This is a genomic window from Arthrobacter sp. UYEF20 (assembly GCF_040546335.1).
Classification (GTDB): Bacteria; Actinomycetota; Actinomycetes; order Actinomycetales; family Micrococcaceae; genus Arthrobacter.
This window is the reverse complement of sequence record NZ_JBEPNP010000021.1, coordinates 1-56,248: the sequence shown is the minus strand read 5'-3', so window position 1 is coordinate 56,248 and position 56,248 is coordinate 1. Positions and strand designations below refer to the sequence as shown.

The following is a 56,248-nucleotide window of genomic DNA, read 5'->3' as shown; positions in this document are numbered from 1 at the left end:
AGCTGGACAAACAGCGCCCCGAGGTCTCCGTGACCGCGGAGCAGCTGCTGGACATTGCCTCGGCGAAAGGCCAGGTCACCGAAGGCGGAATGCGCCTGAACCTGTATGTCGCTGTCGCTTACACCGCGGTGTGGCTGTCGGGAACCGGCGCGGTGGCCATCCACAACCTCATGGAGGACGCCGCGACGGCCGAGATCTCCCGCTCCCAGGTGTGGCAGCAGATCCGCAACAAGTCGGTACTAGCGGACACGGGCAATACCGCGACCCGCGAGCTGGTGGAGCGCATCCTGGGCGAGGAAACCGAGCGCCTGCGGACCGAGTTCGGCGACGAAGCCTTCCGCCGCTACTACGAGCCGGCCAGCAAGCTGATCGGGGAGATCTGCCTCTCCGAGGAATACACCGACTTCCTCACCACCCCGGCCTACGAACTGGTGGGCTGAGGCATGGCAGAGTCATCCTTCAGCACGGCCGATCTGGCCCGGATCGAGGAACAGCTGGCCGCCACCGACCAGCTCCTTGACCGGAGCTACCCCGGCGACGACGGCAGCCGCCAGCCCGTGCACACCGTGTACGTGCCGGCGGACCGTTTCACGCCGTCCCTCGCCGCCGAATGGGGCGCGCAGGCGCTCGCGACAGCGGAAGCCCTCGGTGGGCTGGCCCGCCTGGGTTCCCTGCTCGGCCAGGACAGCGGACTCGCTTCCGCCGTTGCGGAGCGGGTTGCCGCGAAGCTCGCCAGCGAGCCGATCGAGGACCTGCGCCTGGACTTCGAGGATGGCTACGGTGACCGCGGCGACGACGCGGAGGACGCCGACGCCGTTGCTGCCGCCAACGCGGTGGCCGCGGCAGTTGCCGCCGGCACCGCCCCGCCGTTCATCGGTATCCGCTTCAAGTGCTTCGAGGCAGCCACCCGGGCCCGCGGCCTGCGGACCCTGGACCTGTTCGTCTCCACCCTCGCGGCCGCCGGGGAACTGCCTGCCGGGCTCATCCTGACACTGCCCAAGGTCACCACGGTGGCCCAGGTGCAGGCGATGGACTTCGCAGTGTCCCGGCTGGAGGAAGTCCACGGGCTTCCCGCCGGCCGGCTCCGTTTTGAGGTCCAGGTGGAAACGCCGCAGCTCATCCTGGGCCCAGACGGCACCTCCCCTGTGGCGCAGCTGCCACACGCTGTTCCCGGCCGGATCAGCGCACTGCACTACGGCACCTACGACTACTCGGCGTCCCTGCAGATCTCGGCGGAATACCAGTCCATGGAGCACCCTGTGGCGGACTTCGCCAAGGAGGTCATGCAGCTCGCCGTGGCCGGCACCGGGATCCGGCTCTCCGACGGTTCCACGAACATCATCCCGGTGGGCGATGGTGTCGAGGATGCCTGGCGGATCCACGGCCGGCTGGTCCGCCGCTCGCTGGAACGCGGCTTCTACCAGGGCTGGGACCTGCACCCGGCCCAGCTGCCCAGCCGCTTCGCCGCCACGTACGCCTTCTACCGTGAGGGCCTTCCCGCCGCAGCCGCACGGCTCCGCAACTATGTGGAACGCACCGAAGGCGGGGTCATGGACGAACCCGCCACCGCCAGGGCCCTGGCCGCCTTCGTGCTGCGCGGCGTCCAGTGCGGTGCCGTGGGGACCGAAGAGGTCCAGGCGCTGGCCGGCGTCGAACTTTCCCAGCTGACCGCACTGGCGCACCCGCGGCTGGCACACTCCACTTCGAAGTAAGGATCCAATGATGGGCAAGTACTACTACCCCCAGGGCGGACTGCCGCCGCAGACCCACCTCACCACGGAGCGGGCCATCGTCACGGAGGCCTACACGGTCATTCCCAAGGGCGTTATGACCGACATTGTGACCAGCACCCTGCCGGGTTTCTCCAACACCCGCTCCTGGATCCTGGCCCGCCCGATCTCCGGGTTTGCCACCACGTTCTCGCAGCTGATCGTGGAGATCGGCCCCGGCGGCGGCGCTCCGAAGGCCGAGTTTGAGCCCGGTGTTGAGGGCGTTGTCTTCGTCACCAAGGGCAAGGTCAACCTGACCCTCGACGGCGAACTGCACCAGCTTGAGGAAGGCGGCTACGCCTACCTGGCCGCCGGTGCCACCTGGGGCCTCGAGAACGTCTCGGATGACATTGTCTCCTTCCAATGGATCCGCAAGGCCTACGAGCGGCTCGAGGGTTACGAGGCAAAGTCCTTCGTCACCAGTGATGCCGAGGTAGAACCCACCGCGATGCCGGATACCGACGGCGCCTGGAAGACCACCCGCTTCACGGATTCCAGCGACCTGGCCCACGACATGCAGGTGAACATTGTGACGTTCCAGCCGGGCGGGGTCATCCCGTTCCCGGAGACCCACGTCATGGAGCACGGCCTGTACGTCCTGGAGGGCAAGGCCATGTACCTGCTCAACAACGACTGGGTTGAGGTGGAGGCAGGCGACTTCATGTGGCTGCGCGCCTTCTGCCCGCAGGCCTGCTACGCCGGTGGTCCCGGCCAGTTCCGTTACTTGCTGTACAAGGACATGAACAGGCAGATCCGCCTCACCTGAGCCGCCCGCTGGCCGCCGGAATCGCCGGAACCGTGCCGGGGTCGCTGCAAATTTGCGGCGACCCGGACACGGTTCCGGCGATTTAGCGTTCCTGGCCCAATGGGTGAGGGGCTCGGCCGTACAGCTCCCCGCGCAGAACCAGCAGGTTGCGGCCGACGCGCCGCTACCGGAACGTCCGTACCGATCCAGCGGCCAGAGGCAGTTACACCACCGGAACGCTGCCCGTGCCCGCCAACTCCGTCAGTGTCAGCGCTTCACTGCTGCCATCGGTACCGCGGACGGCCACGTCCAACGTCGTGAAGTCGACGGCAACTGTGCACAGGGTCATCAGGGGGTCGTCGCCTGCCGCGGTGCGCAAGACGCCGTCGGGCAGGGTCTGGCCGGGCAGCTCGCCGACAAGCTCCGGGACTTTGAAGCGGGCGATGTCTTCGTGGCCATTTCCATCCGCCGATACACCTCAGACACAGTCTTCGCCTTCGAGGAAGCCAAGCGCCGGGGGCTCTCCACGATATCCCTGACGGACAATCCGGCGTCCCCGCTGGCCCGGGACGCCGACGTCACGTTCTTCGTGGACAGCCAGGGCGTGCACATCCTCCGGTCAATCTCCGCATTCATCTCGCTTGCCCAGACACTCGCCACTTCGGTGGCTCACAAGCTGGGGACGGAGAGCCGGTCCGAGCTCCTGGTGGACGAGCAGTTGCTCAGCGCGTTGGGCGTCTACACGGAAGACTGAGCGCCCGCCGCGTCAACACCCAACAGCGAGGCCCCCGCAATCATGCGGGGGCCTCGCTATTTACGCGCTATTTACCGGAGCGGGCACTCCCGCCTGGTATCCCAAACCGTCGCCCCCTTGACTCCACACCCCTCCTTCCCTAAACTTTTCATAAAGCAGAATCTAAATTCCACAACGCGGAAACTCTAAAGGCGCGAAGCCGCAGAGCCAAGCAAGCGGGAAGACAGATCCCAGCCCCTCCTCGGAAGGAACCCACAATGACGTATTCCGTGAACTGCTCCATTCTCCTGACGGAACTGCCCCTGCTGGAGCGTCCCGCAGCAGCCAAGGCTGCCGGCTTTGACGCCGTCGAATTCTGGTGGCCCTTCGAGGCCTCCGTCCCCGGCGACGCCGAGATCACCGGCTTCGAGCGCGCCATCACCGACGCCGGCGTCCAGCTCACCGGCCTGAACTTCAATGCCGGCAACATGCCGGGAGGGGACCGCGGACTGGTGTCCTGGCCTGCCCGCTCGGCCGAGTTCGTGGACAACATCGACGTTGTCGCCGGCATCGGCGAACGCCTGGGCTGCAAGGCCTTCAACGCCCTCTACGGCAACCGCATCGACGGCGAATCGGCAGAAAAACAGGACGCCATCGGCGCCGAAAACCTCGCGACCGCCGCCGCCGGCGTCGCCCGCATCGGCGGCACCGTACTGCTGGAACCCGTCAGCGGCGCCCCCAAGTACCCGCTGCTCACCGCCGCCGACGCCCTGAACGTGATCGCCCGGGTCAAGGCCGAATCCGGAGTGGAGAACATCAAGCTCCTCGCCGACTTCTACCACCTGGCCGTCAACGGCGACGACGTCGCCGCCGTCATCGAGAACCACGCCAAAGACTTCGGCCACATCCAGATCGCCGACAACCCCGGCCGCGGGGCTCCCGGAACCGGTGAGCTTCCCCTCGGCGAATGGATCGCCCGCAGCCGCCAACTCGGCTACGAAGGCTACATCGGCCTCGAATACAAGGAACCGGCCGAGACCGCGTTCAACTGGGCGATCCGCCAGCGCGTCGCCACCTAACCCCACCATCCCGCCCTACGCACCACCACCAGACTTCAGATAAGGAACCATCGTGAGCAACGTTGCAGTCATCGGACTCGGAATCATGGGCCTGCCCATGGCCATCAACCTCGTCGAGGCCGGCCACACCGTCACCGGCTTCAACCGCAGCCAGGACAAGATCGACAAGCTGGTCTCCGAAGGTGGCCAGGGCGCCACGAGCATCGCCGACGCCGTCAAGGACGCCGACGTCGTCATCACCATGGTGCCGGACTCCCCGGACGTCGAGGGCGTCGTCGGCGGCCCGGACGGACTGTTCGCCAACGCCAGGCAGGGCACCTTGTGGATCGATGCCAGCAGCATCCGCCCGGACGTCGCCAAGCGTCTGGCCGACGATGCCAGGGCAGCCGGCATCCGCGCCCTCGACGCCCCGGTCTCCGGCGGCGAGCAGGGTGCCATCAACGCCGCACTCTCCATCATGGTGGGCGGCGAGGCAGCCGACTTCGAGGCAGCACAGCCGGTCCTGACCGCTGTCGGCAAGACCATCGTCCACGTGGGCCCGTCCGGCTCCGGCCAGACCGTCAAGGCAGCCAACCAGCTGATCGTCGCGGTCAATATCGAGGTCCTGGGTGAGGCCATTGCCTTCCTCGAGGCCTACGGCGTGGACACCGACGCCGCCCTCAAGGTCCTCGGCGGCGGGCTTGCCGGCTCCAAGGTCCTGGACCAGAAGGGCCAGAAGATGCTCGACCGCGACTTCGAGCCCGGCTTCCGCTTGGCCCTGCACCACAAGGACATGGGCATCGTCACCTCCGCCGCCCGCGAAGCCAACGTCGCGCTCCCCCTCGGCGCCGTCGCAGCACAGCTCGTCGCCGCGACCGTCAACCAGGGCGACGGCGGACTGGACCACTCCGGACTCTTCAAGCAGGTCCTGAAGCTCAGCGGCCGCAACTAAGCGGCGCGGCCGCCCCGCCAAGGGGCACTTCGACACGAACACGCCGGCCGCCGTCGTGATTTACGACGGCGACTCCCCCAAAGTGCCCCGCGACGGTTCGCGGGCCTCCATCAGCACACCCAAAAACAGACTTCCCCACAGACTTTCAAGGAGTACACCATGACGAAGATGCGCACCGTAGACGCAGCCGTCGCCATCCTGGCAAAGGAAGGCGCCACCGAGGCGTTCGGCCTGCCAGGCGCGGCGATCAACCCCTTCTACTCGGCCATGCGGGAGCACGGCGGCATCCGCCACACCCTCGCCCGGCACGTGGAAGGCGCCAGCCACATGGCTGACGGCTACTCCCGGGCCAAGGACGGCAACATCGGCATCTGCGTCGGTACCTCCGGCCCCGCCGGCACCGACATGATCACCGGACTCTACGCCGCCTGGGCGGACTCCATCCCGATGCTCTGCATCACCGGCCAGGCTCCCGTGGCCAAGCTGCACAAGGAAGACTTCCAGGCCGTGGACATCGAAACCATCGCCAAGCCGGTCACCAAGATGGCCATGACCGTCCTGGAACCGGGCCAGGTTCCGGGCGCGTTCCAGAAGGCGTTCCAGCTGATGCGCTCCGGCCGCCCCGGCCCGGTGCTGCTGGACCTGCCCATCGACGTGCAGATGGCCGAGATCGAATTCGACATCGACACCTACGAGCCCTTGCATGTCGAGAAGCCCCGGGCCAGCCGCAAGCAGCTGGAAAAGGCCCTGGACATGCTCACCGCCGCCACGCACCCGCTGATCGTCGCCGGTGGCGGCATCATCAACGCCGGCGCGTCCGCGCAGCTGGTGGAACTCGCCGAGCTGCTGAACGTTCCGGTCATCCCGACCCTGATGGGCTGGGGCGCCATCGCGGACGACCACCCGCTGATGGCCGGCATGGTGGGCCTGCAGACCTCGCACCGCTACGGCAACGAGACCATGCTGGCCGCGGACTTCGTGATCGGGATCGGCAACCGCTGGGCCAACCGCCACACCGGCGGCCTGGACACCTACACGGCCGGCCGCACGTTCGTGCACATCGACATCGAACCCACCCAGATCGGCCGGGTTTTCTCCCCGGACCTGGGCATCGCCTCCGACGCCGGCGCGGCACTGGAGGGCCTGATCGAGCTGGCCCGGGAACGCAAGACGGCAGACACCCTGCCGGACTACACCGGCTGGGTCGCCGAATGCACCGAACGCAAGGGTTCCCTGCAGCGCAAGACCCACTTCGAGAACATCCCGATCAAGCCGCAGCGCGTCTACGAGGAAATGAACCGCTCCTTCGGCAAGGACACCACCTATGTGTCCACCATCGGCCTGTCCCAGATCGCCGGCGCCCAGATGCTGCACGTCTTCGGCCCGCGGAAGTGGATCAACGCCGGCCAGGCGGGCCCGCTGGGCTGGACCGGCCCGGCCGCGCTGGGCGTGGTCCGCGGCAAGCCGGACGAGACCGTCGTGGCCCTGTCCGGTGACTACGACTTCCAGTTCATGATCGAGGAACTGGCCGTCGGCGCTCAGTTCAATCTCCCCTACATCCACGTCGTGGTGAACAACTCCTACCTGGGCCTGATCCGGCAGTCCCAGCGCGGCTTCAAGATGGAACAGAACGTGTCCCTGGCCTTCGAGAACATCAACTCCCCCGAGACCAACGGTTACGGCGTGGACCACGTTAAGGTCGCCGAGGGCCTAGGCTGCAAGGCCATCCGGGTGCAAAACCCGGACGACCTGCCCGCGGCATTCGGCAAGGCCAAGGCGCTCATGGGCGAGTTCAACGTCCCCGTGGTAGTCGAAGTGATCCTGGAAAAAATCACCAACATCTCCATGGGCACCGAAATCAACGCCGTCAACGAGTTCGAGGACCTGGCTGAGACCCGCGAAGACGCTCCGACGGCCATCCTCTCCTCGCTGGCCTAACGCAAACAATGGAAGGAGGAACCAGCATGCGCGTGGTTATCGCCCCCGACAAGTTCAAGGGCTCCCTATCCGCCCCCGACGTCGCCCGTCACCTGGAAGCAGGGCTGCGGGCAGCATGGGGAACCGCAGGCTCCCGCGGTGAGCTGGATGTCCTCCGGATTCCCGTGGCCGACGGCGGCGAGGGCACCCTCGATGCCGCCGTCGGCTCCGGCTTCACCCGACGCAGCGCTGTGGTCAGCGGCCCTACCGGGCAGCCGCTCCGGGCCGAGTTCGCGGTCCGCGGACGCGAAGCCGTGATTGAAATGGCCGCCGCGTCCGGGCTCGCCGTCCTGCCGGACGGCATCAAGGACGCCACCGGGGCCACCAGCCTGGGCACCGGTGAACTGATCCGCGCAGCGCTCGACGCCGGGTGCCGGCAGATCATTTTGGGCGTCGGCGGGAGCGCCAACACCGACGGCGGCGCCGGGATCCTCCAGGGACTCGGCGCCAGGCTCCTCGCCGCCGACGGCCGGGAACTCCCGCCCGGCGGCGGCGCCCTGGCCGGGCTACACCAGATCGATTTCTCTGGGTTCGACACCCGCCTGGACGAGGCCCGCTTCATCCTGGCCAGCGACGTGGACAACCCGCTGCTCGGCCCCGAAGGCGCCCCCGCCGTCTTCGGTCCCCAGAAGGGCGCCACCCCTTCGGACGTCGCCGCGCTCGACGCCGCGCTGTCCCGCTTTGTCGAGGTGCTCGCGAAGGAGATCGGCCCCCGCGCCGTGAAAGCAGCGGAAGCCCCGGGCGCCGGGGCCGCGGGAGGCGCGGGCTACGCCGCCATCGCGGTCCTGGCCGCGACGCGCAGGCCGGGCATCGACGTCGTGCTTGAATTCACCGAACTCGGGCAGCGGCTTGCCGGTGCGGACCTGGTGATCACCGGCGAAGGCAGCCTGGATGAACAAAGCCTGCTCGGCAAGACTCCCATGGGTGTTGCCCGGGCAGCAGGACGCGCCGGGGTCCCCGTCATCGCGGTCTGCGGACGCACCACGCTGGGCGCGGAACAGCTCCGGCAGTCCGGCTTCCGGGACGTTCATGCTTTGACGGAGCTGGAACGCAATGTAGACACATGTATAGCGGAAGCGGGATCGCTGCTGGAACGCCTCGGCCGGCGCATCGGCGAGCAGCTGGCGGCCCTGGCTCCTGCAACGAACGCTGACACGAAGGAGGCCATCCATGCCTGAAGAGACATTTGACCTGGTCATCCGCGGCCGGCACATCCTCACCACCGCCGGCATCGCCGCGCGTGAAGTGGGCGTGCGGGGCGGGAAGATCGTGGCGATCGAGCCGCTGGGCAACGGCCTCACCGGAGGGGAAGTCATCGAGCTCGCGGACGACGAGACCCTGATCCCCGGGCTGGTGGACACCCACGTCCACGTCAACGAGCCCGGCCGGACCGAGTGGGAGGGGTTCGCCTCCGCGACCCGGGCCGCCGCGGCCGGCGGGGTGACCACCATCATCGACATGCCGCTGAATTCCATCCCGCCCACCACCACGGTGGCAAACCTCAAACTCAAGCGGGAAGTCGCCGCGGACCAGGCGTTCGTGGACGTCGGCTTCTGGGGCGGCGCAGTCCCGGGAAACAAGGCGGACCTGCGGCCCCTGCATGACGAGGGCGTGTTCGGGTTCAAGTGTTTCCTGCTGCACTCCGGCGTGGACGAGTTCCCGCACCTGGAGGCGGACGAGATGGAGGAGGACATGGCCGCGCTGAAGTCCTTCGATTCGCTCATGATCGTCCACGCCGAGGACTCGCACGCGATCGACCGCGCGCCGCATCCGGGCGGCGACCACTATTCCACGTTCCTGGCCTCCCGCCCGCGCGGTGCCGAGAACAAGGCGATCGCCGAGGTGATCGAGCGGGCCCGCTGGACCGGGGCCCGCGCGCACATCCTGCACCTGTCCTCCTCGGACGCGCTGCCCATGATCGCCAGCGCAAAGCGCGACGGCGTGCACCTCACGGTCGAGACCTGCCCGCACTACCTCACCCTGATGGCCGAGGAGATCCCCGACGGCGCCACCGCGTACAAGTGCTGCCCGCCGATCCGCGAGGCCGGGAACCGGGAACTGCTCTGGAAGGGCCTGCAGGAGGGCACCATCGACTGCATCGTCTCGGACCACTCCCCGTCCACCCTGGATCTGAAGGACCTGGAAAACGGCGACTTCGCCGTCGCCTGGGGCGGGGTCTCCTCGCTCCAGCTGGGCCTGTCCCTGATCTGGACCGAGGCCCGGCACCGCGGCATCACCCTGGAACAGGTCCTGTCCTGGATGGCCGCCAAACCCGCCGAACTCGCCCGGCTCACCAACAAGGGCCAGCTCGCGCTCGGCTACGACGCCGACTTCTCCGTCTTCGCCCCCGACCAGGCCTACGTCGTGGACGTCACCAAACTCAAGCACAAAAACCCCATCACGCCCTACGACGGCAAGGCCCTCTCCGGCGTGGTCCGCAAAACCTACCTCCGCGGCACCCTGATCAACGGCCACACCCCCACCGGCAACCTCCTCCGCCGCGGCGGAATCTGACGGCCTGCATGGCAGCCGAAGTCCATTCCCCGCGGGGCATGTATGCGCATCCGGCGCCGATTCCGGAATTCGGTCCGCGGCTCAGGGCGCACGGCGTGGCCGTCTGGGTCACCCCGGGCCGCGGGCAGGAGGTAGAAGACGCAGTGATGGCCCGCGCCGCCCAACTGCTGCTGGAACACGTTTGGAGCATTGCCCCGGAGGCGGAAGCCCAGGTTTGGCCTGCCCCCGGGGCTGCAACTTCCGCCGACGGCGGAAACCCGGTGCCGTCGTCGTCCGCTTCGGAGGACTCCCCGCAAGCGGACGACGACGGCGCCACCCACCTCCCGCCGACGGCGGGTCAGCCCAGCCGGGTGTGCGTGGACCTTGCCGCCGCTCAGGTCTTGCTGGACGGGAAGCCCGTGGCACTGACCGGCATTGAGTTCAAGTTGCTGCGGTACCTGGTGGAGAATTGCTCCCGCACCGTGGGCCGCGATGAGCTCCGGCGTTTCCTGGAATCGTTCGATTCCCCGGCGGCGGCATCTCGCTCCATCGACGTCTATGTCGGCCGGGTGCGGCGCAAGCTGCGGCGGGCACGGCACGCCGTCGCCACGGTGCGCGGCGGAGGCTACCGGTTCGTTCCCGGGCCCCATGCCACGGTGCGCGGGCCCGCGGAGTACAACATCTGAGTCCGCAATAGTGCAACGGCAGACTCTCTTTGACTATAAACATTGTCGGTAAACATCGTCAGTAAACAGACCCCCACAGACCCAAAAGGAACCCATGAACCCCCAGCTGACCACCAAGCTCCAGCCCGGCATGCAGGCGCCGGAGTTCACCCTGCCGGACGCCGCAGGCAGGCAGGTTTCCGTTGCCGACTATCGCGGCAAGAACGTCATCGTGTACTTCTACCCGAAGGCTGCGACGCCCGGCTGCACCACAGAGGCGTGCGATTTCCGCGACAACCTTGCCTCACTGAAAGCCTCCGGCTACGAAGTGCTCGGCATCTCCCCCGACGCACCCCAGTCCCTCAAGGACTTCACCGGCGATTTCACCCTCACCTTCCCCCTCCTCTCTGACGAGGACCATTCCGTGGCCCTCGCATATGGCGCCTGGGGCGAAAAGCTCGTCGACGGGCAAATCGAGGAGGGGATTGTGCGCTCAACCGTCGTTCTCGATCCCGACGGCGCGGTCACCTTGGCGAAGTACCACATCACCGCCAAGGGCCATGTGGCTGCACTCAAGGCAGAGTTGGGCGTTTAAGTCGCGCGGAGTCCGCATAGGCCTCCCCACTTGGTGCCTTAACCCCGGACGATTCTCAGCCGGCTTATTGTTACGATCCGGGACTGTTTTCTGTGGCATTCGCCAATTCGATGGGGATTCAGGCATAGCTTGGAACCGACGACGGCGATCGGTTGGGTGTCGCCGGCCACGAGAGGACCAACTTATGTCAGAACTTGAGAGGTTTTCGTCCAGTCTGTTAAGCAGGCGGGGAGCGCTTGCGCTGGGGCTTGGTGCCCTGGGTGCCGGTGCACTCGCGGGCTGTGGCGGTTCACCGACGCTGCCGGTCGCATCCGGTTCTGCCAGCGCCAGCGGGGCGGCAGCCGGTTCGGTCATCGATCTGGCCGCGTTCGAAGCCGTGCTGGCCAAGGGCGCCGTTGCCCAGGACTCAATCGTGCAGGCGAGCGCCTGGGCCAAGGCGATCAAGGCCAAGGGCCAGTTGCTGCGTGGCGGCACTGACACCTCCACGCTCTTTTCACTGCGGGATCCTGGGACCGGCAAGGTGTCGGGGTTCGATGCCGGCCTGTCACAACTCCTGGCCAAGTACATCATCGGCGAGCCCAAGGAGAACCTTTCCCAGGTCACCGTGGATACACGCGAGACATTGCTGCAGAACAACTCTGTGGATGTCATCTTTGCCACCTATTCCATCACCCCCAAGCGCGCCGAAAAAGTGGATTTCGGCGGCCCCTACTATGAGTCCAAATCGGCCATCCTGGTGAAGGCGGACAACACCTCCATCAAGTCCGTCGCGGACCTCGCAGGCAAAACGGTGGCAACGCAGAGCGCGTCCACCGGTGTGACCCTGCTGAAGGAGGTGGCCCCGGAAGCGAACGTGCAAACCTTCGATGACAATCCCAAGTGCCTCGCTGCGGTCCAGCAGGGCCGGGTGGAGGCCTACGTGATTGATCAGTCCATCCTGTTGTCCAATGCGGCCAAGAACAAGGACGTGAAGATCGTCGGCGAAACTTTTGGCAACAGCGACAAATACGGAATCGGACTCCACAAGGGCACGGACGCCCTGGCCTTCGTCAATGCATGGCTGAAGATCGTTGAATCAGACGGCTCCTGGGACGCACTGTGGAAAGCCACCGTAGGCCAGGTACTCAAGACCGACCCGCCGAAGCCGCCCGCCATCGGGGCCTGAGGCCGGGTCTATGGACCAGCTGTTCACCACCTACCTCGACGAGCTGCTGGCGGGCCTCTGGGTGACGGTGCGGCTGACCGCCGTGGCCTTTTTCGGGTCGCTCGTGGTCGGGACCGCCATCGCCGCCTGCCGCGTCAGCCCCATACTGCCGTTGCGCGCAGTAGGGCGGCTGTACGTGGAACTCTTCGTCAACATCCCGCTGATCAGCCTGTTGGTGGTGGTGACCTTCGGGCTCCCGGACATCGGCATAACGTTCGATCTGTTCACGTGCGCCGCCATTTCGATGATCCTGCTGGGCGGCGCGTTCACCTGCGAGGCCATCAGAACAGGGGTCAATGCGGTGTCGGTGGGCCAGATTGAGGCCGCGCGCTCCATCGGCCTGGACTTCTTCGGAGTGCTGCGCTTCGTGCTTTTTCCCCAGGCCTTCCGCAGCGTGATCCAGCCGATCGTCAACGTGTTCATTGGCATACTGCTCAGCTCCTCGCTGGCCGGTGTCATCGGCGTGAAGGACCTCACCCTGCAGGTTTCGGAGATCAATAACGAAGCGGCCCTTGGACTGACCACCTATCTGTTGGCCGCCGTCGCCTATGTGGTCATTTCACTGCTGGCCGGCGGACTGGGAGCGCGGCTGGAAGAACGGCTGAAGGTCCAACGATGAAGGGGTCCCAGCCGTGAGTACCCAGGACAGTCTCTTCGACGCCGCCGGGCCCAGGGCCCGACGCCGGATCCGGATCCTCACCGTGCTCAGCCTGCTCGGCATAGCCGGCCTCGCGGCCGTGACACTCCTGCGGTTCGGGCAGGCAGGCCAGCTCGCGGCCGATCGCTGGGTTGAATTCACCCAGGGGCCGTACCTGCTCTTCCTGCTTGCCGGCCTGGGCAACACGGTCGCAGCGGCGGCGGCGTCCGCGGTTTTTGCATTGCCGCTGGGACTTGTCCTCGCCCTCGGCCGGCTCTCAGTGCGCCCGTCCCTGCGGCGGATCGCCACGGGCTGGATCGAGTTCTTCCGCTCCGTCCCGCTTCTGCTGGTGGTCTATATCTTCGTCAGCGGACTCCCCCAATACGGGATTAACCCCGACATCTTCTGGAAGCTGGTCATCCCCATCACCCTGTGCAGTTCGGCCGTGATGGCCGAAATCTTCCGGGCCGGCATCAAGGCCCTGCCGTCCGGTCAGAGCGAGGCCGGGCTGAGCCTGGGCCTGTCCCAGGGCCAGGTCATGCGCAGCGTCGTGCTTCCGCAGGCGATCAGGATCGTGGTGCCCTCCATGGTGGCCCAACTGGTGGTCCTGCTCAAAGACACCACCCTGGGGTACGCCGTCAGCTATCCGGAGCTGATGAAGACCTCCAACAATCTCACGGCCTACACCAACCACTTGATCCAGACGTACCTGATCATCGCCGCGGTGTACGTGGTCACAAACGTCCTCATCTCCCACTTGGCGCGTTACCTGGAACGCCGCATGTCCGGGCGGACTGCCCGGGTCCGACGAGAGGCCTTGGAAGCGGGCATCGGCTGAGCCTTGACGCAGTCCCCACCGTCTGGCACTCTTCCCAGGCTCTAAGCATCTGTTTCCTCGTGTTGCTGGCGCAGGGAAACCCTAGGGAAATGGACGTCACATGACAGTTCGGAGTGCAGGCATTCTGCTGCACCGGCGGAGCCCTACATCGGAGTTGGAAGTTTGGATAGCCCATATGGGCGGACCGTTCTGGGCCGACAAGGATGCTCGCGCCTGGTCCATTCCCAAGGGTGAATACCTGGAAGACGAGGACCCGCTGGCGGCCGCGCGGCGTGAGTTCGCCGAGGAAATAGGCACCCCTGCACCTTCCGCGGACTACATCCCGCTGGGCATTTTCCGGCAACCCTCGGGCAAGATCATCACGGTCTTCACGGCGGAGTCGGACTTTGAACCCGAACGAATCGTGAGCAACACCTTTTCACTGGAATGGCCGAGGGGATCCGGAACAGTCAGAAGCTACCCTGAGATCGACGACGCCGCTTGGGCCAGGGAGGCCGAAGCCCGCACCAAGCTGGTACGTGGACAACTGCCGATCCTCGACGCCCTCATCCAGCACCTCCGGGAAAGCGGCGGATGATTGGCGCGACTCCCCGGAGAACAGTCTCGGGGGACGCTTGCGAATCCGGAGATCGCGGCACGGCGGCGGTGTGCAGGAGCTATTAAGTTGCCACCTTCTCGATGGCGACCATCTCTATGATCCTGGTCGATGGCTCACCGACCAGCGCCGGCGCCGTCACACCGGTTTTCCACGTGTCGTTCTGCAGCCGGCCCAAAAAGTCCACGGCGGCCTCCTGCGTATCGAAATCCATCTCCAGCATCACGTAGTCCTCCTGGTCGAGCGGACGCGAGATCCGGTAGGACCGTACCCCCGAAGCGGCACGGTCCAGTGGGTCACTGTCGAAAGCCCTCCTCCACATGCCGAAGTCGCGGACCTGGTGTTCGATCTGCAGGGTAATCATGCGGTGCTCCTGTCGACGGTTCTATACGCCCAAATATAGGCCCTGCGGGCCGCCCCAAGTAAGGCTACGGGCAGGAGCGGCACTCCGGTTGGGGTCGTCCAGGTCAGCTGGCGACGACCGGAATCCGACGGGTGGCAATGGCCTTTCCGGTGATCCAGTCCAGCAGGTCAACCGTGAGCCAGTAGGTCCCGGCCGCAGGAGGGTAGAGGAGCATGTCGTACCGTTCGGCGGCACCGAAATTGATGATGGCTGTCCGCAGGGGACCCGTGGCAGAAATCGGCTGTGCGGGTCCTGAGGGCTTGACGTGTCGCGGAAAGGCCGTCCGTCGTGCGCTATCACCTCGGCCATGGCAATCCGCGCTCCGGCCTCGTTTGTGAAGTAGGCGTTCACCGGGAAGTAGTTGGCGTTGAGCAGGCGGAGCAGCGTGGGCTTAACAGTGTCTCCGGTGACCATGCGTGCGCGGACCCGGGTGAGGAAGGCGGGACCCTCCTTGCTGGCGGAACGTGCCAGCTCGCCGCCCAGCAGATAGAAGTTTTTCGGCTCGAATTTGTCCAGCCCCGCGTCGTCGCCCGAGAGCCCCGCGGCATGGTTGAGTTCGTGCCAGCGGGGATCCACCGAGTACGGGACCAGGATAGCTTCGGTATCGATGTCATATTCCGGCCCGTCGACGAAGGCTCTGCGCGACCGGGCCCCTTTTGTCAGCGGGAAGTCCGGATGGACCGCCGGGTCGACGATCAGCAGACCGAACATCCCCATCTGTACGTGCAGGGTGGTATTGACGTGGCAGTGGCAGAAGTACGTGCCTGCCGTTCCCACATTCGGATTCCCCGGTTGTCCCCGTTCCGGCCGCCACTGGTAGGTGTAAGAGCCGGAAACCTCAAAGGAGGTGTGGCCGACGCCGTCGTTCCGTGGATCCGGTTCGATGCCGTGCCAGTGGATCGTGTGGACCCTCTTGCTCGGGTGGATCGTGCCCTGGAACAGCTGCCCCTCCGTGAGCCGCACCAGGGGCGCGGGGAAGATCCGCCCGGAGTCCTCGGTCTCGAACGTCCACATCTCGAATTCGCCGCCGTCGTCGAATTTCATCTTTCGGTTGAAGAATTTAAACTCATGGGCAACATCCGGTTTCTGGCGGAACTCCGTCGCGGGGCTTCCCTCATGCATCTGGTCGGAGCTGAAGTCGACCTGGCTGCGGTACAGCTGGTGCGCATCCGAGCCACCCGTGGCTGGGCCGGGGGCAGCGACCGTCCAGTGGCCCTCCAGTCCGCCTGGATACATTCCACCCCTGGCCACCTGGGACGGTTCGGCGTGGCAATGCATCGGGTACTCCCAGTCCTCCGTGCGGGCATTCCACACCTCATCAATTGCCTCCGGGGGGCGCCGCAGCGGAAGGAGCGAGTCCTTCCGGTCCAGGGGGTGCATTTCGATCGTGTCTTCCCACTGCTGGAGCACAACGTGGCCATCCGCGTCCACTCTCCCCCTCGCGCCTGAGCGGGGGAACATCTCGCCGTTGCGGCCTGCCGTCCAGAGATGGTTTCCGTGAAAATGGAGCTGGTGATGCACGATTCCGGCGTTGAGGAAGCGCATGAGCTGGCCCGTCCCGACGGTGCCAACCGTAGCCGCCCGGCTGAAATCGCGGACATCGATCTGTCGGGCGGAACCGGACATCAGCGTATCTTCTTCACGGAGCGTGTTGAGGGCCTCATCCGTGGAAGCGGCCAGCGACTGGAATCCGCTGCGGCCGTTGAGCGTGAAGTACCGCGGATACACGGGAGTCTTGTCGGGATTTACGGTTCCGTTGCGGGACGCGATGGCCGCCCACACAGGGTCTACGTTGTGGAGCAACCACAACCATTGGCGCTCGAATTCCGGCCCGCCCGGCATAGGACGCCACGGTGAGGCAGGATCCGTCACCAGCAGGGCCCCGAAGAGGCCGAGAACCCGCTGGACCGGGTCGGCCGTGGGATCAGCCGGATCAGCCCCGGGATCGCAATAGAGGTAGGCGCCCTCCTTCGGGGCCTTGAATTCCAGCGTTTTGCTCTGGCCCGGCTTGATGGCGCCGGTACCTACATGCCCGTTTCGCGGGCCGGCGTTGAGGAACTGCAGCGAATGCTCTTGGGCCAAGTGGTTGGTCACGCGGATGCTGATCGTGCTGCCGGTTTCGGCGATGAGGGTCCGATCCGGGAAGAAGCTGGCCCAGTACGCCCGGCGGACCAGGAATTCCCCGGCGTTGGCCGGGTCCTTGGCAGCGGGCGCCGGACGTCCCCGGGGCGGGACGGCCGCGTTCAGGGGGTACGTTCGGCTCGCCACCACGGACCCGTTGCGCAGGAACACACTGGGGCTCACCGCGAGGCTCGGCTTGGGATCACGGACCAATGTAGGCCGGTCGCCGAAGCCCCGGTGGTAGACAAACGAGCCGTCCACCATGGGGAGGAATCCCTCGTTGATGTGAATGTCCAGAGTGCTCATGACTTCACCTGGCTTACGGTCAGGTGCGGCAGCGAAAGGCTCAGCAGTCCGTCCCGTTCCGGCTCCGAGTACTCAAGCTCCATGTCACCCGCATCGCTGGGTGCCAGATAGCTGATCCAGACATGCTCCGATGCGCCGGCGGCGATGGTGCCGGGGCCCGTGTCGAAGTCCTGCGGGGTGACGGTGATGCCGGACGGGATCAGCTTCAAACGGAGCTGTCCCGGGCCGAAAAGCACGGGTCCCGGCCGGTCATTCTTCAGGGCCACTTCAAGCACGACGACGTCGCCCCACGTGAGGTTGCCAGGTTGCGGCGAGTCGGTATCCGGGAGATTTCCGCCGTCGTGCGAATGGGTGGCGACGGAGGCGCGCTGGGCGTCGTCGTCCCGCTGGGATCGGGGCACGCTGACGGCCGCAGCCACCGCTCCTGCTCCGGCGCTGAGCTGCGCAACCGCGGCTGACAGTGACTTGGAGGCGGGCCGTCCCTGCGCATCAAGTCTGGTCAGGCGGCCCGCCTGAACCACCGACAGTGTTCCGAAGGCCGTAGCCAGACCGGCCCCGTTGCCAGGTAGACTGCGGGATATGACGCCGTAGGTCCCGCCGGCTACCAGCAGGAAGGCCCCGCCACCCACCACCAGTCCGAACTGGCGGCGGCTGAGAACAGGGCTGGAAATAGTGCGCGGAATCAAATTCAAAATCGCTCCCCCAAGTCGGCAAATCGGTAAGCCTCATCGTCCACATGCGGCCTCGGGAAAACTTGGAGCCAACGCCGGCCCGCGGCGTCAGGGCCAGGAGTCAGAGCGGCCGGCGTTATGGACAGCGTCTATTTCTGGCCCGTCAGCAACGTGCCTTGGATCGCCGTCAACGGCACAGCTCCGAAGTCCCTGGAATCGATTGACACGCCGCGGTTGTCCCCAAGAACGAAGACACAGCCGGCGGGCACAGTCTCGGGCCCGAAGTAGGTGCCGTCTATCCGGCTGTGGTCGATGAATGGCTCCGGGACGGCAACTTTATCGACGAACAATTCCGAGTCCCTGATGGCTACGCTTTGCCCCTCCCCCGCGATGACGCGCTTGATGGCGGTCCGGCCATCGACCGGGCTGGCAAAGGCGATCACTACGCCATTCCGGATCCAGCCCGTTGCTGCTGCCGGCTTGTACAGGAACACGACGGCGCCCGAGGGAACGGTCGGGGCCATGCTGTCCGAGGCGACTGTGACAGGTTCCACCAGCCAGGTGCGGATGGCCAGTGCAGCCAGGACCGTAATCAACGCCGCCACGAGGAGCCGGGTCCGTCGGCTGACGCAGTCCGTCCGCGCGGTTGGCCATGGCGGACGGCGGCGCGGGCGCGACGCCTGCCACGGCCGGTCCGTTCTCCTGTATTCACCCCGGATCATCGTCCCAGGTCGCTTTCGCGGCGGTCATGGGATGATCCTCGTCCGGGTCGGTTTCCTTCAGGCCCACCCTGAACTGGGCCATCATGTCGTGGTCCTCGTGCGGCAAATTGTGGCAGTGCATCATATAGAGGCCTTTGTGCGGGGTGAACCTCATGAGGAGCCGGACAGTCTCGCCTTCACCGACGTACACGACGTCCTTGGGGCCGCGCTCGTGGGCCAGCGGCGGCGCCCCGTTGCGGCTGAGGATTTGGAAATCCACGAGGTGGATGTGGAGGGGGTGGAACCAGCCGCCGGACTTATTCTCGATTTCCCAGATTTCCACCGAGTTCATTTCGGGATCGGCAATGACTTTCTTGTATCCGCTGGCGATGACGTCCTGCCAGCTGTCGTCGTTGATGGTCCACATTTGGGTGCTGTCGTTCCTCTTGAGCCGGAATTTACGCGTTTTCACGGATTCCCCGGTCTTCAGCGACATGGCCTCGCTGTTGGCGAGCGTGGTCGGAATCCGGTTCCAGGTGGGGTCCGAGGTGTCCACCGGCTCGTCCGTGACGTCAAAGGCCATGATCTTGTTGGTGAAGTCGTAGTCCACGTTGTTCTTGTTGGACAAGTTGCGGAGTTCAATCCGCTGCCCCGTCTTGTATCTCCGGAAGTCGATGAGGATCTCGTACCGCTCCGATCCAGCATGGCGCCAGCTGGCCACGGGCTGCGCCACAGGGACCAGGCCGCCGTCGGTACCCACCACTACGACGGGATCACTGGTGCTGAGCGTGGGCCGCAAAGAGCGGGAGATGGAGCCGTTCAGGATCCGAAACCGGTAGACACGTTTCTGCACCTTCATGACAGGCCAGGGCTTGCCGTTGACCAGGATCACGTCCCCCCACAGTCCCGAGTGGCTGTTGTCGTCATAGCCCAGGGATCCGTCCGCGGCGAACATGGCATCGCTGACCGTCAGCGCGACGTCGAAGTTGCCCTGCGGGAGGAGCTTCCGTTCTATGGGATCGTGCATGTGGTACTGCGCGGCGAGCCCGGAATAGGCGTTCAGGGCCGTGAAGTGGACGCCGTGGTCGTGGTACCAGAGCGTGCGGGCCGGCTGGAAGTTGGGGTAGTGGTAGTCCTTGTAGAACCCCGGGTGGGTGATATCGCTGGCGTACCCGTCGAATTGCGGCTTCGAGGCAGAACCATGCAGGTGGGTGGACGTGGACAAGGCGTGCCCGTCCAGCGCATGCGCGGCGGGCAGCTGGTTGCGCATCCTCAGCACGGCCTTTGTGCCCTGATCCAGGCTGATCGTCGGTCCGGGGAACAAGCCGTTGTAACCGAGGATGGGTGTGCGCAGCCGCGGCAGTATGTTGGCCATGGCGGCCTTCTCAGTCAGCCTGTAGTAGTTGACGGGCAAGCCGTCCGCGGAATCGATACCGGTGGCGTACGGCTGAAGGATCGGGGCCTGGACAAAGGCTGACTGGAATGTACGCGGCATCTCGCTGGAACTGAGCCGGCTGGCCGACTTGGCCTCGACCGAGCCGAGCGGCAACATGGCGCCACCGGCTCCGAGAACGCCCAATCCCCCGATCAACAGAACCTGACGACGTGATATGGACATGGCCGGTCTCCTTTGTTCGGTAACCCGACGTTGCCGCACCCGGCTTGGAGATATCCTGCGCCGGAGTCACGGACCTTGGAGGAAACCTGAGAATCCGAGGCACCAGTCAATGAGTCGCCGCGAAGCGGGACAACAGCCGCGCTGTCACGGTGGTGCCCGCGCCGGGGACGCTGAGAATTTCCAGGTCTCCGTCGGCTTCACGGATGGTGTCCTGGAGTATCCGCAGGCCCAGATGGCCGTCGCCGGCGCCCCGTGCCGTGTCGAATCCCTTGCCGTTGTCCGAGATGCTTATCTCCGAGCCTCGCTGGTCCGTTCGCAGCGAAACCACCACCATCGTTGCGCCGGAATGTTTGGCACTGTTTGACAGCGCTTCCCTGGCCACACGGAAGAGCAAAGCCGACAATCCAAGGTCCGGAGGTCCATCGTCCGGGATCAGGAGGCGCACCGCGAGGCCGCGTTCCTGATGTGGTTCCACGAGCCGTTCCAGGGAAGTCTTGAGCCCCAGCCGTTCAAGGTCGGGCGGATATAGCTCCCGTGTCATGGCCCGCAGAGAGTGGACGGTCTGCTGCAGAATCCTGCGGGCCCCGCCAAGCACAGGCCGTTGCTCGGGTGGTCCGTGGAGCTCTTCAGACTCCAGGGCGTAGCCCAGCCCCGAGAGGTCCTGGATCACCTCATCGTGCAGATCCCGGGCGATTCTTCGGCGCTCCAGATCGGAGGCTTCAACAGCACGCTTGAGCAGCCGGTTCCGGGTCGCCTGATGGTTCTGAATCCCACGGGCCAGCCTGAGCGCCGGCGGCAGCTGGGCGAGCTGCAGAGCCGCAAGCGAGAGCAGCAGCGGCGGGATCATGCTGTACAGGACTGCCTGCTCCTCGTCCCGGACTGGGTCGTCGTCGTAGTAGGCCTCAAAGATCAGCGGAGTACCATTGCTGGCTGCGGAGCTGACGTAGACCTCTACGAGTTCCCCCGAGGCGAACTCGTACTCGTTTTCCAGTTCCTGCTGGCGTTCAAGCGAAGCTGTCCCCGGCCCCCCGGCCAAAAGGTCCCGGCCCCGGTCCGGCAATTCGAAGTGCTGGCCTACCAGCGAGCGCATGTCCGAATACACCACACGTCCGCTCCCTTCCCACACCTTGATACGCAGCACCGAGGCGTCGTTGCGCCAGGGCTGCAGTGTTCGGTCCAGTGCGTCCAGTGCTGCAGGTTCCCCGGCGAGCAGCGCTTCGTCCACCAGTGGTGTGATGGCCAGGTCCGCCACATGCTGGGTAAGGAGAAGTGCATTGTCCAGAGCGTGCCGTTCTGCCGCTGCACGGATCCAAAACGCGACGGGAGTCGCCACAAGAAGCAGGGCGAGAAAACCCATCAGGAGGAATTTGGCCACGGCAGCCCGGACCTGGAAGCGTTCAGCCGCGCCCGGGAAGTCCTTTGGCCTCACGCCGTCCTCCGCTTCAGAAGGCCTGGACATCGGACTTCACGCTCAGGATGCCCCGGAGTTCCGCCTCGGCCATGGCCTCACTTTGCGAGTGGGAGCCGAGTTTGGAAAAGATCGTTTTGACGTAACCGCGGCAGGTGTGAATCGAGATGCCGAGGGTGCTGGCCACCACGCGCATCTCATGTCCTTCGGCCATCAACCGTAAAACGTCCAACTCGCGGGGGCTTAGGGGGGCCGCTGGGGGGACCCCCTCGGGAGCTGAGTGTGTAACACCCATCTGCGCCACCAATGATGGATGTACCACCATGTTTCCTGCCCGGGCGTGCCGGAGTGTGTCAAGCATGGTGGCCAGCGAGCCGTCTTTGGGCAGGAAGCCGCATATTCCGATGGTCGCTGCCCGCCGCAGGACGTCTTGGGAAGGGTCTCACGTCAGCATGATGATCCGGATATCCGGGCTCTGCGCCAGGATCCGGATCGCCGCCGTGAGCCCGTCGCCGTCGGGCAGGTGATAGTCCATGACCACAACGTCGGGTGCCAGGTCGCGGCACATCTGCACGCCAGTCTCCACGGAGACCGCTGAACCCACACTGCGAAGGTCCGGCTCCCGGTCCAGAGCACCGGTCAGCAGCTCGGTGAACGTTCTGTGGTCATCGACCGTCAGGATGCGGATGGCTGCCACATCGGCCGCGGGTCCGCCATTGTGGACGCCGGCGGCGGATGTTGGGGTTCCAGGCGCTGGGGCTGCCGACGTCGGTGCAGGTGCCGGCGTGGCGATGCCGCCGGTCAGCCGCAGAAGGCGGGCGTACGCGGCGCGAAGGGTATCTCCCGGGGCGCACCCCATCTCCCGGTGCAAGGCGCGCCGGCATTGCTCAAATGCCCTCAGCGCTTCCAGCGGTTGCCCTGCTTCCTCCAGCCCCAACACCAGGGATGACCAGGCCCTCTCGTTGAGGAGATCGCAGGACAGGGCCTCCCTCGCCCAGTGGACCGCCCGATCGGGCTCATGCAGCGCCAGGGCCAATTCTGCGGCCTGCGCCCGGGCTCTACAGACCCGATGCTCATGATTGCCCCGTTCCTCCTCTGCCCAGGGTGCCGTCAGCTCGTCCCCCAGCAGGGGCGCGGATGCCATGCCCAGAGCTTCCTGCAGGAGCTCCAGGGCCTCAGGGGGCTCGCACTTGGATGCCCGGCGCAGCAAATCACTAAAGCGGCTCAGATCAAGGTCCACCAGAGCGGGATCCATCATGTAGCCGCCCGTGACGGTCCGCAGCGGACCGGACTTGCCCTGGCCGGGCTGCAGATGGCGCCGCAGGACGCTGACGTAGCTTTCCAGCGTCGGCAACGCCTCTGCCGGTGGCCGGCCGGCCCACAAGAGGTCAATGAGACGGTCCTTGGATACTGGCGTGCCGAGATTGAGTAAGAGTATTTCGAGGATTTGCCGGGGTTTGGGACCGCCAAGCTCACCGGCATCCAGGATTTCGCCACCGCGTTGGATTCGCAGTGGACCAAGGATCCGGACGTCAAGGACACATTGGCGCAGCAAGTCCCCACACGCGGTTGGTGGACGTGCACTTTCCTGCGAAGTGGTGGGGAGCATCTGAGACCTGCAATTCGGACGGAATTAGTGCCCCAAGCTTTTTCCATCCAGCAACCCCCGGCACGAGTATCCGGTACTCGTTTTCCATGGGTCCTGCCGCCGATGTGCTGCGGGTAGTCAGCCGCGTCCCCGGTGGTGTGCCGCCCCCAACGACAGTCCCGGCCCCCCTGGCAGCTCCAGCGTCAGATCGATGGCCCGGTCCGGAAGCTCGAACACGAGCGTGGCGTTGATGCTTTGACCCTGGGGCACGCCCGCGGGAGCGGGAGAAAACCAGAGCGCCTTCCACATTCCTGCGCCCAGGCCCGACACGGAGTAGCCGGACGGATCATAGGCCAGACCGCCCTCTTCCAGCGCCGTCAGCTCCACCAGTAGGCGTACTCGGTGAAGCCCCTCGGCGGGCGGACTCGCGAGTGCCGCAGAGGCGGCGGCGGGCATCCCGCCGTCGGCCTCGGCCGGTATGACGCCGTTGATGCGCGCCAGTCCCCCGGTGACGCCCGCGGAGGCGCCCAACGGGGCGGGAGGTTTTCGCGGCGTAGCCATGAAGAGGCTGGCCACAAGAGCCCCCACGAGGACTAGCAGGATTGCCGGAACGAGGATTTTCCCGCGCTGGAGCGTAGCTGACCGTGACATGTGGGCAACCTTCCCTGCGGCGCCCTAGGGAAACCCTTGGAAATCACCGCCTCGCCACCGCGACTCGTTTTCCGGACCACAGGATAGTTACAAGTCCGCGTCCATACCGTGACGGTCACAAGTGCGCCGGCCGGTGCACCCTGTTCCTCCCGCCAGTGCGGAGGGCCAGAACAGCACAGGATGGATATCGACATGAAACGAATACTTGGGTTCTTGCTCACGATTTTCGCGGTTGTCTCGCTGGCCGGCCTAGCCTCGGCCGCTGTCGGCCCGCCCGGAACCAACGGGCCCGGACTCGCGGAGGTGGGCCCGGTCGATGCGACGGACGGCTACCCGGTCTGGTACCGCGACAAGACCGGGCTCAGGCTGGAGAAGTGCATAGCGCAGGCCGATCCGCTGTGCCCGGCCCGCGGGCCGTTGCCAGATGAGGCCGCTCCGGTTTCCTTCCCCGGGAACTACCCGGACGAAGGTTTCTACTCCCTCACCAGCGGCACGATGGACACGGCCGGTGGTGGAACAGCGCTCGCCGCCATCGCCTTGGAGCAGGCGTTCTTCAACGGGCCCGTTGCCGACGGCGACCAGGTCACCTTTGCGCGGCTTCGACTGAAAATCACGAATGCCAGGGACGGCGTCGACTACAAATTCACCACACCGGCAGGCACCAAGACCGTCCGGACGTCCAAGCCGGGCCTCGTCTCCGACACGGAGGACATCGGCATCGGCGGAAAGGGCGACTTCTCGGGCGCCTTGGGTGGAAGGGTGGGACCGTTCCTGACCTGGGACACCTACCCCACCGATCCCGCGCTCAAGCCTGACGCAAACGGCAAGAACACCTACGTCGGCGATGGCACCACCCCGCACAAGATCACCGGCAGCCCGTACGGGTCCAATATCTTCCGCATCGAGGGTCCGGGGATCAATCCGAGCGCCACGGCGGATGCATGCCCTTCCGTTCCGGGCCCGGTGGCGGACTGCATCGAGACCGACCTCTTTACCGTGCAGGGAAAACTCGCCACCAACAGCGGGGTGGCCGCCCAGCGGGCAACGTATTCAAGGTCATCGCTCGGCTCAGGGACGGTGGACGTCTTCGCGTCGAGTGAAGCCGGGCCGCAGTCAATTCTGTTCTCTGATGCTTCAGCCGGCAACGCCGTCTTCAGCCCCACGGCACTGGAGGGATCCGGCGGCACCTACTTCGCCAGGATCGCCTTTGAGGGGCCCCAGCCGCCGGCCTCGGTCTCTGTCACGAACTCGAGCGATGTTCCGGCGTCATCGAAGAAGATCGACGTCGTGGACAAGGTCAGCGGCAAGGCCACCTTCAACACCGACAGCGGTGTCCTCTCCGTCGAAGCGGTGTCCAGCGACACAGCTGGCGCACGGACCCTGACGGCCGTGGGCTTCGGCGAACTCGCATCGGGCTCGCTGGCATCGGGCCGTCTCCCGGCCCCTCCGGCTTCTGTCACCGTGCGGTCCGATGCCAAGGGCGAGGTTGTCATTCCTGTTGAGGTGACGGGAAGTGCCCGTGCTCCGATTCCGGTGGTGGCCCAGGCTGGCGCGGATCAAGCGGTCACCGAAGGCCAGAAGGTAGACCTGGACGGATCCGCTTCCAGCGGTCCGGTGTCCACCTATTCGTGGAGCAGTCCTCCGGCAGTTGTCCTCAGCGACCCCAACGCGGTCCGGCCCAGCTTCACCGCACCTGCACCGGGTGAATATGTCTTCTCCCTGACGGTCAACGGGCCGGGCGGTCCGAGTACGGCAATCGTGAAGGTGACGGTCACAGCCTCCGCCCCGGCGGTAGCCAACGCCGGACCAAACCAGCTAAATGCGCAGCGCGGAGCCAAGGTCACCTTGGATGGCAGCGGCTCTAACGGCGCAGCCACCTATTCTTGGAAGCAGATTGTGGGCCCGGGTGATCCCACGGCCGCCCTCACCGGCGCCAATTCCGCCCGTCCTTCGTTCACCTTCCCGCTTTACAAGTACCCTGCAAGTGCGGGCGCGCTGACCTTCAAACTGACGGTCGGAAGCCCGGACGGGTCCTCAAGCGACGCCCAGGTGACAGTGACCGCCCAGGCGGACACCGTGGCGGTTAGCTCCGCCCGCTACACGGCCAGCAAGCGCGAATGGCGAGTGGACGGGACCAGCTCCAAGCAGGCCGGTCAGACGGTCACCGTGCACCTCGGCGGTTTGGAGGGAACCGTCCTGGGGACGGCCGTCGTGGACGCTACGGGATCGTTTTCCATCCGAGGTTCATCGACTGCTGTAGGCCGGGCAGGGCAGACCGTAAGCGTTGAGTCTCCGCTGGGCGGCACCGCCACCGGCTTTGCCGTCCGTGTCCAGTAACCATCCTGGCGTTGGACCCCGGGGGGGCGGCCGTCAGGCCGGCCGTCCCCCGGGGCCTCGGCGCCAGGCAACCTGCCGGCTCGTGGCCCGGTGTGCTCAAAGCTGCGCTAGGGTCCGTCAAGGCGCGGATCGTGACAACCCTGATAACCCTCATGGCCTCCGGGATGCTGGTCTCCGGAGCCGCGACCCACGCCGTCCAGGTGGTGCTGCTCGACAACCGGGCCAACCGAGAGCCGTTGATTCTGGACGACGGGGCCGTGCGGCTCGCCGCCTCCACGGGCCAGCTCGCAACCTCCGGCCAAGGAGGCCCGGTCTTAGCGCGGGGCGACGCCGGTCTTCAACGGGGCGAGATCCTACAGTCGCTCGGCACGTACGGCGCAACTTCCCTCCTGACCCTCCTCGCGGCAAGCCTCGTTGCGTACCTGGTTGTGGGACGGCTGCTCCGCCCCCTCCGGCGTCTCCGAGACGCCGCAGAGCGTCTGTCGCTCGATGATTGTGTTCAACGAGTCCCGTTGCCTTCCTCCGCTGACGACGACGTAGCCATGCTCGCCGCCAGCTTCAACGCCATGATGGATCGGTTCGAACGTGGCGGCGCCGACATCCGCCAATTTCTCGACGATGCCAGTCATCAGCTGGGGACTCCCGTCGCTGTCGTTAGGAGGCACATCGAGCTACTCAGTGCCGACGACGACGGCGACGTCGCCGACGTCGCGCGAACGCGAACGCGACATCTAGTCCTCAAGGAGCTGGACCGCATGCAGCTCCTGGTCAGCGACTTCCAGGTTCTGGCTGGAAGTGGACGCCCGGACTTCATCCACGCCGAATGGATCGACGTAGATCAATTCCTGCACGACGCCATGCACCGGGCCAGCAGCCTGGGCCGCCGGCGCTGGATCCTCAGCGTCAAGCCGGGCGGCTGGGTCCTTGCCGATCCCGTGCGCTTGGCCCAGGCAGTCGATCAGCTCGCCGCCAATGCCGTGCAGTCCACCTCGGAGCTAGACATGATCTCTCTCGGCGGCGTCTGGGCTGAACCGCCAGCCGCAGCGATGCGCAACCGCCCGTCTGCCGCGGGGGCTGCGTCTGCCCTGATCGGAGGATTGGAACTGTTTGTCGCTGACACAGGATCGGGGATTCCTGCCGAGGAGCATCAGCGGATATTTGAGCGGTTCGCGGTCTCCGGTCCCAACGCCGTGGGCGGGAGACAGCGTCCCGGGTTGCCGATAGTCAAGGCAATCGCAGAGGCGCACGCGGGCAGTGTCCATGTCCACTCTGCGCCGCGAAGCGGAAACAGATTCACCCTCTGGCTTCCGGCCCGGCTGGACAGCGACCGTCAATTATTTCTGGGCGGACACGCGCCCCTGACGTCCTGGCCCGGGTAGGAGACCGGTGATTCCCAATGAACGGAGCACGAACAGCGTTCGCCGCGGCGCCGATGCCTACCACTCGGACCGCCGGCTGTCCGAGCGGACACGGAGAAGCGACATGATCCGGGGGGAAGACTTCTACCGCGAACCCTGCCCGCTTCCCGCTTATGGCAACGGTGCGGCGACGCCGTCACCGTCCCATGAAACCGAATCCGAATCCGAATCCGAATCCGAATCCGAATCCGACGAGTATGCAGGCACGTCCCTGCGCTTACAGGTACTCGAAATCATAGACAGCCTTCTGAACAGTACCGGGCCTGAACTGGAACAGCTCCGGGTCCGTCTGCGGCGTCGGGTCAAAGAGCATCCCTGGGAACCGGAGACGGCCTTGTTGCAACACCTCTTCGATCGCGAGCAGTACCCTGCCGCTCCACGGGAAGCGAATGTCGTCCCTGCACGAGTGCCAGACAGTATGCCGACGACGGCGCTTCCGCAATGGCCGCCCGTTGGGTAGCCTGGCTTGCGTCGTCGCGGAGATCGTTTCGCCGTCGTCGCGGAACTTTAGGCGGCCGGCCACCCTCGGGCTGCGGACCACGGCGGTGAGTGGAGTTGCCCGCGTTGATCGGCGTCTCTGCCTCGAAGGAGTTCATCGCCGGCACAGTATGGGCGTTGCCGAAGACACCTCCCGAAAGCGGGCTGCGTTGGTGAACATCGCAACTGCTGTGCTCCGGCGCGCTTCAGAACGCCGGTCTACGTAGCGAGGCTGGGGTGGCCCGGCTTGGTTTCCCTGGATCATGGTGGACTGACCGGTAATTCATCAGTCGAGTCGGATGCCGTAGGCCTTCTTCCGGATTTTGAGGTATTTCGCCTCCGCGGCTTGGGCGAGGCGTTCCTCAACGCCCTCGATCCGGCGGTAGGCGAGCGCTGTGCGACCGGGCAGGTCGGGAGCGGCGGCCAGGTGGCTCAGGAATGCGCGGGCCTTCACGCTGTCCTGGTGATGTCCCAGGACTTTCTCTAGCCGCTTGGCTGCCTTGGCCAGCGTGCGGGCGCGTTTCCCATGGATTGCGGTCACGGACTCGGCTGCGTGCCGGAGCCGTTTTGCGTCCTTGCGGACCTGCTGCAGCGCGGTGTCGTGGGAGGTGCCGTCGCCGGAGTCGGCGGCCGTCTGGTGCGCGCGGTCCAGCCGCTGGGCGTCCTTGTTGACCAGTTTGGTCGTCGTCTTACGCGCGGGTCTGGAGGCCCGGGCCGTGGCGGGCGGGTAGTCGCGGAAATCCTCGAGGTCCTCCAGGAGCCGGTAGTAGCGCCCGGTCTCGAGGGTCTTCAACACCCTCTTGTAGCCGGCGTTGTAGGCGGTGCCGAGCTCGTGCTCGATCGGCTCGCGTATTGGTCCGTGCCCGAGCCCCTTCGGCAGCTCCCGGACGTGCTGGCGCAACCGCTCGCGCATGACTTCTGCATCGCGGGGCGGGCCGAGGATCGAAGCGAGCCATTTCAGTTCGTCCCGGAGTCTCCGGACACTGGTTTTCCTGAAGAGTCTGCGGTAAGTGGCCAAGGCCGAGCGGGACCGGCGGGTTGCCGACCGCATTTGGTGGACGGCGTCCGGTCTTCCCAGGCGCACACCGGGATCGTGGGTAAGGAGCTCGGTGATCTGCTCGCCGAGGTATGCGGTCACGACGTCGGTTGCCGGTCCTTTCTTCCGCGGCGCTTTCTTCCGCGGCCCGCGATTTCGGGGGACGTGTTCTGGCGGCCAGGCGTCTCCGAGGGCCCGCGCCAGTTTGGAGGTGTGACGGGAGCGGCCCGCACCCGTGGCGGTAAGGGTTGCTTCGGCCGCTGTGAAGAGTCGGGGGGCGCCGTGGACGAGTTCGAACTCCCATTCACGACAGGCCATGCCTGGTCCGGGCGGATGCAGGGCTTGAGCCTGGACCCGGTCGTCAGCGAAGTCGGCGAGGTGCTCGCCTCCGGGCCCGTAGAGCCAATAGGTTGTACGCTGCGAACTCAGCCGGGCGACCGGTATGACGTGTTCGCCGCGGGTATACACGTGCAGGTGATCGGCCAGTTCCTCCGGCACGGTCTCTGGTTGGCCCAGCGGCGCGTGGAGTTCCCGCCGCTGGTCAGGCCCGGCGGGGAACTTGAGGTGCCATCCGTCGTCGGTTCCGCCGGTGCGGCGCCGCAGGGTGATGCGCCGGGAGGCGAGGGCGAGGGCCGGCGTGTCGAAGTACACGGCCTCCAAGTGGTCCGTCACCGGTTCCGAGACGCGTTCCACACCGGGGACTTCCAGCAGGGCCGGAAGCGGAGTGGAGGTCTCGGCGTCGTACTTTTGTTCCGATTCGAGGTTTCCCGTGGGTTCCATGTCGGTCAGGAGTCCGCCCCGGTCGCGCCTTCGCGGTCCAGGCGCAGGTCGGCGCCGAGCTGCCGGAGTGCCGCCAGGTCTTCCTGCAGCAGCGCCCTGATGAGCCTTTGGATGTCCGTCATTGTGAGCCGCCTTAGCCGGCACCGCTAGAACGAGGTCATGGTCCCCTGCGGGCGACTCCGTGGTGCCTTGACCGGTTGCGTCCACCCCGATTCTAGGCCCGCTGAATTGGCCCGGCCAGACCCTCCATCTGTACCCGGAAAGATAGGGCCGCCGTGCGGACCCATGGGCGCCCGGGCCTGGGGGTGACGGTGCAGATGCAATCCGTCCGGCGATCGGCCTACGTCTTCCGCCAAGGATTCCTCAAGCTCAGGAGGGCACCATCTGGGAAGCGGCATGGGGTTCACGAGCGTTCCAACTCAGTTCCGAAAACCCACGCTCCGCGCCGCCATCCGGTCAGGGCAACTGTTTGAGGGGACATATCATGGCCACCGATTATCATCGCCACGTTCCAAAGGTATCCATTCACGCCATTTGGCGCCGGGCAGTCGGCGAGAATCGGCCCGCGGCGCTCCGGATGAGAATTGGTCTGGGCATTTCCTTTGTTGGACTCCTGATGCTCACGGGCTGCGGTTCCACGGCCGCCACGCCGATTGCGACGGCCACCGTCACGGCCACCAGCCCGCCTTCCCTGGTCGTATTTGACCCCCAGACCAGTGGCAAATTCCTGGCCGATCGGATCTCGGCCAGAGCGCGGCCTAAGACTCCCGGAGTGACGATTTCCGCCGTGGAGTGCAAGAACTTTCCCGACATCAAGGTTGACACGCATACCGATTGCCAAATGGTTGTCAACGGCGTCAAACGGGGGTATCTGGCGACCTTCACCCAACGCGACGGCCACTACGAGATCAAAGCACAGGACCTGACCTGGTAGGCCCGCGGCCCTTCGGGTCCCGTGCCACGCGTCAGAACCCTAGTGCTGCGCCGACGCCGGCAACGCGCCGCCGTCGGCAAGTGTCATTCAGCGTTGGAGGCTTCCGGGCGGTGCGGCTCCCTGCGGGCCGTCCTGACTCTCCAGATGATAAGGCCGACCACCGTGACCGCACCGGCGACGGCGGCGATATCGCGCCCTGCAGACTTGGCGACGGTGTCATAGGAGTTGCCCGCCAGGAAGCCCAGCAGGACGAAACCTGCACCCCAAGTAGCGCCCCCGGCGACGTTGAAAGCCAGAAACCGCCGGTACGGCATGTGCGCCGTGCCCGCCAAGGCAGGCATGACGGCGCGGAAGAACGCGACGAAGCGTCCGAGGAAGACGGCGGCGCCCCCTTTGCGTCGGAGGAAGTCCTGTGCCTCTTCCAGCTTCGTGCGCCTCTTCCGGAAGACCCTGAGTTCAAGGAACCGCGGGCCGAGATGCCTGCCAACCTCGTAGCCCACCGAATCCCCCAGAACCGCGGCCAAAACGACCAGCACCATCATGAGCCACAGTTGCACGTTGCCGCGGCTGGCAACAACTCCGCCCAGCACGGCCGCTGTTTCTCCTGGCAGTAGAAAACCCACGAACAGCGCATCCTCGGCAAAGACCAAGCCCACTACCAACACGTAGGCAAGGAGCGGCGGGACATTCAGGATTCCTTCAACGAACTGCGTCACCGAAACGCCCCCTTGTTGTCCACGGGTGCGCGAGCCCGCTTCGCAGGGACCACCCATGTGCCGATGGATCCGACGATGCGCTCGTCAGGGTTCGCGATGAACGGGTAACGGAGGAGAACGCACTCCAAGCGGAAGCATCGGGACGCATCCGCGGTCAGGGACGCACGCTTGGGTTGAACAGGACCCGAGCACCTCGGGACCTCGAACCCAATCGGAAGGGCGCCGCGCCTTCGGGTGCCACGCCCCGTCCTTGCGGGTTCAGTCTTTCTTGAAAGCGTCCTTGACTTTCTCGCCGGCCTGCTTCAAGTCCGCCTTCGCCTGGTCGCCTTTGCCTTCGGCCTTGAGGCTGTCATCGCCTGTCGCTTCGCCGGCGGCCACTTTGCCCTTGCCGCCAAGTTTTTCGGCGGCGTTGCCGATCTTGTCGTCCACACCCATGATCTCGCTCCTTGCGGTTTGCTGCCCGCCGGCGCAGGGCCGGCGGCTGACTACTTAATCGTACCCACGCCCCGGACAGCCGACCAGACCAGTGGAGGCAACCTCGACGAACTTCTTGGTCGAGAGAGTTTCTGGCCCTCGCCGCGTTCGATGCTTCGGATATCGTTTGCGCCCTAACTGCTCACACGTTGCCCATGACACGACCCCCGTCGTCGGAGGTGTTCATCTATGGTCTTGCCGTGCGAGACATGGAACCCCCGACCACGCAGGTCAGTTCTCCTAACCCGCCCCAGGAAGGGACACCTCAACAACGCCATTCATCACGCGTGTGCTGAACCGCGGCTGTCCCGCTGTCGCCGGTCCCCCCACAACTTCTCCGCTGCGCAGCGAAAAAGCACTCCCATGCCACGGACAGACGACGCACGGCTCCCCTCGGTCCGCGACCTCGCCCTCATGGAGTGGTCCGGACAGGTGGCTACAGACGTCCGACAATACATGGAGCCGCTCCCCCTCGCGGAAGACAAGCAGCGGCATTCGAGCCACCATGCGACGCTCAAGCTTGCCATCGGCGAACTCGTTCACCGGCGCTAGGCCGTGCCAGCCGGCGGGGAAACGGTGCGGTACGTCTTCGCTATGGTTCACGCCGGCCGCCTGCCGATACGTGAGGTGACCACCGAGGAATCCCGCGGCCGAAACGGTCGCAAGGCCCAGGTAGCCGAACAACCTCCCGCGTGTCTGCCGGCCGCGGGAACGCTCCACGAGGGACACAATGTACAGACCTGTCGCCGCGATGTTGGCCGCGGCGTGCACAAGGCCCACGCGCTGTTGCTGCTCATGAAGCTCCGACCAGTCGGTGAAACCCGCGACAGCAGAAGGAACCGCGGTGATCGCTCCCACGCCAATCAGAACACCGGCGGCACGATCGCTTCCGGGCACGGCATCAAGGATGGCGGCCGATATCCAAGCACCCAACGGTACCTGGACTGCAAGAGGATGAACCGGGTGTCCCACTGGAACCCCATGGAGCACATCACGGAGCCATGGGGAACGGACGATCGAGTTCACGGCTCCTCTGGCTCCAGAGACCCAAGGATCCAGCCAGACAGCGTCCTCGAAGCGAGAAACGAGATTCATTAGCGGCAACGTTTTCATGTGTCCTCCATCAACGTGTGGTTCAGATGAGCCTAATTTCTCGGCGCTGATCCGCACAGGCCCAGGAGGAACCAACGGCACGCCGGCAACCGACCGACTGGCCGTAGAGAACCTGAAAAATCCCTCCGTGTCCGCTGTCTCCTGCGTGCCGGCGATCCGGTCAATGCCTCGGCCAGCGGGACGACGTCGTTGAATTGTTCTTTGCAGCAGCAGGATCAACCTCCGGCCGGACGCTACCGAGACAGCGGAGGCGCTCACACTGCGGGGGACTCCAATCCGAGTCCGCCGCGACGAACCCCTCAGCGGCGGGGACATTCGAGGACCCGCGGTTTGAAGGCCAGGGCAACCGCAGACGACGTCCAGATTCCGAACAGGCTCAACGAGAGCTGTGCCGGATTCAGCCCTTTTGCCATACTGAACCGACAACTGCTGATGCGTCGTCGCCTCTGGGGAACTGTGAGTCGTCCGCGGTTGTCGTGTTTTTAGTGGGCGGCGCTGGTGTTGATGTCGCCGTTGACGCCCTTGGGGAAGAATCCGCCTTCGCGTACTGCCTTGGGGGTGAGGTAGGCGATGTTGAGGACCTGTCCGGCGCTGCGGCTGAAGGCGATGCCGTTCCCGTCGGTGGGGACGAGGTTGGCGGTGTCTTTGGTCCCGATTCCCTGGTCGAGGTCGGCGGAGCCGTCGAGGCTGTCCCGGGCATCCGAGATCTTCTCGGCGGGATCCTGCTGTCCGCGGGCGTAGAGGGTGGTTCGGATGATGCCGGCGTGGTAGGCCTCGACGGCGAGGATGCCGGCGGCGGCTTCGAGATAGGTTTTGTTATCGATCAACGGGGCTGCTCCCTTATAGGCGGTGACGCCTACGTCTTCGAAGATGAAGGCGCCAAGGAGGAAGTTCTCTTCACTGGCAAACGGATTGAATTTCTGGCCGTCCTTGATCAAGCCGGCGGCCTTTGCCGCGGCGGTGAAGCTGGCTTCCAGATCAATCTGGGGCCGGGATACAGCGGCGCCTCCCAGCGCGGTGCGGAGGAACTTGACGTGGGATTTTTCGTCGTTGGCTATTTCCCAGGCGTATTTCTTGATCAGGCTGGATTTGAAGGGGACCGCCGCGCCGCCGGTGACGCCGCCCTTGCGTCCCTTGCCGTCCGTGAGCCCGTCGTCCAGGCCCCGGCCCGTGACCGCTCGCAGGTAGAACTCCGCCTCGAGGTATTCCAGGTTGAGGGCGAAGTTCAGGATCGCCCCGTCGCTGGGCGCGCCGGCCGGCTTCTCTGCGTCCCTGGACGCCTGGGCCGGTGAACTGGCGAGCAAAGCTGCAGCGCCGCCAATCCCGGCGGCCCGGAACAACAGACGCCGGTCCATCGGATCCTCGGCGCTGCGGCTCATTGCGGTGGTGATAAATTTCTGGTCGAACATTGGTGTGCTCCTGTCATGAATGCGATTTTGAGACCATGACATCCGGAGGATTCTCCCCCGGGCGCCAGCCAGAGGAGCCAGCCCAAACGTCTGGCTATGGACGGGCTCACATGGTGACACTGAGGGTTCGTTGTGATCCGAGTCACGGATGGGTGACCGGAGAAACTTTTTCGCACCGCTTGCGGCAGTCCGCCGGCAGAGCCGGACTCCGGACTGTCGATACCATCCCGCACACCGGTGCCGCCTGTGCCCCGGGCCTGGTGATGGCCGGGCGAGCCGCGTGCGATTGACCTGTGCTGCGCGTGCCCCCGCCCGGTGCTGGACGCAAATCCTGACAGCCACATTGGCGGCCTTTCGCGGGCGGCCGCTGACCGCACCAGACTGTGCCTTGAACGGGCATCGCACGGCACCCGTAGCTTTGTGCCGGCTGAACGAGGCGACAAATGTGGATAGACAGGCGGTGGCCAGCTGCGTCCTGAGGGTACAGAATTGCATGGATACATCCGAGGATGTACTTTGAAGGCATGGAAGCTCTCACCCATGCGCCTGTGCTGGCACGGTTCGGCTACGCGGTCTCTGACCCCACCCGCGCGCGCATCCTTTTGGCCCTCGCGAATGCGCCCGCGTATCCGTCCGACCTGGCGGATTTTCTTGGAGTGTCGCGGCAGAGCATCTCCAACCATCTGACGTGTCTTCGCGGCTGCGGCCTCGTGGTGGCTGTTCCGGACGGGCGGCGGAGCCGGTATGAGCTCGCGGATGCCCGGCTGGGCCATGCGATCGGGGACCTGATCGGCGTGGTGCTCGCGGTGGATCCGTCCTGCTGCGCACCGGACGGGACGTGCCTGGCATGACCGTGCGTCTCGCGCCGACGCCCGCCCGACGCGCGGTTCTGAGCCGCAGGATCCGGTTGTTCGCCGTGGCTACCATCACCTACAACGTCGTTGAAGCCATCGTGGCACTCTGGGCCGGCGGCGTCGCGGACTCTTCGGCGCTGATCGGGTTTGGACTGGATTCAGTGATCGAGGTGGCATCCGCCCTAGCACTGTCCTGGCAGTTTTCGGCCAAGGATCCTGAGCGGCGTGAGCACCTGACCCTGAGGATGATCGCGGTCTCCTTTTTCGCACTGGCAGCGTTCGTCGCCACCGATGCCATCCGGTCGCTGACCGGGGGCGGCGAAGCCCAGCACTCCACCCCGGGTATCGTGATCGCGGCACTGAGCCTGGCCATCATGCCCGTCCTGTCCTGGCTGCAGCGCCGCGCCGGCCGGGAACTAGGTTCCAGGACCGCGGTTGCCGACTCCAAGCAGACCCTCTTGTGTACCTACCTCTCCGCGGTACTCCTTATCGGCCTGGTCCTCAACAGCACGCTGGGTTGGTGGTGGGCCGACGCCGGGGCAGGCTTGGTCATCGCCGTGGTCGCCGTCCGTGAAGGGATCAGCGCATGGCGCGGCGATGTCTGCTGCACCGTCCCGCACACCGTTGAGGCGACGGGCGCCGGAAAATCCCGCCCGGAGCCGACGTCCGCAGTCGGCTGCTGCGAGGGGTGCGGTTCCGTGCCCGGAGGGCAGACGGTGAGCTTGAACGGCGCCGCTCCGGAACAGCACGCATGAGCGGACACGCACGACTCCCTGTCGTCCACCAGCCCGGCCCCGGACGCGGTCGCGATAAGGACCCCAAAGTGTGTCCCTGGCGCCGTCGGAGCCGCCAGCCGATCCCAAGGACTTGAACCTCAGCACCGCCAACGTCACCGATGGCGCCGGCAACCCGTCAGTTTGGCAAGTGGCCGCCTACGGCTCGACGCTTTCTACGAACGTCGCCGGGGGGAGCCCCGGAACCTACGAGCTGCTGTGGCGGGGCGGTCTCCTCCGACGGACACCCGAACGAAGGAAAATTCACCTTAACCGTCCAGCCACCCGTCGAATCTCCGAAACACCGGCAACGCCCGCTGGTTTTGGGGGCGGGGTCGCGGCAGTAATCCTTGCCGCCGCGATCAGCTGGTCCCACCGCAGGCGGTGCACCGGTTAGTAGACGACACGTCCATCGGCATGTCCCTGGCTGCCACAGGCCGTACCAGGGTGCTGGTGAGCCGTGGGCCGCTCATGGGGTGGTTGTCTCAGTCCCGGCGAGGCGCTGGATCAGGGCAAGGCCGGCGGGTGTCCCGGGCCAGTGGTATTCCAATGGTCCGTTGCCCGCGTCCGGATGACCGAGCGCAGGACCAGCGCCACGATGACGACGTCATCGGCGTACCCGATGACCGGAATAAAGTCGGTACCAGATCAATGGGCGAGGCAAGGTAGACCAGCAGCAGGACCCGGCGGACCCGGATCCCGCGCCGCAGGGTCCGGTCCGCGGCCAGCCGGCGCAGCAGGGCCAGCAGGTCCGGAAGCATCCGCAGCGCTTCCTTCATGACCACCGTTTCCGGGTGATGGCGGGCGTAGTGGGCCAATAGAACCAGCAGCGCGGCATAAATCAGGACCACCCCACCGCGCGACCCACCAGTTCATGCCGTGGCCTCTTCGGGGGTACGCCCCAAGGCTGGTGAGAAGAGTCGGATGTGGCGCCATTGCCCGATGGCGGCCCCTACGGATGTACCAGCTTCAAAGATCACCGGTTCCAGGCCGCGTTCGAGGACGTGTGGGGGCCTGCCGGTCCCTACGGGGCCGGCAGACGGGGGGTGTTAGCAGCAGCCCGGCATCTCATCCGGGCAGTCGTCGCAGCAACCCGGGTCACTGCAGCATCCTGTGCTCATTGAGCTCACCCCCTCTCCGTCGTCTGTCAGAAGTGTGGGGTCAGGCGTGGGTGGGTTCTTCCACCAGGGCGGTGGCGATGCTGTCCGCGTCCTCTAATGCGGCGAGGTAGCGTTCGGCATCCAGGGCGGCGGCGCAGCCGGTGCCGGCGGCGGTGATGGCCTGGCGGTAGCGGTGGTCCACGGCGTCGCCGCAGGCGAACACGCCGGAGAGGTTGGTGACCGTGGCGGGCGAGTCCACCTTGATGTAACCCTCGGCGTCCAGCTCCACTTGGCCAGCCACGAGTTCGGTGCGCGGCACATGCCCGATGGCTACGAAGATGCCGGTGGCGGCCTGCTCGCGGGTTTCGCCGGTGACGGTGTCCTTCAGGGTCACGCCGGTCACCTTGCCGTCGCCGTGGATCGCGGTGATGGCCGAGTTCCAGGCGAAGCGGATCTTCGGGTTGTCCTTGGCGCGCTGGGCCATGATCCGGGAGGCCCGCAGCTCGCCCTTGCGGACGACGACGGTCACGGACTTCCCGAAGCGGGTCAGGAAGGTGGCCTCCTCCATCGCGGAATCCCCGCCGCCGACGACGATGATGTCCTGCTCGCGGAAGAAGAAACCGTCGCAGGTGGCGCACCAGGAGACGCCGTGGCCGCTGAACTTCTTCTCCTCCGGCAGGCCCAGTTCCTTGTAGGCCGAGCCGGTGGCGAGGATCACGGCCGGTGCCTCGTGGGTCTCGCCGGCGCCGGTGACCACGCGCTTGAGGTGACCGGTCAACGTGACTTCGGTGACGTCGTCGAACACCACCTCGGCGCCGAACCTCTCGGCCTGCTGCTGCAGGCCGTCCATCAGCTCTGGACCCTGGATCCCGCCGGGGAAGCCGGGGAAGTTTTCCACGTCGGTGGTGTTCATCAGGGCGCCGCCGGCGGTGACCGAGCCGGCCAGGACCAGAGGTTTGAGGCCCGCGCGGGCGGCGTAGATCGCGGCGGTGTAGCCGGCAGGGCCGGATCCGATGATGATCAGCTGTTCAGTGCTCATGGAACTCTCCTGGTGCTCGGAACGGGTTACTTGGCAGCGGGGGCGAGGGAATTGATCAGGCCCTCGATGCGGGCCCTGATGTCGTCGCGGATCGGGCGGACGGATTCCACGCCCTGGCCGGCCGGGTCTTCGAGTTCCCAGTCCTCATAGCGTTTGCCCGGGAAGATGGGGCAGGTGTCGCCGCAGCCCATCGTGATGACGACGTCGGATTCCCTCACGGCCCCGGTGGTCAGGACCTTGGGGATCTCTGCGGACATGTCGATGCCGAGCTCGGCCATGGCCTCGACGGCGGCGGGGTTGACCTTGTCCGCGGGCTGGGAGCCAGCGGAGCGGACCTCGATCTCCCCCTTGGCGAGGGTGGTCAGGAAGGCTGCGGCCATCTGGGAGCGTCCCGCGTTATGGACGCAGACGAACAGGACGGACGGCTTCTTCGTCGTTTCGGCGGTCATGATGTTCTCCTGGGGGTGCAGCGGGGATCAGAGGGAAGCGGGGGCGGCGGTGAAGTAGCGTTTGCGGGCCCACAGTGCCGCGTAGACAAGGGCCACGAGGGCGGGGACTTCGATGAGCGGGCCCACAACGCCGGCCAGCGCCTGACCGGAGGTGACCCCGAAGGTTCCGATCGCCACGGCGATGGCCAGTTCGAAGTTGTTGCCCGCCGCGGTGAAGGCAAGCGTGGTGGTTTTGGCGTAGCCGAGGTCCAGCCATTTTCCGATCAGCATACCGGCGCTGAACACCACCAGGAAGTAGACCAGTAGGGGCAGTGCGATCCGGGCGACGTCCAGCGGGCGGGCCGTGATGGTGCCGCCCTGGAGTGCGAACAGCAGCATGATGGTAAAAAGCAGGCCGTACAGCGCCCACGGCCCGAGCTTCGGCAGGAGCACGCCTTCGTACCAGTCGCGGCCCTTGGCCTTTTCGCCGATGGTCCGGGTCAGGAAGCCTGCCAACAGCGGGATGCCCAGGAAGATGAGCACGGAGAGCGTGATAGCCCAGAACGAGAAGTCCGCGCTAGTGGTCGGCAGGCCCAGCATCGAAGGCAGGAGTTGCAGGTAGAACCAGCCGAGGGCGCCGAACGCAATGACCTGGAAGACCGAGTTGATGGCCACGAGCACAGCCGCTGCTTCGCGGTCGCCGCAGGCGAGGTCGTTCCAGATCATCACCATCGCAATACAACGGGCCAGACCCACGATGATCAGTCCCGTGCGGTACTCCGGGAGGTCAGGGATGAAGATCCAGGCCAGTGCGAACATGAAAGCCGGGGCCAGGACCCAGTTCAGGACCAGCGAGGTGATCATGAGTTTGCGGTCCGCGATGACCCGGCGTGCCTGGTCATAGCGGACCTTGGCCAGCACCGGGTACATCATCACCAGCAAGCCGATAGCGATGGGCAGGGAGACTTCGCCGATCTTCACCGCTTCCAGCGCGGTGTTCAGACCGGGGATCCGGCTGCCCAAGGCCAGGCCAAGCAGCATGGCCGCCACGATCCAGACCGGGAGGAACCGGTCCAGGGCGGAGAGTTTGCCGATCACGGCAGCCTCTCCGGTGGCAGGTGGCGTTGATTGAGTCTGGGTGCTCACGGTGCTCCTGTGCTTCAGTCAAGATTGATGAATGTCGATATGTGAAGTATCACCAGCTATATCGACCAATGTCAATCTATGTGCATAATGGGTTCATGAATTCTCTGCAAACTCTCGAGCCGCTGGTCGATGCATCGTGCTGCGCGCCCTCGGACACACCGGCAATGAGCGCAGAAGAAGCCCAGCGGAGAGCTCTGGTTTTCAAGGCACTGGCCGACCCGAACCGCCTGCGCCTGCTTTCCATCGTCAAGGCCGGCGAGTCCGGGGAGGCATGCGTGTGCGACCTCACCGAGCCCTTGGACCTGGGCCAGCCGACTGTGTCCCACCATCTCAAGATTCTGGTCGAGGCGGGGTTGCTTCACCGTGAAAAGCGCGGCACCTGGGCCTACTACTCACTGGTGCCGGGCGCGCTGGAACGGACGGCCGGACTCCTGGCGACACTGTGAAGGCCCGATCCGAGGACTTCTCCGTCCGCTGCATGCAAGAAAGCGACTGGCCTGCTGTTCCCGAGCCTTATCCGGTGGCCAGGTCCCGGCCGTTGGGGGCCTGCAGCACCAGGCCGTCCAGGCTTGGCCCCGCCACGCCGGCAATCCGCAGCGCAGTGGCGCCGGCGCCGTTGGCGATGATCTTCCCACCCACGGCCAGCGATCCGACTGGCCCCTCCAGATCCACAGTGGCCAGCCCGTCGCCGTCGGCGGAGATGTCCGCCCCGATGTCAACGGAGCCGATGTGCCCGGTGGGCTTCACGCTCAGGGCGATGGCCGCCAGCGGCATGAGGACGCCCTTGACCAGGCTTTCGCCGGTACCGCCGGAGGTGGACAGGGAGCCCTTGATGGTCAGCTTGGGCAGGTCGCGGCTGACCTGCACCCCCACGGACCCGTCTCCGCGGGTGGTGATCGAGTCGAACACGGCCTCGTTCAGGGAGCCGTCGTAAACGTTGAATCCGCGGGCTCCCAGGCCGGTGGTTTCGATGGGCGCCTCCACCGTGAGCACGCCGATGTCGCCAAAGTTGACGAAGCCTATGCCGCTGGGGCCGTGCGAGGTGACCTTCGCCTTGGCCGTCCAGTTCTCCACCGCACCCCAGTTGTCCAGCACCATGTCGTTCTGGCCGAACGTGGTGGTGGTGCCCAGGTTCAGCACCTCCGCGGCATTGGCGCCGCTGATGATGAAGACGCCGCCGCTGATCAGGTCCGGGGTGCCCGGGGCGATGCCGCCGTCGGAGAAGACGTCCCCGGTGGAGAGCAGCTCCACCGTGACGGCGCCGCCGTCGGCCTTGCCCGCCGTGTCCCCGTGCCCACCGACAAACACGCCGCCGCCGCGCACCGGGGCCCCGGCGCTGCCCGCCGAGATGTTTTCCAGCCGTGCGGTGAGCACGACGGCGGTGTCCGGCTGCCGGTTCCAGAGGGTGAAGGCGCCCTGCAGCGCCTCGACGCCGAACCCGGTGGGCCGGTCCGCCCGCCCCCGGGTGTCCGCCTCGGCCACGTGTACGCCGTCGGCCTCGATGCGGCCGGCCCGGACGCTGCCCTCCGCGCTGAGGTAGACCTGCCCGTAGCTGGTGACGTTGGCCAGCCGCAGCGTGCCCAGGTCCGCCACGGTGTGGTCGTTCTAGATGGCGAGTTCGTGCGCCGAGGTTCGCACCGTGACGTTCTCCAGGGTGTTGTTGCTGGTCAGCCGCAGGCCCTTGGCCCCGAAGACCAGCTCGCCGCCGCGCAGGGCCACCCCGGGCGGCAGGGTCACCGAGGGCATTCCCTTCAGCCTGCCGGAGATTTCTATTTCCGTGGCGCCCGACGCCAGCGCCTCATTGAGCTGCGCAACATCCGTTACGTGTGTCCAGGACACAACACCACCACCGTTCTGCCGATCCGATTCGCCATGGCAGCCACCGCCATTGGCGCTGTTCTACGCATGATAAGCCCGCAGCTTGCCGGAGGACCGCATGGAGGGTCCGCTGGCTCTAGTTCTCGATTGTGGTTTGCTGTATCGATTCCCGGTGGAAGTCGGTGTGCCACACGTCCGTCTGACCAGTGTTGTCAGTGACGATGTATTCGGGCCACCGGTCGAACGCGGAGCAGGGATGAGAGATGCCAAACTCCACGATATCGGTCACGTTGATTCCCGTGGCCCCGGTCAGGACGGCATGGTGGTCAAAGAGTTTTGCGACGCAGCCCGTCGCGTCTGGTTTGCTGGCGCCGTCCGCGTTCCGGACTGTCAGCAGGGGTGGCAGGCCGGCGTCGTAGGGCAGGTCGCGTTTGCCCGCACCAACAACAACCATCCCGTCCTCCGGGGCGGACAGTACCACCGCCCGGACCGTGAGTGCAGGGATGAGCCCGGGGACGGGGCTGACGCCCGCGTAGGTGCCGTGGTCGTGCGTGACATAGCAGCCCGAGCGCAGTAGCCGGACAGTGCCGGGCACGTCGGAGTCTGTGGGAAGGAACTCGATAACGCGGTCGGGAAACGCGGAACCGCCCATGGAGTAGACCGGGGTCGGCGTGTCGAACAAGTCCGCGACGGAGAGGTATACGTCTCGCACCTTCCGGCAGTGATCATCGACGGCGGCCACGATCTCTTTGTCGCGGCTGTTGGCAACCACGCCTTCGTAGCCTGCTACACCGATGAGGCGGAGTCCGTCAGTTGAGCCGACCAGTTCAGCAAGAGACCGGGCCGCGCGGAGGCTTCTTACCCCGGTCCGGCCTCCGTGTGCGCCTACATCCAGGAGAACTTCCAGGGCAAAGGCAGAAGTGCCAAAGACGCTGGCGGCAGCGGTGACTCCTTCCTTGGAATCCACGAAAATGCGGATCTGCCGAGCCGGATCCTCCGTGAGCCACGCGCGAATACGGTTGAGCCCGTGGCGGTCAACCACCTGATTGGCGATCAGGATGTTGCGATAACCCCAGTCGAGAAGCGTGCCGGCCTGGTCAACGGTGGCAACGGTGACCCCTGCCGCGCCCGCGTCCGCCTGGCGTCTAACAATCGGGGCCGACATGGTCGTTTTGACGTGCGGGGCGAGCAGCACATTCCTGCTCTCACACCAGTCGGCCATCACTGCGATGTTGTGATCGAGTGCATCCCGGTCGAGCCGCAGGTGCGGATACGAGACGTCCTTCACCTCCGCCGGCCTTTGGCAATCTGGCATGGCCGGGCAATCCGTGTTCTTTCCATCCAGCAACACTACAGCTGTCGACGGTCTGGAATCTCGAGCGGACCGGCCAGTGAACGCCGGCGCTTTGTCCTGCCGCGACTAGCAGTGTTGGCAGCAATCCGGTTAGTCCCTGGGCCAATCCAACGTCCGGTCCCCGCAGTCCGAGGAGAAGCGGACAACCGATACCGCCGAACGAACCCCTACCGGGCTTTCGACGAAAGCTTCATGGGCAGCTGCCTTCATTGGGCCGCTGCGGATATGCTGCGGCGCCCATGACAGTGGTGGCAGGGCGGGCCAGAGCCGAGGCAAGGAGCCCAATGTCACGTATGTGGAATCCATACCGGCTGATCACCTGCAGCGCGTCCTCAATTTCGAGGTATGAACTCATGCATCCTCAAGGCGTTTGAGCAGCCCGCCGTCGTGGCTCATGACGAAGTCCATACCCGCGCTGATGTCGCGGCTGCGGTGACGACGTTGGAGGAGGAGTTCGGCGCCCTGAAGTAGCAGCGCCGACTTGGAGGGGTGCTCTTCCACCGCGAGCTGCTCCAGCCGGCGGTCAAGGTCTTCGGGAACGCGCAAATTCATGGCCATATTTCATGGTGCTAAAACGGTACTAAATGTGCGTCGGCAGAATTTCACTACAACATTCCCAGCCGGCCGCCAGCAGGGCTGGCCTTCCGAATCTGGTTGGACCAGCGCCTGCTCGGGAGTGGGGAGTCACCTGATTGTCAGCTTTCGTGGGTCAGGGAATCCGAGCGAGACGTACCCTGGCGCTCGTTGTTCAATGACGCGGCCAGCACCGGAGTTGATTCGTCGTAGTAGTCGTGCACGGTCGCCACCGTTTTCCCCGGGTACGGCCTGATGACGCGGCCGGCATATTGGACCAGCCTTCCCTTGAAGGAAACGGGCGTAGCAAGGAACAACGTATCCAGTTTGGGGCAATCGAAGCCTTCGCCAATGTAGGAGCCGGTCCCCAGCACCAGCAACGGTTGTGCATCATCTATGTTGGCAAGACGGTCGACGGCGGCCTGCCGTTCCTTCGTTTTCATCGCGCCGGAGAAGACCACCGGTTCCAGGCCCGCCGCCTCGAACCGTACCCGGAACGAGTCGAGATGGGGTCCGCGTCGCCGTCGTAAATGTAGGCTGTCCGGTGCAGCGCCAAGGCCAGCGTCGGCTCCACTGTCGCGCGTCCGTCGCGTGGAAGCTGTTCTGGAGCGGCGGATGAAATGGTGTGCCTGACCTTGCCGAGCTGGTGGTATATCAGGGCATCCAGCTTGTCGCGCCGGTACGGCGTAGCTGTCAGCCCCAACCAGTATCGCGCCGGGATCTGGTTCATGACATGGCTGAACGCCGCGGCGGGGACATGGTGGCACTCGTCCACGATGACAAAACCGTATCCGGCGGTCAGTTCGGCGACTTTTTCGCGCCGCGCCAGCGTGGGCAAGAGCGCGACGTCGATGCGTCCCGTTGTTTTTGTCCGGCCGCCTCCGATCTGGCCGCACTTTTCATCCATGTACTCGCCGCCTTGACCCCGGCAACGAACGAAATCCCCGTGCACAGACCGCCGGTGCCGGTATTTCCGGATTGGGGGCCATGGACCAGAATCCACAACCATGGGAAGGCGGCCGGCACAGTCCACCCGGTGGACCGCCAGCATTTGGGCAGTCATGTCGCCGGCGGCCGTTCCAGCGATGAACAGGGCGTAGGGCAGGAACCGAACCGCAGACCCAGGGAACGAGGAGGCACGAGCCCATCCCTCACGGCAGTGACCACGACCCGGCTCGACGCGACTACGCCGAAACCTTCACCCAACTGATCGGCACTCGAGACTTCGAGTTCGCCATCAAGATGCTCGCCGGCTACGCCACCGCATCCCTCAAAGCGGGAAGGCCCCTACTCCAGCGCAGCCCTCGTCTCAAGGAACCACACTGGTCCGCGGCCCTGGCCGGCATCACCAACTACACCGCACACCGTCTCGACCAGCCCACACCGTCCTGGACCAGACGCATCAAACCCCTCCCCGAAGCATGGATGCCTGCAGAGTCCTACCGGAGCATCCGCGAACCCATGAAGAAACTCACAATGTCCGAAACGCCGCCGGAACTCGCCGCCATGAACGTCTTTATCCGCGAACGCAGCCTGGCCACCAAATGACAGGCGGAGAACTCACCGCCGCACAAATCCGTACCCTCCTCCATGAACTCGGCCGGCGGCCGCAGGCCCGCGGCGTCCACGGCGATGTCAAGCTCTGGGCGGTGCCGCCCTTATCCTGCAAGGAATCGGCAACCGCCCCACCGGCTCCTGCGCCGGCTCAACATCACCAACGCCGACGACGCCGTCGACCTCGCCTACAACAAATATGGCGACCACTCCATCCCCCTATCCGCAGGCCGGGACAACTACCTCAATGGTGGCCTTCGAGATCCATGCGATGCCGCCTCGTTCGTTCAGCGTCTTCGGCCCCGCAGAGAAAGTCGCCGGTCTCAAGGAACAATCGACTGTTCGTCCACTTGGGTGCACCCTTATCGAGCCATACCCATGCCCGGGCCCGGGTACCTTTGGACTCGGAGACGCTGAACAGTTGGACCTGCACGGGCCACGCCTCCCCCTCGGGCAACGGGAAGTCGTGAAGCGTTCCGGCACATTCGAGCACCGTACGGTCGGATAGGGCCCGCTGGGTGGCGAGTGATGTGACGGCGTTCTGGGCGATTGTGGCCGTCCCGGTGATTTCGACGGCCCCGGCTGAGCATGACCAACCGGGAAACCTCTCCCGCCCATTTTTGGCAAGCCCCCGAACAGCCCCACGAGACCGCTCCCGGCATTGAAGATGGGCGAAAGACCATACCCGTTCCCCCGCCCCGCACACCTTCACCGGGTTCTGCGAACAGCCGATCGCGGATCTTTCGTCCTCTTACGGCTATCGGGGTTTGTAGACGTCGGAGCGGTGCTCGATGCGGTGGAAGTACAACGTATGCTTTTCGAAATCGAGGGTGAAAAGCACCCGATAGTCACCGCGCCGTGCGTGTGCGCAGACCGAGCAACTCGTTGGTCAAAGGATTGCTCAGTCGATAGGGGTCGTCAGCCAGAACGGCCGTGACGAACTCGACGATCGCGGCGGCTGCCTTCTCCGGCAGTCTCCGAAAGCCCTTGAGCGCCGGCTGGTGACCTGAACCTGCCACGGCGTGTGGCCGGCGGATTGTGCCTCATTCACTGCGGCGGCAACCCGAACTCGCGCCGGAGATCATCACCGCTGGTCGTGTTGCCTTCCGCGATATCGCGTTTGGACCAGTCCAGGTCTTCACGGATGCCAGTTTGGGAGAGCCAATGGATCGTTTCCTGCAGGGAATCAAGGTCGTCGGCGGACATCAGCACGGCTGACGGATGTCCGTGCCGGGTGATCTGGATGATCTCGTGCGTCCTGTCCGCTTCCTCGACGAGTGCGGAGAGCTTGTCCTTGGCTTCGCTGAGCGGTACCGTCCTCATCCCCCGATTAAAGCCTGAACTCAGGCTAGTGAATAGCCTGATGTTTAGCCGATACCGGCTACTGCGTCAATCTGAATCCGGCGAATCCCATCCGGTGCGGATGGGAGCTTCGATCGCGCCCATATTGTGCAACGCTGGTTGCATGGATCTGGAGGTGTCGCCCGCGCTCACGATTCCCACGTCGGAACTCGGCTGGCGGTTCTCGCGTTCGTCCGGGCCAGGCGGTCAACACGTCAACACCTCGGACAGCCGCGTCGAGCTCTCGTGGAACGTCGCCGACTCTGCGGTGCTTTCGGACGGGCAACGGCTGATGCTGCTCTCTCGTCTCGGACGACGTCTCATCGCCGGGGTGATCACCGTGACTGCCTCCGAGCGGCGCTCTCAGCTGCGCAATCGCGAGATCGCCCTGGCCAAGCTCTCTGACCTCGTGGCAGCGGGGCTTGCTCCCGAAGCTGCTCCCCGCCGGCCGACCAAACCCACCCGGGGCTCGAACCGTCGGCGCCTCGCCGCAAAGGAACAGCGGTCAGCAACGAAACGGCAGCGGCAGCGGCCGTCCGCCGAGTAGCACCGTCCAGTCGACAATTTTCAGCCGCGGGGCAGCCGGAGCGTGTAGATAGCGACCTGTTCCCACTGAAATAGGCGAGCTCGGCGATCCTCAGCCGGACGAATAGGCCCGAACAGAGCCAATGTCCACACTGGTGTGGCGGGCGACTGGAACGGCTTCGGTGCCGGCCCTTGATGTTCGGTCATTCCTGGTCTCAAGTTTTCCCGCAAGAGCCTTGCAGATAGTCCGACACACAGCACGTGGAAAGGCGGCAGCGAGGGCCCGGACCGGATCTGGGCGCTGAGCTGCTCACCCTGACCACCGCGAAGCAAGGCCCTAAAAGCCAACGAACCATCCGGGCACAATCAAATGATTCCACGATGAAAGCTACGCGGGCATCTTGACATGATTCCCCGGGCACCCATTGAACGGGTCCTCCACCACAGGATCAGTCCGGAGCGTCTTGCACCTTACATTCGAGAAATGCCTGGTCTGCATGAGGCCATCCGGCTCTACAGGTGGAATATAGAGCTCTCAGGCGCCGTCTACGAAGCCCTGCACGTTTTCGAAGTCGTCCTGCGCAACGCTATCGACGAGCAGCTCTGTAGCTGGAACGCGACCCAGCCGGAACCTTACAGTGGACGACTACATTCAGCCGACTGGGTCATCGATCCAAGTGCCCTGCTGCTCCGCATCGCCGGCCGCGACATTCCCGATGCCAGACGTCGCGCACTCAAATCCACCACACGCCGGCCACAGGGCCAGCTAGAACCCCTCCACGAAGATATCCTTGCCGCGATGTCCCTCGGAACTTGGCGATTCATCCTGCCCGGGCGCCACGACGCCGGCAAACAGCGCCTCTGGGACGAAGCTCTTCGCAAGGCATTTCCCCATCTGCGTAGGAACCCGCGAGAGCTCGAACGCGCAGTCGAAGGCGTCTATCACCTGCGGAACCGGGTAGCTCATCTGGAACCGATCATCAATAGCAACGTCCCAGCCCAACATGCGAACCGTCATCGGCGCCATCGACCCACAACTACTTTCGTGGTTCACCAGCACGGAACGCATCACCGCCTCACTCACTATGCGCCCTGTTACCTCCGCATCCCGCGGACAGCAACCACGACCCCGGGACATGAAAAAGTGACCAACTACGTCGGACTAGAACAAGCCAGATAGGGGACCGGAGTGGCGCCACATTCCCGCAGACGGAGTGCCCACTAGCCAGGACCCTGATCGCGCCAATCCCATATCTTCATGGGCCGCCGCGGCGCTCATCGGCCAAAGCGCAGGAAGCTACATGATCAGATGCCAACTGCCATGAGACCAGGGGGCGGCAGGACATACCACTCGTCCACTTCCGCGCCACCGGCCTCAGGCCCCCGGCCAGCGCCCGTCCAGGAGAATCAGGGACTCCATGGAAAGCGTCTGCTCCTCCTCGGCTGTGTACCGTTCCCATGACGGCCACACCTCCCGCGGCACCGTGGCCGGATCCGTGGCACCAGGAGCGTCCCGCTCGGTGACACGGGACAGGTCGGCACATCGCCAGGGCGCCGCTTGGCTCCGGGTTTCTTTCTGGGCAGGTACACCCTGGACACCGAGTGCCCCGAGGACGATCACCGGAACTGCAACAGCGACGGGGCCGCGTTCGACGTCGGTGAAAGCTTCTCGGGTGCCGGCTTTGCCACCGGCGTCAAAGCTGCCCCGGGGAGTTCAGCGGCCAGGTGCCCTACGGCGTCGCCAGTGCGCAGGCAGCCCTCGCGTGGGTGATCGCGCAGGACGGCGTCTCCACGGTCATCCCCGGTGCCGTTCCGCGGCGCAGGCTAGTGCAAACGCTGCGGCGGGAGCGATGTACGACGCCGGCACGGGGCCTGCCATCGGCGCCCTGGACATCTACGCCCGTTACTTCCGCGAAGCGATTCATCCGCGCTGGTAAGGAAGGGAGCGACGCCGTCACCAACCGCCGCGCGTAGGCGTATGTCCCTTTCGGGCATCGTCGGGCATTGCCATTTCGGCCCGCAGGCCCAGGAGCCGGATCGGACGGCCCGCTTCGATTCCGGCTGCGAGGTCGAAGGCCCGCGCGAGGATTTCGTTCCGGTCGAATGTCTCGGGAATCTTCCTCGCGTGGGTCTTGGTGAAGAACGGTGCGTACCGAACCTTGAGGGTCAGCCCAACGACGGGCCGTCCTTCGGCCACAACATCCTCAAGGACACGCGCTGCCAGCTCCCTCACGGCGTCGTTCACCTGGGCGGGCCCGGTCAGGTCCCGCTGGAAGGTGGTCTCCCGGCTATGCCCGCGGGCAACCCACGGGGTGTCGTCCACAACGCTGGCGCCGTCCCCGCGTCCGAGCTCCGCGTACCAAGGACCCATCTTGGGGCCGAACTCCGGGACCAGGTCTTGGGGGTCGGACGCGGCGAGCTCGGCGACCGTGTTGATGCCGAGTTTGGCCAGCCGGCCCGACACTTTGGTTCCGACGCCCCACAGGTCCTTGGTGGGCCGACTGCCCATGACGTCGAGCCAGTTCCCGGCAGTGAGACGGAAGACGCCGGCCGGCTTGCCGAAACCGGTGGCGACCTTGGCTCGGACCAGGGTGTCGCCGATGCCCACGCTGCAATGCAGCTGCGTTCGCTCCAGGACAGCGGCCTGCACCTGCCGGGCGTAGGCTTCCGGATTCTCTGTCTCGGTGCCTACAAAGGCTTCATCCCAACCCAGCACCTGCACGGTGGCGCCGGGCTGCGCGCGCAGGGTAGCCATCACCGTTTCAGACGCCGCGAGGTAAGCCTCCTGATCGACGGGCAGGATCACAGCGTCGGGCACTTTCCGGGCCGCAATGCGTAAGGGCATTCCGGAACCCACACCGAACGCCCTGGCTTCGTAGGATGCGGTCGACACCACGGCTCGTTCCGTGGGGTCGCCCCGACCGCCGACAATGATCGGCTTACCCGCAAGTTCCGGCCGCCGGAGCACTTCGACCGCCGCGATGAACTGGTCGAGATCGACGTGCAGCACCCACCGGATTCCGTTCACGCCACCAGTCTGCCCTAAACATCCCTGGCAAGCATCGGCTCTCCACCGAACTTGCCCGCCGAGCCTGCGGCCTCCAGACCTTCTTTGAATTCCAGCGCCGCCGAACACCGCCACAGGGGAACGAGGCTCAGATGGTGCCGTCGAGGAATGCAGACGGGTCTTGACCTTCGGCCGGCAGACGCTCCCGGCGTCCCTCCAGTGCCGGGCCGCGTTCGTCGAGAAACTCTTGGAGGGCGGCGGCCTGGGCTTTGGTCACGTCGCGATAGCTAACAGCCCGGGCCTGACCTACCAGGTGCGGATTTCCCACGCAACGCCCTGCTGTCGTACGTGTCATGACGCGGTCCGCAGCAGGTGGGAGGATGGTCGCATGGAACTGCACATCACTGGCGACCCCGCCGCCGACCAACTGCTCAGCAATGACGCGTTCGCGCTCCTGGTCGGCATGCTGCTTGACCAGCAGGTGACCATGGAGTCTGCGTTTGCCGGACCCGAAAAGATCCGGACGCGCCTCGGGTCCATGGCCCCTGCCGCAATCGCCGAACATGACCCGGCAGGCTTCGTTGAGATCTTCAAGGAGCGTCCGTCCATCCACCGCTTCCCTAGCTCCATGGCCGGCCGCGTCCAGGACCTCGCCGCGACCGTGCAGCACGATTGGAACGGGGACGCACCTGCCATCTGGAACCAGGACGACCCTGACGGCCAGGAAGTGCTGCGCAGGCTGAAGGGATTGCCCGGCTTCGGAGAGCAAAAGGCAAAGATCTTCCTCGCACTACTCGGCAAGCAGTGCGGACTCCAGGCACAAGGCTGGCGTGAGGCTGCTGACCCCTATGGCCAGGAGAGTGCATTTCTATCTGTCGCCGACATCGTGGATCCCGAATCGCTGAAAAAAGTGCGCGCCAGCAAGCAGGCTGCCAAGGCCGCCGTCAAAGCCGCGAAGGCATCCGAGCGCTGATAAGAATGCTATGAACCAAAGGGTTCCGATAGGTTCATTGATCTGTTGCGCGGATCCCGGCAATGAATATCAGACGCTGCACACACGTTCAGGACACTGAACGGCTTGGAGGGGTGCCAGACGGCAAACCGTCTTGGACTTGCCTAGATGACAGGGCGACGAAACGTTCCGCTATCGGCGTTGAAAATACGGGAGTTCCGTTTGATGCGACAACTCCCGCGTGTGGCTGAATTGACCGTTTGCGACGGCGGCCGGTCTCGCTGAGTTGTCCCGGACGTGCGTTCATGGGTTATTCGTAGGGTGCCGCGAGCGGGTCGTAGCCGGGGGCCGCGAGCAGTTTGTGGAGTTGGCGCCGCCGGACACCCATGTTGCCGCCGTCGAAAATGGGCAGTCCGAGCGCGTCCTGGAGGAGCCGGGCGAGGGAAAGTCGTGGTTGTAGCGCGTCTGTCTATGTGCTCGAGCACTCCCGCCGCAACCTGCCTCAGCGGCTCAGGTTCCGCAGAAGGTCCGGTAAGGGCCGAAGCTTTCCGGGGCGGCAGCGGCGTAATGCTCGAGACCGGGCCGCTCGTCGAAGGGTGAGGCTACAGCGCCCATCAACCGTTCCAGCGGACCCGTGTTCCCGCCGGTAGCGGCAGTCAGGGCCTCCTCCACCAGGTGGTTCCGCGGGATGTAGACCGGGTTAACCCCGTCCATGGCGTCAGCATCCGGCGCCAAGGCGCGCCAGCGCCTTACCCAGGCATCGAACCCTGCCGGGTCCAGTACCTGGCCCCGCGCAGGTTCAGCCTGGCCGCGGGCGGCTTTGCCGAGGTGCCGGAAAAACGATGTGTAGTCCGCCCGTGACTCCTGAATCAGAGCCACGAGCTCGTCCACAAGGGGCGAGGTCACTTCATCGTCGAGCCCTTCACGGAACCCCAGCTTGGCCCTCATGCCTGCCGACCAGGCTTCACTGTACTGCTGGCGGAACTCGCTGAGGGCTTCCACCGCGAGGTCCACCGCCTGCTCCTGGTCATCGTGGAGCAGAGGCAGGAGAGACTCCGCGAGCCGGGCAAGGTTCCACTCCGCCACCACCGGCTGATTGCGGTAGGCGTAGCGTCCGGTCTCGTCGATCGAACTGTAGACGGCGCCGGGGTCGAAGTCTTCCATGAAGGCACACGGCCCGTAGTCGAGGGTTTCGCCCGAGATCGTCATGTTGTCGGTGTTCATGACCCCGTGAACGAACCCTACGAGCATCCACTGGGCCACCAATGAAGCCTGGGCTGATATGACCGCTTGGAATAGTGCGAGATAACGGTTCTCGGCCTCCGCGGCGGCCCGGTGGTGACGGGTTAGTGCGTATTCGGCGAGGCGGCGAAGGAGGCCGATGTCGCCCGTGGACCGGGCGTACTGGAAGCTGCCCACACGCAGGTGGCTGCTGGCAACCCGGGTAAGAACGGCGCCAGGCAGGAGCGTCTCGCGCTGCACGGAACGCCCCGTCGCGACGACGGCGAGGGATCGTGTGGTGGGGATGTTCAGCGCGTGCATCGACTCGCTCACGATGTATTCGCGCAGCATAGGACCGACCACTGCCTGGCCGTCGCCGTTTCGCGCAAACGGCGTGCGTCCTGATCCCTTGAGGTGGATGTCGCGGAGCTGCCCGTCCGCGTGCCCGATCTCGCCGAGCAGGAGTGCGCGCCCGTCGCCGAGACGGGGTGCGTACCAGCCAAACTGGTGGCCGGCGTAGGCCTGCGCCACCGGACTGGCCTCCGCAGGGATGGCATTGCCGATCAGCAGAAGCAGACCCTCAGGGCTCCGGAGAAAGGCCGGATCGAGACCTAGCTCGGTGGCGAGGTGCTCGTTGAGCACCAGAAGGTACGGTGCGGGGGCCTCCTCCGCGCGCCAAGGAATGGCCATCTCCTTGAACTCCCGGGCGAAGCGGCCATCAAATGTGACGGTTGAATGCGCGATGTCACTCATCTATCAAGGATACGGGCGACTATCACGCACCGGTGCCGTCGGAGATCAGTCACCATTCGCCGAAGTGAGGCCAGGTGATCCTGGACACGGTCACTGGGCTAAGTGTTGAGGTCCCAGTGGACACGGATTGCCTCTGCAGTCGGTCCAGCAGTGATATCGATTCGGAACGCAACGGGCGCGGTCCCTGTCTCTTCGATGACCGTGTCATGGTAAACGCGGCCGCATGAGGGACACAGCGTGTAGAGATCCTCGTCCTCAGGCCACGCAGCCAGACCCGCGGGCACTGGCGTGTTTCCGCCGATGTGAACGGGGATACCTTGTGAATTGGCCTGAATCAATCCCTCGTTGCTGACGGTATTGCCGCATACGCACGTGATGGTGGTGACGTCATGATCGATGACTTCAGCGAATTCCGTGTCCATGATGAGCTCCCCGGCGTTGGAAGAAAGCGTCCTGTCGTAGATTATGCCTGCGAGCCAGCTTATGGGGTCGCGCGAACCAACTAACGTCAGCTGTGCCGCAGGCTTCTGTCAGCCAGCGCAATGGCCTGCTGAAAATGACAGGCTTCGTAATCGGTTGCCACTTCGGTCCTTCCTTTCCGAGTGTTCTTGCCTGACGGAACTGCCCCGGGCACTTTCCAGGTCAACTTCGCCTGCCGCATAGCTGGTCTGGCTGGGACATCCGATCATTGCTAGCGTGGCGGAATGAACCCGTCGAAGACCCCCGCCGAGATCCTCGACATTGCCGGCACCGAGGTCCGCATCTCGAGTCCGGACAAGGTGGTGTTCCCCGAGCCCGGGCTGACCAAGCTCGACCTGGTTCGCTACTACCTCGCCGTCGCGGATGGTGCGCTGCGGGGTGCCGGCGGACGCCCCATGGTGCTCAAGCGCTTCCCGAAGGGGATCGGCGCTGAGCCGTTCTTTCAGAAGCGCGTGCCTGAAAACCACCCCGACTTTATCTACACGACGACGCTGCACTACGCGTCGGGGACATCAGCCGAAGAGGCCGTCATCCGGGATGCTGCGGGTTTGGCGTGGGTGGTGAATCTTGGATGCCTGGACCTCAACCCGCACCCCGTGCGCGCCGAGGACCTCGAGCACCCCGACGAGCTCCGCGTCGACCTCGACCCGATGGCGGGGGTCGATTGGTCGCAGATCGTTGACGTCGCCTGTGTCGCGCGGGAGGTGCTCGACGACGTGGGACTGGTGGGGTGGCCGAAGACGAGCGGTTCGCGGGGACTCCACATCCTCGTGCGCATCGCGCCCCAGTGGTCGTACCGCGACGTGCGGCTCGCCGCCGAGACCCTCGCCCGCGAGGTCGAGAACCGCGCTCCGGGCCTCGCCACCGCGCGGTGGTGGAAGGAGGAGCGCGGCGAGAGTGTGTTCGTCGACTTCAATCAGAACGCCAAGGACCGCACCGTGGCATCGGCGTACTCGATCCGGCCCCTGCCCGACGCCCGAGTCTCAACTCCGCTCACTTGGGACGAGGTTACCTCCACCCGGCCGGAACAATTCACGGTGCCCACGGTGCTTGAGCGCTTCGCAGTGATGGGCGACCCCCACGCCGGCATCGACGACGCGGTAGGGACACTCGACAGACTCATCACCCTGGCTGCCGAGCTCGGCCCCGCCGAAAAGCCGCCGCGGGGCGGCGACGGCTTGGGCCGCCGGCAGTCGGTGATGCCGCTTATCGAGGTGGCACGTACCAAGACCAAGCCCGAGGCGCTCGCGGCGCTCGACGAATGGAAGACTCGGCATGCGGACCTCGTCCCGGCCCTGCATCCCGCCGACGTGCTCGTCGACGGAATGCGCGGATCGAGTTCGCTCTGGTACCGGGTGCGGGTGAACCTGCAGCATGTCCCCGAAAATGAGCGTCCGTTACAGGAGGAGCTCATCGCTGACTACGACCCATGGGCGGGCAAAGAGTGGCCGGGGCGCCTTGGGTCCTGACACCACAGGATGTTGTCCATGCCAAGCTAGGACTCGAACTGCATTCCAGCCCTTTGCAAACACTGGACTCCCCCGGAGACCCGATCCGAGGGCAGACGTGGGCACGGTTGCGCCTTACTCGCGGATGATGTTGTTATCCAGGTCACATTGCGTCTATCGTTGCCGGGGGCCACAGCGTGGTGGCCCCGATTTAGAGCGGAGAACTTTGTGAACGAGAAGCTGCGGGTACTGGTCCGCGTGGACCTCGACGGCGCCAAGGCCCACGTCAGGGTCCATGGCCACGTGACTGTTCAAAGCGTCCATGGCCTGTACGACGTAGTCAAGCGCGCCAGCTCGCTCGCCTCCGGACTGGCGCTGGTACTCGATGTGACCCGTGCACAAATTGAACCCGACGCAATGGGCGAGCTGCACGCGTGCGCAAAGTCGCATCACCTGCCGGTGCACGTCGACCCGCTCCAGCACGACTACCGGATCAGCATCCTGACGCCGAACCCCGCGACGTCCGCGGCCCGATCAACACTCCTGGCAGCCTGACCAGCCGCACCAGCTGCCGGAGCCAGCCCTGCCTTGGCTCACAACCCGACGGCGAAGATTTAGGCTAGTTCCGAAACGGGGGGCGACCGTTCGCGACGGCGACGGTTCGGCAGAGAAATGTTGACCTGGCGCCGTTCAAACGTTCACGGGCCCCGTCCTTACCGTTCGCGCTGCTCCTGTATCTGCCCGAAAGGTACATCTGGACTCACGGACACCGCATAGTGCCGGTAGCTGTGTTGGGTCACCAGAATGCCATGGCCTTCTTCGATGGCATGTATTATTGCCAGCTGCACAGCCGAATCGAGCTTTTGGTCTCTCTCTGTTGGTTCTTTGACCGCTACCCTGAGGAGGAAAGAGCTGCTAATGGTTGCACCTCATTGTTAGTGTGGATGAATTTGGCGTTGCGGATATCTCAGCTCTGCGGTGGTGTTTTCGACTGCAGAGAGGCATGCTAATGGGTCTCGGTGAGGAACCCGGCGTAGGACAGGACGGTTAGAAGGTTGGGGCGCTGGCGTCAGGGATACTCGCACACCGCCGCCAGATCAGATGCCTGGCAGGAACGCTCCGGTCTCCGTGGGGACCTCGTTGGGTGCCGCAGCGTCACGGACTTTCTTGCCACGGACATAGCCGGTGATGCCGAGTGCCAGGATGCACACGAGCGTTCCGAGGGTGAAGGCCTCGAAGGTCAGCTGCGAAACACCCCAGAGCTTTTCAAAGTCGTACTCCAGCCCGAAAAGCACATCCAGGGTGCCGGGGAAAACGGCCACCCAGGAACCGATGAGGATCCAAACAAAACAGATTGCACCCAGGTGAGCTGCCGCGGAGTTCTCGGACAGTGGGCCCTCTTAAAATGGGGGTCTACTGAAAGTAGAGATCAGCATGACTGCAGCACGCCGGCGTTTCAC

The 56,248-nt window shown here is 65.2% G+C and carries 59 protein-coding genes (1 of these 59 cut by a window edge); 27 read left to right on the top strand and 32 right to left on the bottom strand.

Going from position 1 to position 56,248, the window contains the following annotated elements; genetic code table 11:
- The 3 genes in view from aceB to ABIB26_RS19370 are tightly spaced (at most 10 nt apart) and all read left to right on the top strand, a layout consistent with a single transcriptional unit that may run on beyond the window.
- On the top strand, window positions 1–440 hold the final stretch of the coding sequence (gene aceB, locus ABIB26_RS19380; RefSeq protein WP_354246869.1) for a malate synthase A. It extends 1,159 nt beyond the left edge of the window; 440 of the gene's 1,599 nt are visible here — the last part of the coding sequence; its start codon lies beyond the left edge, outside the window; it ends in the stop codon at window positions 438–440.
- A 3-nt stretch (window positions 441–443) separates the two neighbouring features.
- A complete protein-coding gene (locus ABIB26_RS19375) occupies window positions 444–1,712 on the top strand; it encodes a DUF6986 family protein (protein WP_354246866.1) in 1,269 nt (422 codons plus the stop codon).
- Window positions 1,713–1,722: 10 nt separating this feature from the next.
- Window positions 1,723–2,535 carry a bifunctional allantoicase/(S)-ureidoglycine aminohydrolase gene (locus ABIB26_RS19370; protein ID WP_347033913.1) on the top strand — a complete coding sequence of 271 codons (813 nt, stop codon included), beginning with the start codon at window positions 1,723–1,725 and terminating at the stop codon, window positions 2,533–2,535.
- A 202-nt stretch (window positions 2,536–2,737) separates the two neighbouring features.
- Here ABIB26_RS19370 and ABIB26_RS19365 read toward each other — a convergent pair whose 3' ends face one another.
- Window positions 2,738–2,863, bottom strand: a complete 126-nt coding sequence (locus ABIB26_RS19365) for a hypothetical protein (RefSeq protein ID WP_354246921.1) — start codon at window positions 2,861–2,863, stop codon at window positions 2,738–2,740.
- A gap of 48 nt (window positions 2,864–2,911) precedes the next feature.
- On the opposite strand from ABIB26_RS19365, the gene ABIB26_RS19360 reads away from it, so the two are divergent.
- The 12 genes from ABIB26_RS19360 (at window position 2,912) to ABIB26_RS19305 (ending at window position 14,243) form a co-directional block, all read left to right on the top strand.
- Complete coding sequence (locus ABIB26_RS19360; protein ID WP_354246915.1) at window positions 2,912–3,268, top strand: MurR/RpiR family transcriptional regulator; 357 nt, start codon at window positions 2,912–2,914, stop codon at window positions 3,266–3,268.
- A 257-nt stretch (window positions 3,269–3,525) separates the two neighbouring features.
- Entirely contained in the window at window positions 3,526–4,326 is an 801-nt protein-coding gene (locus ABIB26_RS19355; RefSeq protein WP_354246863.1) for a hydroxypyruvate isomerase family protein, read from the top strand.
- 52 nt (window positions 4,327–4,378) lie between these two features.
- A complete protein-coding gene (locus tag ABIB26_RS19350) occupies window positions 4,379–5,257 on the top strand; it encodes a 2-hydroxy-3-oxopropionate reductase (protein ID WP_354246860.1) in 879 nt (292 codons plus the stop codon).
- Window positions 5,258–5,416: 159 nt separating this feature from the next.
- Window positions 5,417–7,195 (top strand): glyoxylate carboligase, encoded by a 1,779-nt coding sequence (gcl, locus tag ABIB26_RS19345; protein ID WP_354246857.1) that lies wholly within the window; start codon window positions 5,417–5,419, stop codon window positions 7,193–7,195.
- Between the two features lie 26 nt (window positions 7,196–7,221).
- Entirely contained in the window at window positions 7,222–8,412 is a 1,191-nt protein-coding gene (locus ABIB26_RS19340; RefSeq protein ID WP_354246854.1) for a glycerate kinase, read from the top strand.
- Entirely contained in the window at window positions 8,405–9,748 is a 1,344-nt protein-coding gene (gene allB / locus ABIB26_RS19335) for an allantoinase AllB (RefSeq protein ID WP_354246851.1), read from the top strand. Before ABIB26_RS19340 ends, allB begins: the two co-directional genes overlap by 8 nt.
- A gap of 8 nt (window positions 9,749–9,756) precedes the next feature.
- Complete coding sequence (locus ABIB26_RS19330) at window positions 9,757–10,413, top strand: winged helix-turn-helix domain-containing protein (protein ID WP_354246848.1); 657 nt, start codon at window positions 9,757–9,759, stop codon at window positions 10,411–10,413.
- Window positions 10,414–10,507: 94 nt separating this feature from the next.
- Complete coding sequence (gene bcp, locus ABIB26_RS19325; protein WP_354246845.1) at window positions 10,508–10,987, top strand: thioredoxin-dependent thiol peroxidase; 480 nt, start codon at window positions 10,508–10,510, stop codon at window positions 10,985–10,987.
- A 184-nt stretch (window positions 10,988–11,171) separates the two neighbouring features.
- Complete coding sequence (locus ABIB26_RS19320) at window positions 11,172–12,152, top strand: glutamate ABC transporter substrate-binding protein (protein ID WP_354246842.1); 981 nt, start codon at window positions 11,172–11,174, stop codon at window positions 12,150–12,152.
- A 10-nt stretch (window positions 12,153–12,162) separates the two neighbouring features.
- Entirely contained in the window at window positions 12,163–12,810 is a 648-nt protein-coding gene (locus tag ABIB26_RS19315; protein ID WP_354246839.1) for an amino acid ABC transporter permease, read from the top strand.
- 13 nt (window positions 12,811–12,823) lie between these two features.
- On the top strand, window positions 12,824–13,666 hold the full coding sequence (locus tag ABIB26_RS19310) for an amino acid ABC transporter permease (RefSeq protein ID WP_354246836.1): 843 nt from the start codon (window positions 12,824–12,826) through the stop codon (window positions 13,664–13,666).
- Window positions 13,667–13,766: 100 nt separating this feature from the next.
- Entirely contained in the window at window positions 13,767–14,243 is a 477-nt protein-coding gene (locus tag ABIB26_RS19305; RefSeq protein WP_354246833.1) for an NUDIX hydrolase, read from the top strand.
- An 82-nt stretch (window positions 14,244–14,325) separates the two neighbouring features.
- Here ABIB26_RS19305 and ABIB26_RS19300 read toward each other — a convergent pair whose 3' ends face one another.
- The 9 genes from ABIB26_RS19300 to ABIB26_RS19260 form a co-directional block, all read right to left on the bottom strand.
- Window positions 14,326–14,625, bottom strand: coding sequence for a hypothetical protein (locus ABIB26_RS19300; RefSeq protein ID WP_354246830.1), 300 nt, complete (start codon window positions 14,623–14,625; stop codon window positions 14,326–14,328).
- Window positions 14,626–14,646: 21 nt separating this feature from the next.
- On the bottom strand, window positions 14,647–17,091 hold the full coding sequence (locus ABIB26_RS19295) for a multicopper oxidase domain-containing protein (RefSeq protein WP_354246827.1): 2,445 nt from the start codon (window positions 17,089–17,091) through the stop codon (window positions 14,647–14,649).
- On the bottom strand, window positions 17,088–17,783 hold the full coding sequence (locus ABIB26_RS19290) for a hypothetical protein (protein WP_354246824.1): 696 nt from the start codon (window positions 17,781–17,783) through the stop codon (window positions 17,088–17,090). Before ABIB26_RS19290 ends, ABIB26_RS19295 begins: the two co-directional genes overlap by 4 nt.
- A 128-nt stretch (window positions 17,784–17,911) precedes the next feature.
- A complete protein-coding gene (lepB, locus tag ABIB26_RS19285; protein WP_354246821.1) occupies window positions 17,912–18,367 on the bottom strand; it encodes a signal peptidase I in 456 nt (151 codons plus the stop codon).
- Between the two features lie 103 nt (window positions 18,368–18,470).
- Window positions 18,471–20,081 carry a multicopper oxidase family protein gene (locus tag ABIB26_RS19280; protein WP_354246818.1) on the bottom strand — a complete coding sequence of 537 codons (1,611 nt, stop codon included), beginning with the start codon at window positions 20,079–20,081 and terminating at the stop codon, window positions 18,471–18,473.
- A gap of 106 nt (window positions 20,082–20,187) precedes the next feature.
- On the bottom strand, window positions 20,188–21,510 hold the full coding sequence (locus ABIB26_RS19275; RefSeq protein ID WP_354246815.1) for a sensor histidine kinase: 1,323 nt from the start codon (window positions 21,508–21,510) through the stop codon (window positions 20,188–20,190).
- Between the two features lie 13 nt (window positions 21,511–21,523).
- On the bottom strand, window positions 21,524–21,784 hold the full coding sequence (locus tag ABIB26_RS19270) for a response regulator transcription factor (protein WP_354246812.1): 261 nt from the start codon (window positions 21,782–21,784) through the stop codon (window positions 21,524–21,526).
- 147 nt (window positions 21,785–21,931) lie between these two features.
- Window positions 21,932–23,098, bottom strand: a complete 1,167-nt coding sequence (locus tag ABIB26_RS19265; protein WP_354246809.1) for a BTAD domain-containing putative transcriptional regulator — start codon at window positions 23,096–23,098, stop codon at window positions 21,932–21,934.
- Window positions 23,099–23,215: 117 nt separating this feature from the next.
- A complete protein-coding gene (locus ABIB26_RS19260) occupies window positions 23,216–23,728 on the bottom strand; it encodes a hypothetical protein (RefSeq protein WP_354246806.1) in 513 nt (170 codons plus the stop codon).
- Between the two features lie 192 nt (window positions 23,729–23,920).
- Here ABIB26_RS19260 and ABIB26_RS19255 point away from each other — a divergent pair, with 192 nt between their 5' ends.
- From ABIB26_RS19255 to ABIB26_RS19245, 3 genes are all read left to right on the top strand, one after another.
- Complete coding sequence (locus tag ABIB26_RS19255) at window positions 23,921–26,065, top strand: PKD domain-containing protein (RefSeq protein ID WP_354246803.1); 2,145 nt, start codon at window positions 23,921–23,923, stop codon at window positions 26,063–26,065.
- A 131-nt stretch (window positions 26,066–26,196) separates the two neighbouring features.
- A complete protein-coding gene (locus tag ABIB26_RS19250; protein WP_354246800.1) occupies window positions 26,197–27,444 on the top strand; it encodes a sensor histidine kinase in 1,248 nt (415 codons plus the stop codon).
- Between the two features lie 7 nt (window positions 27,445–27,451).
- A complete protein-coding gene (locus ABIB26_RS19245; protein ID WP_354246797.1) occupies window positions 27,452–27,943 on the top strand; it encodes a hypothetical protein in 492 nt (163 codons plus the stop codon).
- 303 nt (window positions 27,944–28,246) lie between these two features.
- Here ABIB26_RS19245 and ABIB26_RS19240 read toward each other — a convergent pair whose 3' ends face one another.
- Window positions 28,247–29,776, bottom strand: coding sequence for a CYTH and CHAD domain-containing protein (locus ABIB26_RS19240; protein ID WP_354246794.1), 1,530 nt, complete (start codon window positions 29,774–29,776; stop codon window positions 28,247–28,249).
- 484 nt (window positions 29,777–30,260) lie between these two features.
- Between ABIB26_RS19240 and ABIB26_RS19235 the strand changes: the two genes are divergently transcribed.
- The gene (locus ABIB26_RS19235) at window positions 30,261–30,710 is read left to right on the top strand and encodes a hypothetical protein (protein WP_354246791.1); all 450 of its coding nucleotides are present in this window, start codon (window positions 30,261–30,263) and stop codon (window positions 30,708–30,710) included.
- A gap of 83 nt (window positions 30,711–30,793) precedes the next feature.
- Here the strand turns inward: ABIB26_RS19235 and ABIB26_RS19230 are convergent, their stop codons facing one another.
- The 4 genes from ABIB26_RS19230 to ABIB26_RS19215 form a co-directional block, all read right to left on the bottom strand.
- Window positions 30,794–31,426 (bottom strand): DedA family protein, encoded by a 633-nt coding sequence (locus ABIB26_RS19230; protein WP_354246788.1) that lies wholly within the window; start codon window positions 31,424–31,426, stop codon window positions 30,794–30,796.
- 258 nt (window positions 31,427–31,684) lie between these two features.
- Window positions 31,685–31,861: a CsbD family protein gene (locus ABIB26_RS19225; RefSeq protein WP_354246786.1), complete on the bottom strand. Its 177-nt coding sequence runs from the start codon at window positions 31,859–31,861 to the stop codon at window positions 31,685–31,687.
- Between the two features lie 279 nt (window positions 31,862–32,140).
- Window positions 32,141–32,995: a Rieske (2Fe-2S) protein gene (locus ABIB26_RS19220; protein WP_354246912.1), complete on the bottom strand. Its 855-nt coding sequence runs from the start codon at window positions 32,993–32,995 to the stop codon at window positions 32,141–32,143.
- 500 nt (window positions 32,996–33,495) lie between these two features.
- Window positions 33,496–34,422: a ferritin-like domain-containing protein gene (locus ABIB26_RS19215; RefSeq protein WP_354246783.1), complete on the bottom strand. Its 927-nt coding sequence runs from the start codon at window positions 34,420–34,422 to the stop codon at window positions 33,496–33,498.
- Window positions 34,423–34,946: 524 nt separating this feature from the next.
- Between ABIB26_RS19215 and ABIB26_RS19210 the strand changes: the two genes are divergently transcribed.
- A complete protein-coding gene (locus ABIB26_RS19210) occupies window positions 34,947–35,273 on the top strand; it encodes an ArsR/SmtB family transcription factor (RefSeq protein ID WP_354246780.1) in 327 nt (108 codons plus the stop codon).
- The gene (locus tag ABIB26_RS19205) at window positions 35,270–36,031 is read left to right on the top strand and encodes a cation diffusion facilitator family transporter (RefSeq protein ID WP_354246777.1); all 762 of its coding nucleotides are present in this window, start codon (window positions 35,270–35,272) and stop codon (window positions 36,029–36,031) included. Before ABIB26_RS19210 ends, ABIB26_RS19205 begins: the two co-directional genes overlap by 4 nt.
- A gap of 503 nt (window positions 36,032–36,534) precedes the next feature.
- On the opposite strand, the gene ABIB26_RS23795 is transcribed toward ABIB26_RS19205, so the two are convergent.
- The 4 genes from ABIB26_RS23795 to arsB all read right to left on the bottom strand — a co-directional run bounded on the left by ABIB26_RS23795 (window position 36,535) and on the right by arsB (window position 39,762).
- A complete protein-coding gene (locus tag ABIB26_RS23795; RefSeq protein WP_502913714.1) occupies window positions 36,535–36,900 on the bottom strand; it encodes a hypothetical protein in 366 nt (121 codons plus the stop codon).
- A 310-nt stretch (window positions 36,901–37,210) separates the two neighbouring features.
- The gene (trxB, locus tag ABIB26_RS19195) at window positions 37,211–38,188 is read right to left on the bottom strand and encodes a thioredoxin-disulfide reductase (RefSeq protein WP_354246774.1); all 978 of its coding nucleotides are present in this window, start codon (window positions 38,186–38,188) and stop codon (window positions 37,211–37,213) included.
- Between the two features lie 26 nt (window positions 38,189–38,214).
- Window positions 38,215–38,637 (bottom strand): arsenate reductase ArsC, encoded by a 423-nt coding sequence (locus ABIB26_RS19190; RefSeq protein WP_354246771.1) that lies wholly within the window; start codon window positions 38,635–38,637, stop codon window positions 38,215–38,217.
- 27 nt (window positions 38,638–38,664) lie between these two features.
- Window positions 38,665–39,762, bottom strand: coding sequence for an ACR3 family arsenite efflux transporter (gene arsB, locus ABIB26_RS19185; RefSeq protein WP_354246768.1), 1,098 nt, complete (start codon window positions 39,760–39,762; stop codon window positions 38,665–38,667).
- Between the two features lie 95 nt (window positions 39,763–39,857).
- Here arsB and ABIB26_RS19180 point away from each other — a divergent pair, with 95 nt between their 5' ends.
- Entirely contained in the window at window positions 39,858–40,208 is a 351-nt protein-coding gene (locus tag ABIB26_RS19180) for an ArsR/SmtB family transcription factor (protein ID WP_354246765.1), read from the top strand.
- 67 nt (window positions 40,209–40,275) lie between these two features.
- Here the strand turns inward: ABIB26_RS19180 and ABIB26_RS19175 are convergent, their stop codons facing one another.
- The 6 genes from ABIB26_RS19175 to ABIB26_RS19150 all read right to left on the bottom strand — a co-directional run bounded on the left by ABIB26_RS19175 (window position 40,276) and on the right by ABIB26_RS19150 (window position 44,414).
- Window positions 40,276–41,355 carry a hypothetical protein gene (locus tag ABIB26_RS19175; protein WP_354246762.1) on the bottom strand — a complete coding sequence of 360 codons (1,080 nt, stop codon included), beginning with the start codon at window positions 41,353–41,355 and terminating at the stop codon, window positions 40,276–40,278.
- A gap of 12 nt (window positions 41,356–41,367) precedes the next feature.
- Window positions 41,368–41,601: a hypothetical protein gene (locus ABIB26_RS19170; protein WP_354246759.1), complete on the bottom strand. Its 234-nt coding sequence runs from the start codon at window positions 41,599–41,601 to the stop codon at window positions 41,368–41,370.
- A gap of 115 nt (window positions 41,602–41,716) precedes the next feature.
- Complete coding sequence (locus tag ABIB26_RS19165) at window positions 41,717–42,868, bottom strand: alanine racemase (protein WP_354246756.1); 1,152 nt, start codon at window positions 42,866–42,868, stop codon at window positions 41,717–41,719.
- Window positions 42,869–43,285: 417 nt separating this feature from the next.
- Window positions 43,286–43,486, bottom strand: a complete 201-nt coding sequence (locus ABIB26_RS19160; RefSeq protein WP_354246753.1) for a hypothetical protein — start codon at window positions 43,484–43,486, stop codon at window positions 43,286–43,288.
- Between the two features lie 143 nt (window positions 43,487–43,629).
- Complete coding sequence (locus ABIB26_RS19155; RefSeq protein ID WP_354246750.1) at window positions 43,630–43,968, bottom strand: DEAD/DEAH box helicase; 339 nt, start codon at window positions 43,966–43,968, stop codon at window positions 43,630–43,632.
- Window positions 43,947–44,414 (bottom strand): DEAD/DEAH box helicase, encoded by a 468-nt coding sequence (locus tag ABIB26_RS19150; RefSeq protein WP_354246747.1) that lies wholly within the window; start codon window positions 44,412–44,414, stop codon window positions 43,947–43,949. The genes ABIB26_RS19155 and ABIB26_RS19150 overlap by 22 nt, the downstream gene beginning before the upstream one ends.
- 335 nt (window positions 44,415–44,749) lie before the next feature.
- On the opposite strand from ABIB26_RS19150, the gene ABIB26_RS19145 reads away from it, so the two are divergent.
- Window positions 44,750–45,055 carry a hypothetical protein gene (locus tag ABIB26_RS19145; RefSeq protein WP_354246744.1) on the top strand — a complete coding sequence of 102 codons (306 nt, stop codon included), beginning with the start codon at window positions 44,750–44,752 and terminating at the stop codon, window positions 45,053–45,055.
- Between the two features lie 1,053 nt (window positions 45,056–46,108).
- Here the strand turns inward: ABIB26_RS19145 and ABIB26_RS19140 are convergent.
- Entirely contained in the window at window positions 46,109–46,384 is a 276-nt protein-coding gene (locus ABIB26_RS19140) for a type II toxin-antitoxin system Phd/YefM family antitoxin (protein WP_354246741.1), read from the bottom strand.
- Window positions 46,385–46,526: 142 nt separating this feature from the next.
- Between ABIB26_RS19140 and arfB the strand changes: the two genes are divergently transcribed.
- Window positions 46,527–46,949, top strand: coding sequence for an alternative ribosome rescue aminoacyl-tRNA hydrolase ArfB (gene arfB, locus ABIB26_RS19135; RefSeq protein ID WP_354246739.1), 423 nt, complete (start codon window positions 46,527–46,529; stop codon window positions 46,947–46,949).
- Window positions 46,950–47,693: 744 nt separating this feature from the next.
- On the opposite strand, the gene ABIB26_RS19130 is transcribed toward arfB, so the two are convergent.
- The 3 genes from ABIB26_RS19130 to ABIB26_RS19120 all read right to left on the bottom strand — a co-directional run bounded on the left by ABIB26_RS19130 (window position 47,694) and on the right by ABIB26_RS19120 (window position 50,211).
- Window positions 47,694–47,996, bottom strand: a complete 303-nt coding sequence (locus ABIB26_RS19130; protein ID WP_354246736.1) for a hypothetical protein — start codon at window positions 47,994–47,996, stop codon at window positions 47,694–47,696.
- 885 nt (window positions 47,997–48,881) lie between these two features.
- Window positions 48,882–49,955, bottom strand: coding sequence for a DNA polymerase IV (locus tag ABIB26_RS19125; protein WP_502913713.1), 1,074 nt, complete (start codon window positions 49,953–49,955; stop codon window positions 48,882–48,884).
- Window positions 49,956–50,082: 127 nt separating this feature from the next.
- A complete protein-coding gene (locus tag ABIB26_RS19120) occupies window positions 50,083–50,211 on the bottom strand; it encodes a hypothetical protein (protein ID WP_354246733.1) in 129 nt (42 codons plus the stop codon).
- 111 nt (window positions 50,212–50,322) lie between these two features.
- Here ABIB26_RS19120 and ABIB26_RS19115 point away from each other — a divergent pair, with 111 nt between their 5' ends.
- Window positions 50,323–50,907 (top strand): HhH-GPD-type base excision DNA repair protein, encoded by a 585-nt coding sequence (locus ABIB26_RS19115; RefSeq protein ID WP_354246730.1) that lies wholly within the window; start codon window positions 50,323–50,325, stop codon window positions 50,905–50,907.
- Window positions 50,908–51,396: 489 nt separating this feature from the next.
- Here the strand turns inward: ABIB26_RS19115 and ABIB26_RS19110 are convergent, their stop codons facing one another.
- Together ABIB26_RS19110 and ABIB26_RS19105 are read right to left on the bottom strand one after the other, a co-directional pair.
- Window positions 51,397–52,860: a protein adenylyltransferase SelO gene (locus ABIB26_RS19110; RefSeq protein ID WP_354246727.1), complete on the bottom strand. Its 1,464-nt coding sequence runs from the start codon at window positions 52,858–52,860 to the stop codon at window positions 51,397–51,399.
- A gap of 98 nt (window positions 52,861–52,958) precedes the next feature.
- Window positions 52,959–53,282, bottom strand: a complete 324-nt coding sequence (locus tag ABIB26_RS19105; protein WP_354246725.1) for a hypothetical protein — start codon at window positions 53,280–53,282, stop codon at window positions 52,959–52,961.
- A gap of 282 nt (window positions 53,283–53,564) precedes the next feature.
- Here ABIB26_RS19105 and ligD point away from each other — a divergent pair, with 282 nt between their 5' ends.
- The gene (ligD, locus tag ABIB26_RS19100; protein WP_354246722.1) at window positions 53,565–54,809 is read left to right on the top strand and encodes a non-homologous end-joining DNA ligase; all 1,245 of its coding nucleotides are present in this window, start codon (window positions 53,565–53,567) and stop codon (window positions 54,807–54,809) included.
- Between the two features lie 207 nt (window positions 54,810–55,016).
- Window positions 55,017–55,343 (top strand): hypothetical protein, encoded by a 327-nt coding sequence (locus ABIB26_RS19095; RefSeq protein ID WP_354246719.1) that lies wholly within the window; start codon window positions 55,017–55,019, stop codon window positions 55,341–55,343.
- Between the two features lie 542 nt (window positions 55,344–55,885).
- Here the strand turns inward: ABIB26_RS19095 and ABIB26_RS19090 are convergent.
- On the bottom strand, window positions 55,886–56,110 hold the full coding sequence (locus ABIB26_RS19090) for a hypothetical protein (RefSeq protein WP_354246716.1): 225 nt from the start codon (window positions 56,108–56,110) through the stop codon (window positions 55,886–55,888).
- Window positions 56,111–56,248 lie beyond the last annotated feature (138 nt).

Coding starts and splice junctions, on each gene's coding strand:
- ABIB26_RS19295 (WP_354246827.1), bottom strand. CDS start 17,091: ATGAGCACTCTGGACATTCACATCAACGAGGGATTCCTCCCCATGGTG.
- ABIB26_RS19265 (WP_354246809.1), bottom strand. CDS start 23,098: ATGCTCCCCACCACTTCGCAGGAAAGTGCACGTCCACCAACCGCGTGT.
- trxB (WP_354246774.1), bottom strand. CDS start 38,188: ATGAGCACTGAACAGCTGATCATCATCGGATCCGGCCCTGCCGGCTAC.
- ABIB26_RS19190 (WP_354246771.1), bottom strand. CDS start 38,637: ATGACCGCCGAAACGACGAAGAAGCCGTCCGTCCTGTTCGTCTGCGTC.
- ABIB26_RS19150 (WP_354246747.1), bottom strand. CDS start 44,414: ATGGATGAAAAGTGCGGCCAGATCGGAGGCGGCCGGACAAAAACAACG.
- ABIB26_RS19315 (WP_354246839.1), top strand. CDS start 12,163: ATGGACCAGCTGTTCACCACCTACCTCGACGAGCTGCTGGCGGGCCTC.
- arfB (WP_354246739.1), top strand. CDS start 46,527: ATGGATCTGGAGGTGTCGCCCGCGCTCACGATTCCCACGTCGGAACTC.
- ABIB26_RS19160 (WP_354246753.1), bottom strand. CDS start 43,486: ATGAATTTGCGCGTTCCCGAAGACCTTGACCGCCGGCTGGAGCAGCTC.
- ABIB26_RS19130 (WP_354246736.1), bottom strand. CDS start 47,996: ATGCGTTCCGTGCTGGTGAACCACGAAAGTAGTTGTGGGTCGATGGCG.
- bcp (WP_354246845.1), top strand. CDS start 10,508: ATGAACCCCCAGCTGACCACCAAGCTCCAGCCCGGCATGCAGGCGCCG.
- ABIB26_RS19255 (WP_354246803.1), top strand. CDS start 23,921: ATGAAACGAATACTTGGGTTCTTGCTCACGATTTTCGCGGTTGTCTCG.
- allB (WP_354246851.1), top strand. CDS start 8,405: ATGCCTGAAGAGACATTTGACCTGGTCATCCGCGGCCGGCACATCCTC.
- ABIB26_RS19370 (WP_347033913.1), top strand. CDS start 1,723: ATGGGCAAGTACTACTACCCCCAGGGCGGACTGCCGCCGCAGACCCAC.
- ABIB26_RS19235 (WP_354246791.1), top strand. CDS start 30,261: ATGGCCACCGATTATCATCGCCACGTTCCAAAGGTATCCATTCACGCC.
- ABIB26_RS19205 (WP_354246777.1), top strand. CDS start 35,270: ATGACCGTGCGTCTCGCGCCGACGCCCGCCCGACGCGCGGTTCTGAGC.
- ABIB26_RS19280 (WP_354246818.1), bottom strand. CDS start 20,081: ATGTCCATATCACGTCGTCAGGTTCTGTTGATCGGGGGATTGGGCGTT.
- ABIB26_RS19365 (WP_354246921.1), bottom strand. CDS start 2,863: ATGACCCTGTGCACAGTTGCCGTCGACTTCACGACGTTGGACGTGGCC.
- ABIB26_RS19210 (WP_354246780.1), top strand. CDS start 34,947: ATGGAAGCTCTCACCCATGCGCCTGTGCTGGCACGGTTCGGCTACGCG.
- ABIB26_RS19300 (WP_354246830.1), bottom strand. CDS start 14,625: ATGATTACCCTGCAGATCGAACACCAGGTCCGCGACTTCGGCATGTGG.
- ABIB26_RS19260 (WP_354246806.1), bottom strand. CDS start 23,728: ATGTCACGGTCAGCTACGCTCCAGCGCGGGAAAATCCTCGTTCCGGCA.
- ABIB26_RS19110 (WP_354246727.1), bottom strand. CDS start 52,860: ATGAGTGACATCGCGCATTCAACCGTCACATTTGATGGCCGCTTCGCC.
- ABIB26_RS19215 (WP_354246783.1), bottom strand. CDS start 34,422: ATGTTCGACCAGAAATTTATCACCACCGCAATGAGCCGCAGCGCCGAG.
- ABIB26_RS19225 (WP_354246786.1), bottom strand. CDS start 31,861: ATGGGTGTGGACGACAAGATCGGCAACGCCGCCGAAAAACTTGGCGGC.
- ABIB26_RS19220 (WP_354246912.1), bottom strand. CDS start 32,995: ATGAATCTCGTTTCTCGCTTCGAGGACGCTGTCTGGCTGGATCCTTGG.
- ABIB26_RS19180 (WP_354246765.1), top strand. CDS start 39,858: ATGAATTCTCTGCAAACTCTCGAGCCGCTGGTCGATGCATCGTGCTGC.
- ABIB26_RS19270 (WP_354246812.1), bottom strand. CDS start 21,784: ATGGGTGTTACACACTCAGCTCCCGAGGGGGTCCCCCCAGCGGCCCCC.
- ABIB26_RS19340 (WP_354246854.1), top strand. CDS start 7,222: ATGCGCGTGGTTATCGCCCCCGACAAGTTCAAGGGCTCCCTATCCGCC.
- ABIB26_RS19375 (WP_354246866.1), top strand. CDS start 444: ATGGCAGAGTCATCCTTCAGCACGGCCGATCTGGCCCGGATCGAGGAA.
- ABIB26_RS19105 (WP_354246725.1), bottom strand. CDS start 53,282: ATGGACACGGAATTCGCTGAAGTCATCGATCATGACGTCACCACCATC.
- ligD (WP_354246722.1), top strand. CDS start 53,565: ATGAACCCGTCGAAGACCCCCGCCGAGATCCTCGACATTGCCGGCACC.
- ABIB26_RS19355 (WP_354246863.1), top strand. CDS start 3,526: ATGACGTATTCCGTGAACTGCTCCATTCTCCTGACGGAACTGCCCCTG.
- ABIB26_RS19305 (WP_354246833.1), top strand. CDS start 13,767: ATGACAGTTCGGAGTGCAGGCATTCTGCTGCACCGGCGGAGCCCTACA.
- gcl (WP_354246857.1), top strand. CDS start 5,417: ATGACGAAGATGCGCACCGTAGACGCAGCCGTCGCCATCCTGGCAAAG.
- ABIB26_RS19320 (WP_354246842.1), top strand. CDS start 11,172: ATGTCAGAACTTGAGAGGTTTTCGTCCAGTCTGTTAAGCAGGCGGGGA.
- ABIB26_RS19240 (WP_354246794.1), bottom strand. CDS start 29,776: ATGGAACCCACGGGAAACCTCGAATCGGAACAAAAGTACGACGCCGAG.
- ABIB26_RS19115 (WP_354246730.1), top strand. CDS start 50,323: ATGGAACTGCACATCACTGGCGACCCCGCCGCCGACCAACTGCTCAGC.
- ABIB26_RS19330 (WP_354246848.1), top strand. CDS start 9,757: ATGGCAGCCGAAGTCCATTCCCCGCGGGGCATGTATGCGCATCCGGCG.
- ABIB26_RS19140 (WP_354246741.1), bottom strand. CDS start 46,384: ATGAGGACGGTACCGCTCAGCGAAGCCAAGGACAAGCTCTCCGCACTC.
- ABIB26_RS19145 (WP_354246744.1), top strand. CDS start 44,750: ATGCTCGCCGGCTACGCCACCGCATCCCTCAAAGCGGGAAGGCCCCTA.